We start from the raw sequence: 56,979 nt of genomic DNA, 5'->3' as shown, positions 1-56,979 counted from the left end.
GTTCAGCCGCATCCCGTGGGTCAGGTGACCGCCGTGGGCCAGGTCCAGGCCGAGGATGGTGTCGCCCGGCTGGGCCAGCGCGAACAGAGCGGCCTGGTTGGCGGAGGCGCCCGAGTGGGGCTGCACGTTGGCGTACTCGGCGCCGAACAGCTCCTTGACCCGGTCGATGGCGATCTGCTCGGCGACGTCGACGTGCTCGCAGCCGCCGTAGTAGCGGCGGCCCGGGTAGCCCTCGGCGTACTTGTTGGTCAGGACCGAGCCCTGTGCCTCCATCACCGCGACCGGCGCGAAGTTCTCGGAGGCGATCATCTCCAGGGTGGACTGCTGGCGGCGCAGCTCGGCGTCGACCGCGGCGGCGATGTCCGGGTCGAGCTCGTGCAGGGGCGTGTTCAGAAGCGACATGTGTCCGGGACTCCTCAGCCGGCGGAAAAGGCGGTGTACTCGTCGGCGGAGAGCAGCTCGGCGGGCTCGCCCGTGACGCGCACCTTGAACAGCCAGCCGCCCTCGAAGGGGGCCGAGTTCACCAGCGACGGGTCGTTCACCACGTCCTCGTTGACCTCGGTGATCTCGCCGTCGACGGGGGAGTACAGGTCGCTGACCGACTTGGTCGACTCCAGCTCGCCGCAGGTCTCGCCCGCGGCCACCGTGTCACCGACCTCCGGGAGCTGTACGAAGACGACATCGCCGAGCGCGTTGGCCGCGTGCTCCGTGATGCCGACCGTCGAGACGCCGTCCTCGGCGCCCGACAGCCACTCGTGCTCCTTGCTGTAGCGCAGCTGCTGGGGGTTGCTCATGGCCTGAATTCTCCTGTACGCAGGGAAGTGCTGCTGAATGGGGGACAACGGGAACCGCCGCTGAGCAGCGGAAAGTGCGCGGTGTCACATGTGGACCGCGCCCAGTGTCTACTTCTGGCGCTTGTAGAAGGGCAGAGCCACGACCTCGTACGGCTCGTGAGTGCCCCGGATGTCCACGCCGACTCCCGGCGCGCCCGGCACCGCGTGTGCCGCGTCGACGTACGCCATGGCGATCGGCTTGCCCAGCGTGGGGGACGGCGCGCCCGAGGTGACCTCGCCGATCACCTCGCCGCCGACGACGACCGCGAAGCCGGCGCGCGGGATGCGGCGGCCCTCGGCGACCAGGCCGACCAGGACGCGCGGCGGGTTGTCCTGGGCGCGGGCGGCCGCCTCGGTCAGCGCCTCGCGGCCCACGAAGTCACCCTCCTTCTCGAACTTCACGACCCGGCCGAGACCGGCGTCGAAGGGCGTCAGGGAGGTGGTCAGCTCGTGCCCGTACAGCGGCATGCCCGCCTCCAGGCGCAGCGTGTCCCGGCAGGACAGACCGCACGGGACCAGCCCGACGGGCGCGCCCGCCTCGGTCAGCGCCTGCCACAGCCGCTCCGCGTCGGCCGGGGCCACGAACAGCTCGAAGCCGTCCTCGCCGGTGTAGCCGGTGCGCGCGATCAGCGCGGGGACGCCCGCGACGGTGCCGGGCAGGCCCGCGTAGTACTTCAGGCCGTCGAGGTCGGCGTCGGTGAGCGACTTGAGGATGCCGGGGGACTCCGGGCCCTGCACGGCGATCAGCGCGTAGGCGTCGCGGTCGTCGCGGACCTCGGCGTCGAAGCCGGCCGCCCGCTCCACCAGCGCGTCGAGCACGACCTGCGCGTTGGAGGCGTTGGCGACGACCATGTACTCGGTCTCGGCCAGCCGGTAGACGATCAGGTCGTCCAGGATGCCGCCGTCGGCCTGGCAGATCATGGTGTAGCGGGCGCGGCCGACGCCGACGGAGGCGATGTTGCCGACCAGGGCGTGGTTCAGCAGCTGCGCGGCCTGCGGGCCGGTCACCGTGATCTCACCCATGTGCGAGAGGTCGAACAGACCGGCCTTCGTGCGCACCGCGGTGTGCTCGTCGCGCTCGGAGCCGTAGCGCAGGGGCATGTCCCAGCCGGCGAAGTCGGTCATGGTCGCGCCGAGCGAACGGTGCAGGGCGTCGAGCGCGGTGTGACGGGGTGGCGTGCTGCTCATCGGACGGTCGTCTCCCAATGCGATGGGTCCCCCGCGCGGGAGCGAATCCGAGCACGGGGAAGGGCGAGGTCGTTCCTCCCCATCTGTCATCGGAACCTGAGAGGTTCGTCGTGACCACTCGGGGACACGACTTGCACCTTGGGTGGGACCGCTGTCACAGCGGTCCGCTTTTCAGATGTGCCTCGCCCACGCGGTAACGGTGCCTGAGAGATTCAAGGGAGGGACTTGCTCCTTCGGCGCCCCGGGCAGCACGGCTGCCGGGAACTCTCCCGCGCGGATTCAAACGGCCGGTATGCAGTTGGCGCGCACATCATTGCACGCCTCGTCGCGCCGGGGGCAGGCCCTCCTCGCCTCCCCGGGGCACGGGCCCGCCGTGCTCGCGCCCCGGGGGTGCGCCCGGCGCGCCCGGCCGGGGGCGGGCCGCCGCTGTCACCGGCTTGTGGCGGAACGAGCACGAAATCCCGAAGCGCCACGCATTACCTTCTCTTTACGCTCAGTGGGGAAAGGACTTACCTGACCCCAGGGGAGGACGATCACGGTGAACAGGATCACGGCGTATGTGGCCGGCTCGGCCACCGCACTGCCCGAGCAGAGCGCTGCCCCGGCGGTCGAGACGCGCGCCCCGCGGCCCGCACCGGTCGTCCGCGATCTGCGCGAGCGCTCCGGGCACAGCCCGCACGGCCTGGTCTTCGGCCCCCACGACCTGGTCGTGGTCACCGGCCTGCCCGGCAGCGGCAAGTCCACGCTGATGCGGCGGGCGGTACGGGGGGTCGGCGTCGACTCCCAGGACACCCGCGACCGCTGGGACGGCCGGACGCCGCGCTTCCTGCCGTACGCCGTCTACCGCCCGCTCGTCCGCCTCGCCCACTACGCCGGGCTGCACAGGGCGCTGCGCGCGGGCGGGGGAGTCGTCGTGCACGACTGCGGCACCCAGGCCTGGGTGCGCGACTGGCTGGCCCGCGCGGCCCGCCGCCGGGGCGGCACCCTGCACCTGCTGCTGCTCGACGTCACCCCGTCCGCGGCACTGGCCGGGCAGCGCGACCGGGGCCGCGGTGTGTCGCGCTACGCCTTCCTGCGCCACCGCCGCGCGGCCGCCCGGCTGCTGCGCGCCGTGGAGCGGGGCGAACTGCCCCGGGGCTGTGCCTCGGCGGTCCTGCTGGACCGGGACGCGGCGGACGTCCTGCGCCGGATCGACTTCGCCCCCTGACCGGTTCCGCCGCCGATCCGTCCCGGGGACGATCCCGCGCGGGCCCGTACCGGTTAGCCTTTCAGCCACAGCAGCGGTTCCCAGCAGGCGGTAGAGAGATGGACTTCCCGGCGGACCTTCCCGCGGACCTTCCCGCGGGCTTCCCCGCACAGGCGCACCCCCATCCGCACGGCGGATGGCCCGGCAACGAACTGGAGGAGGTGCTCTCCGCCTCGGTCGGCGTCCCGACGGCCGGCGGCCGGATCGTCGAGGTCCTCGGCCGCAGCTTCGTCTGGGTGCCGCTGCCCAACGGCGGCGGCCCGCACAGCGGCCCCCTCGACCTGCCCACACTGGAGATCGAGGGCCAGGTGTACGTGCCGGTCTTCAGCTCCGAGGAGCAGTTCCGCCAGGTCGTCGGCACGCACATGTCGTACACCGTCGCGCCGGCCGTGGAGTTCGCCCGCGGGCTGCCGCCGCAGGCCGGCCTCATCGTGAACCCCGACGGCGTGGTGGGCATCCCGCTGCCGCCGCCGGCCGTGGCGGAGCTGTGCCGCAGCGGGCGGACCCCGCTGGACGGGTTCGCGAGCGGCGGCCGGGTGCGGCTGTTCGAGCCGGACTGGCAGGACGACCCGGTGGACTTCCTCGCCGCGGCATCGGCCGAGTTCGCGGAGACCGGGGTCGTGCTGACGGCCCGCCGCGCCCTGGCCGAGGTCGAGACCGGCGAGCCCGTGCTGTTCGTCGGGGTCGAGCTGTCCCGGTGGGAGGGCGACCTGCGGGTCCTGCCGATGGACGCGCTCGGCCGGGCGCTGGCCCGGGCCGCCGTCCGCTGGCCGGTCAACCTCGTCCTGCTCGACGTGGTCGAGGACCCGGTGACGGAGTGGATGCGGGAGCGGGTGCGCCCGTTCTACCAGCGCGGCCACTGACGGCGGACGCGGACACCGGCGACCGGACAGCGGTTGTCGGCCACCGGACACCGGCGACCGGCCACCGGCCCCGGTGTCCCCCGGCCGCCCCGGCCGCTCGGCAACAACCTCCGAACTCCTGGGCGGCTGTTGCCGACTCCGCCGCCTAAGGTGGTTTCATATCCAGGGCCACGTTTCTCGAAGGGGCGGTAAAGGGTGAGCGCGAGCGGCACTGCCGCGACCGGGCAGGTCGAGCACATGCTGCGCCAGGTCACGCCCGGGCGTTACGACGCCTACGAGGCGCTGCTGCGTGCGCTCGCGACCCCGTCCTCCGGCCAGGTCTGGATGCTGCTGTGGCACGGCCAGGCCGGCTCGCCCGACGCCCAGTACGGGAACATGGAGGTCGACGGCTACGGCTACGCGCCGTGCGTCACCTCCGCCCAGGAGCTCTCGGCCAGTGGCTGGAACCGTTCGTACGAGGTCGTGGACGGCCTCGACGTCGCCCGCACCCTCTACCCCGACCACTTCGGCCTCTGGCTGAACCCGCACGCCCCCGGCGGCGGGCTCGGCATCCCCTGGCTCGACCTGCGGCGGATCGCCACGGGTCTGGAGCGTCAGCCGGCCGGTCCGCTGCGGCTGTCGGAGCCGGGCATCGAGATCCCGCAGTTCTACGCCCTGCTCGCGCAGAACGCCCACCGCACCCCCGCGGTGCGCGCGCTGCGCCGCGCCTGGGTGCAGCCGACGCTCGGGGCTCCGTACCTGGTCATCGGTCTCGACGTGTACGACACCTCGCCGGCCGCCGTCGACTCGGTGCGGGCGATGATGCAGCAGTCCATCGGCGCGGTGCCGGACGGGCTGCCGGTGTCCACGGTGGCGATGTCCGACGAGCACGACCCGGTCGTGATGTGGATGCGGGCGGGCGCGCGCCCCTTCTACGACCGTGAGGCCCACGTGCAGGCACCGGCGGGCGGGTACGGATACCCGCCCGCACCCGGACGTTACTGACGGGCTGTCATCTCAAGGCCGCGGCGGCGCGCAGCGGAAGAGCCTCGTCTGCGCGCGTAGATCGGGGCGTAAAAGCGTGAAGTGTCCTAATTTTCAGAACTCGTCCGTGTCCGACCCCCGTTACCCACTGTCCGGATAACGGAACCCTCTTGGTGGCATCACGTTTACGCATCCATTAGCCGCCAAGTCTGGCGACCGATCGCCCAGGCATTGAAGACTCCCAGACCAGGGGAGTTTCGCCCCTGTGTACGACGGACTGATCACGCCGCTACCGCGGCAAGTGTGGGCCGGCTACCGCCGGTTGAGAGGGGTCCCTGCCAGATGACGGCACCATTGCACGAGCCGACCGCGGATGCGGCCCCGAGCGCGGCCGAAGAAGCGGCGGTCGCCACCGCCGACGCCAAGGCCGTACAGGGTCGTTCCCTGGGCCGGATCGCCTGGGAGCGCCTCAAGCGGGACAAGCTCGCTCTGACGGGCGGCATCGTGGTGCTCGTGCTCATCGCGATAGCCCTGCTCGCTCCGGTGATCACGAGCCTGGTCGGGCAGGACCCCGACGCGTACCACGAGAACCTGATCGACCCGCTGTTCGGCACGCCCACCGGCTCCCTCGGCGGCCTGAGCGGCGACCACCTGCTGGGCGTCGAGCCGGTCAACGGCCGCGACATCTTCGCCCGCATCCTGTACGGCGCCCAGATCTCGCTCCTGGTGGGCTTCCTGTCGGCCGTCGTGGCCGTCGTCCTCGGCACCGTCCTCGGCATCCTCGCCGGTTTCTTCGGCGGCTGGGTCGACTCGCTCATCAGCCGGGTCATGGACGGTCTGCTGGCCTTCCCGCAGCTGCTCTTCATCATCGCCCTGGTCTCGGTCATGCCGAACGACATGCTGGGCCTGCACGGCACCGGCGTGCGCGTCTTCGTGATGATCCTGGTCATCGGCTTCTTCGGCTGGCCCTACATCGGCCGCGTGGTGCGCGGCCAGACCCTCTCGCTGCGTGAGCGCGAGTACGTCGAGGCCGCCCGCTCGCTGGGTGCCGGCCAGCTCTACATCCTGTTCAAGGAACTGCTGCCCAACCTGGTCGCGCCGATCATCGTGTACACGACGATGATGATCCCCACGAACATCCTCACCGAGGCCGCGCTCAGCTTCCTGGGCGTGGGCGTGAAGCCGCCCACGGCCTCCTGGGGCCAGATGCTCTCGAACGCGATCGACTACTACGACTCGGACCCCATGTACATGGTCGTGCCCGGCGTAGCGATCTTCATCACCGTTCTGGCCTTCAACCTCTTCGGCGACGGCGTGCGTGACGCGCTGGACCCGAAGGCCTCCCGCTGAACCGCCGTACCCCAAGCGTCCCGTGGCCTCACACGGGGTCTCTCATCAAATCCGGAGGATCCGAGATCGTGACTACCCAACGCACCTCAGGGCGGCGTAAGCAGGCGCTGGCCGCTGCTGCCGCGGTCGCCGCGCTGCTGACCACGGCGGCGTGCGGCGGCGGTGGCGGTACTGACGACAACGGTGGCTCGAAGAACGGCGCTGCCGGCTTCGACGCCGCGAACAACAAGGTCGCTCAGGCCTCGCTCGCCAAGAAGGGCGGCACGCTGAAGTTCGGTGGAGCCCAGGACGCCGACTCGTGGGACACCACGCGTGGCTACTACGGCTTCATGTGGAACTTCGCGCGCTACTACAGCCGCCAGCTCGTCACGGGCAAGACGGAGCCCGGCAAGGCCGGCGCCGAGGTCACCCCGGACCTCGCCACGGGCCTCGCCAAGGTCACGGACGCCGGCAAGACCTACACCTACACGCTGCGTGACGGCGTGAAGTGGGAGGACGGCAAGCCGATCACCTCCAAGGACATCAAGTACGGCATCGAGCGCGTGTGGGCGCAGGACGTGCTGTCCGGCGGCCCCGTGTACCTGAAGGACGTCCTGGACCCGAAGGGTGCCTACAAGGGCCCCTACAAGGACACGTCCGCGGACAAGCTCGGTCTGAAGGCGATCGACACGCCGGACGACAAGACCATCGTCTTCCACCTGCCGGTGGCGAACTCGGACTTCGAGGAGATGCTGGCCCTGGTCTCGGCCTCCCCGGTCCGCCAGGACATGGACACCAAGTCCAAGTACGGCCTGCACCCGTTCTCCTCGGGCCCGTACAAGTTCGAGTCCTACGCGCCGGGCAAGGACCTGACCCTGGTCCGCAACACCTCCTGGGACCAGGCCTCGGACCCGATCCGCAAGGCCTACCCGGACAAGATCTCGGTCAAGTTCTTCTCGAACGCCAACGACCTGGACCAGCGTCTGATCAGCGGTGACCTGGACCTGGACATCAACCAGACCGGCATGTCGCCGCAGGGCCGCACCACCGCCCTGAAGCAGCACAAGGACAACCTGGACAACCCGGTCTCCGGCTACGTCCGTTACGCGGTCTTCCCGCAGAGCGTGAAGCCGTTCGACAACGCCGAGTGCCGCAAGGCCGTCATCTACGGCGCCGACCACGTCTCGCTGCAGACCGCGCGCGGCGGCCCGGTCGCCGGTGGCGACATCGGCACCAACATGCTCCCGCCGTCCGTCGCGGGCGCCGAGGGCCAGAGCTACGACCCGTACGAGCTCAACGGTGCGAACAAGAACGGCAACGAGGCCAAGGCCAAGGAGGCCCTGAAGGCCTGCGGCAAGCCGAACGGCTTCTCCACCACCATCGCGGTGCGTAACAACAAGCCGGTCGAGGTGGCCACCGCCCAGTCGCTCCAGGCGTCGCTGAAGAAGATCGGCATCAACGCCGAGATCGACCAGTACGACGGCTCGCAGACCACCGGTATCATCGGCAGCCCCGCCAACGTGGCCAAGAAGGGCTACGGCATCATCATCATGGGCTGGGGTCCCGACTTCCCGTCCGTCCAGGGCTTCGGTCTGCCGCTGTGGGACAGCAAGTACATCCTCGACAGCGGTAACTCGAACTACGCGCTGATCAAGGACAAGGCCATCGACGGCCTGTTCGACCAGTACGTCACCACGCTGGACGACGCCGGCAAGACCAAGATCTCGACCGAGATCAACCACAAGGTCATGGAGGGCGCGTACTACCTGCCCTTCGTGTTCGAGAAGTTCATCAACTGGCGCGGTAGCAACCTGGCGAACGTGTACACCACCGACGGTTACAGCGGTATGTACGACTTCGTCAACCTCGGCCTGAAGTCCACGAAGTAAACCCGGCACACCCGCCGAACGGCACGAAAGGCAGGTGAAGGCCGGCGCGGCGTGATCGCGGGCCACCGGACGACCTCCGGTGGCCCGCGGTCCGCAGCGGGCCGAGAGCTGTGCTCGCTTACCTCATCAGGCGGCTCTTCGCCGCCGCAGTGATGCTCGTGGTCATCATCATGGTGGTCTTCGGCATCTTCTTCCTTGTCCCCAAGTGGGCAGGCGTCGACGTCGCCACGAGCTTCGTGGGCAAGCAGGCGGACCCCGCGGCCGTCGAAGCCGTGCGGGTGAAGCTGGGCCTGGACGACCCGATCTACCTTCAGGTCTGGGAGTTCTTCAAGGGCATCTTCACCGGTCGCACCTACGCGGCCGGCGGCGATGTCACCCACTGCGCCGCCCCGTGCTTCGGCTACTCCTTCCGCAGCGAGCAGGCCGTCTGGCCGGTGCTCACCGACCGCTTCCCGGTGACCCTGGGTCTCGCGCTCGGTGCCGCCGTCCTGTGGCTGGTGCTCGGTGTCTCGGCGGGTGTCCTCTCCGCGCTCAAGCGGGGCACCCTGTGGGACCGCGGCGCGATGGTCGTCGCCCTCGCGGGTGTCTCCCTCCCCATCTACTTCACGGGCATGCTCGCCCTGGCCGTCTTCGTCTTCGGACTGAAGTGGTTCGACGGCGAGTACGTACCGCTCGACCAGAGCTTCACCGGCTGGTTCGGCGGCATGATCCTGCCCTGGATCACCCTCGCCTTCCTCTACGCGGCGATGTACGCCCGGATCACCCGCGCCACCATGCTGGAGATCCTCGGCGAGGACTACATCCGCACCGCCCGCGCCAAGGGCCTGCGTGAGGGCACCGTCATCGGCAAGCACGCCATGCGCTCGACGATGACCCCCATCCTGACCATGCTCGGCATGGACCTCGGCGCCCTCATCGGCGGCGCGATCCTGACCGAGACCACGTTCAGCCTGCCCGGCCTCGGCCAGGCGGTGCTCAACGGCATCAAGAACCAGGACCTGCCCATCATCCTGGGCGTCACCCTGGTCACCTCGCTGGCTGTGCTGATCGCCAACCTGCTGGTGGACGTCCTGTATGCCGTGATCGACCCTCGAGTGAGGCTTTCATGACCGAACTCAGCAAGAGCGGCGCGGCCGTGGGCGAGCCCACGTCCGCCTCGCCCGCTCCGAGTTCCTTCCTCGAAGTGCGCGACCTGAAGGTGCACTTCCCGACCGACGACGGTCTGGTCAAGTCCGTCGACGGGCTCAGCTTCAAGCTGGAGAAGGGCAAGACGCTCGGCATCGTGGGCGAGTCGGGCTCCGGCAAGTCGGTCACCTCGCTCGGCATCATGGGTCTGCACACCGCGGGCCAGTACGGCAAGCGCAAGGCGCAGATCTCCGGCGAGATCTGGCTGGACGGCACGGAGCTGCTCTCCGCCGACCCCGACCACGTGCGCAAGCTGCGTGGCCGGCAGATGGCGATGATCTTCCAGGACCCGCTGTCCGCGCTGCACCCGTACTACACGATCGGTCAGCAGATCGTGGAGGCGTACCGCACCCACCACAAGGTGGACAAGAAGACCGCCAAGCGCCGGGCCGTCGAGATGCTCGACCGGGTGGGCATCCCCCAGCCGGACAAGCGTGTCGACAGCTACCCGCACGAGTTCTCCGGCGGTATGCGTCAGCGCGCGATGATCGCGATGTCGCTGGTCAACAACCCCGAGCTGCTGATCGCGGACGAGCCGACGACCGCCCTGGACGTGACCGTCCAGGCGCAGATCCTCGACCTCATCCGCGACCTCCAGAAGGAGTTCGGCTCCGCGGTCATCGTCATCACCCACGACCTGGGCGTCGTCGCCGAGCTGGCCGACGACCTCCTGGTGATGTACGGCGGCCGCTGCGTCGAGCGCGGTCCGGCCGAGAAGGTGTTCTACGAGCCCCGCCACCCCTACACCTGGGGTCTGCTCGGCTCGATGCCGCGTCTCGACCGTGAGCAGCAGGAGCGCCTCATCCCGGTCAAGGGCTCCCCACCCTCCCTCATCAACATCCCGTCCGGCTGCGCCTTCAACCCGCGCTGCCCGTACGCGGACGTCCCCAAGGACAACGTCACCCGCACGGTCCGCCCCGAGCTGACCGAGGTGGGCGGCCAGCACTGGGCCGCCTGCCACATGTCGCAGGAGCAGCGGGAGCGTATCTGGACCGAAGAGATTGCGCCGAAGCTGTGAGCGAGAATCCGAAGGACGCAGCGGTGACGATTCCCGCGCAGAGCACGGGCAGCGAGGCCGCCGGCAAGTCCGGCGACCGCGAGGTCCTGCTGAAGGTGACCGGGCTCCAGAAGCACTTCCCGATCAAGAAGGGCCTGCTCCAGCGGCAGGTCGGTGCGGTCCACGCGGTCGACGGCCTCGACTTCGAGGTCCGCGCCGGTGAGACGCTCGGCGTGGTGGGCGAGTCCGGCTGCGGCAAGTCGACCATGGGCCGGCTGATCACCCGCCTGCTGGAGCCGACCGGCGGCAAGGTCGAGTTCGAGGGCAAGGACATCACGCACCTCGGCGTCGGCGGCATGCGTCCGCTGCGCCGCGATGTGCAGATGATCTTCCAGGACCCGTACTCGTCGCTGAACCCGCGCCACACCATCGGCACGATCGTCGGCGCTCCCTTCAAGCTCCAGGGCGTCGAGCCCGAGGGCGGCATCAAGAAGGAAGTGCAGCGGCTGCTGTCGGTCGTGGGTCTCAACCCCGAGCACTACAACCGCTACCCGCACGAGTTCTCCGGCGGCCAGCGCCAGCGCATCGGCATCGCCCGCGCGCTCGCGCTCAAGCCGAAGCTGGTCGTGGCCGACGAGCCGGTCTCCGCGCTCGACGTGTCGATCCAGGCGCAGGTCGTCAACCTGCTGGACGACCTCCAGCAGGAACTGGGCCTGACGTACGTGATCATCGCGCACGACCTCTCGGTCGTCCGGCACGTCTCGGACCGGATCGCGGTGATGTACCTCGGCAAGATCGTCGAGCTGGCGGACCGCGACCTGCTGTACAAGGCGCCGATGCACCCGTACACCAAGGCGCTCATGTCGGCCGTGCCGATCCCGGACCCGGCGCGCAAGTCGGCCAAGAGCGAGCGCATCCTGCTCCAGGGCGACGTGCCCTCGCCGATCTCGCCGCCGACCGGCTGCCGGTTCCACACCCGGTGCTGGAAGGCGACGCAGGTCTGCAAGACCACCGAGCCGAAGCTCGTCGAGCTGAAGCCCGGTCAGCAGGTCGCCTGCCATCACCCGGAGAACTTCGAGGACCAGGCACCGCAGGACACCGTGCTGCTGACCGTCGCCAAGGCGGCGGCCGAGCTGGTGGCCGACGAGGTCCTCGCCGAGTCGGCGGAGACGTCGGCGGCGGTGGCGGCCGAGGTGGCCGAGACGGCCGAGGTGGCCGAGACGGCCGAGGCGGCCGCCCCGGAGTCCGAGGCACCGACGGCGGAGGCCGGGGAGTCCGAGGCGCCCAAGGGCGCCCAGGACTGACGCAACCTCAAGGGGCCCTTCCCGCTGCGCGCGCAGCAGGAAGGGCCCCTTTCGGTTTCCCCCGATTCTCCCGATTCCCCCGTTCCCCCGTTGCCGCGTTCCCTCGTTTCCCCCGTGGAATTGCGGTCCGATGGTTCAGCCGTCAAATTCCCGTTTGTTTATCGGTGAATTACGGCTTCGGGGTGCAGGGGTGCTTGGCCACGCACTCCGCGAAGAACGGGTTGGTCCAGATGACGTCGATGACGCCGTAGTCCTTGTTGACGACGACCCTGCAGTTCGCGCCGTAGTGTTCCTTGCGGATGTTGAACCGGCGGTACTCGACCTTGGGCGTGACGTAGCCGTAGTTCTTGGACTTGACCTTCAGGGTGTCCGTGACGGTGATGCCCTTGGTGGTCGTCTTGGTCACGTTGTGGTCGAACTTCGCCTCGACCTTGCCGATTCCCCAGCTCACGCTGGCGCTGCCGCCCACGGTCCAGCTGGTCGAGCGGCTCGTGGTGGTCTTGAGCGCGTACTTGAGCGTCGAGGTCGCACCGGCGTTGTACTTGCCGGCGGTGGAGCCGATGTTCCTGTAGTACGGCGTGCCGTACTTCTCGATGGTGATGAAGGAGTCGGTTCCACAGTTTCTCTGCGGTGCGTTCGCGGCGGCGGAGGCGGCCGCCGGAATCGCCACGGACGCGCCGACCAGGAGTGCCGTGGTCGCGACGACCCGGCCGGCTGTTCCGAACTTGTTCATTCTTTTACCCCGTGTTTTCTTGTGCGCGCTCGCGTCTCATTGCGCTTCGCGCCGGCGAAGCAGAAATTACTCAGCGGGAGTGGCACCCACAAGCGCTTCTCGTGAATGCCGGGGATTCAGTCTCAAGGAATCCTCAATTCTGTTTTTCGGGACTCCCGGCGGCACTCCTGGTATGCCGGATTTCTCCGTCCTGCGGGGCGGGCGAAAGAGTCACTCTTCGCCCCGAAACGGTCAAACCCATGACGTCGTGTGACCTGTGCCACGCGATGAAGGGTCGTCAGGTCTCAACTCGCGGTGACGCATGACGAGTTGGCAAAGTCATGCACATGCTCAACCGGGAGCGCGCAGAGTCGGTCATGTCCGTCTGATCGGAACATGACCCGAAGGGACGACTTATGGCGCTCTCCCGTTCGGCACGACTGGGGGCCCTCGCGACCGCGGCGGCCTCCTTCCTCGTCATCGCCGCCTCTCCCGCCCCCACCCCCGGCGCGGACGGCATCGGCGACACCTACTTCCCGCAGCTCGGCAACGGCGGCTTCGACGCCCGCCACTACGACCTCGACGTGGCGTACGACCCGGCCACCGGCCGCCTGGACGGCCGTACGACCCTCACCGCCCGCGCGACGCAGAACCTCTCGTCCTTAGACCTGGACCTCCAGAAGCTGGCCGTCACGAACGTCGAGGTGAACGGCAGACGTGCCCGGTTCACGCGCGAGGCCGACGAGATCCGGATCACCCCGCACGACGCCCTGCGCAAGGGCCGCACCTTCACGGTCACCGTCACCTACGGCGGCGTTCCCGAACCCCTGGGCGGGCCCATCGTGTTCGGCTCGAACTACGGCTGGATGAAGACCACCGACGGCGTGTTCGTCGCCTGCGAGCCCAACGCCGCCTCCACCTGGTTCCCCTCCAGCGACCACCCCGCCGACAAGGCCACCTACGACATCCGGATCCGGGCTCCCAAGGGCCTGACCGCGGTCTCCAACGGCCGGCTCGTCGGCACGTACGACAAGGGCGGCTCGACGTACACCCACTGGCGCGAGACGAAGCCCATGGCGACCTACCTCGCGACCGCGACGGTCGGGAAGTTCGACGTACGCACCGGGAAGACCCCCGGCGGCATCCCCGTCTACGTGGCGATCGACCCGGTCCTGGCCAACAGCAACAACGTCGACGTGTACGCCGTCACCGCCGAGGCCACCGACTACTGGTCGCAGATCTTCGGGCCGTACCCCTTCGAGGAGACCGGCGCGATCGTCGACGACATGCCCGAGGCGGGCTTCTCCCTGGAGGTGCAGTCCAAGCCGGTCTACTCGGCCGTGCGCAGCGAGTCGACGATCGTGCACGAGCTGGCCCACCAGTGGTTCGGCGACTCGGTCTCGGTCGAGCGGTGGAAGGACATCTGGCTCAACGAGGGCTTCGCCACGTACGCCCAGTGGCTGTGGGCCGAGCACCGCGGGACCCGCTCGGCGCACGACTCCTTCCTGGCCGGCTACGACGCCCGCCCCGCAGACTCCGCCTTCTGGCAGACGGTCGTCGCCGACCCGCAGCGCGACACGATGTTCGCCTCGGCCGTCTACCAGCGCGGCGCGATGACGCTCCAGGCGCTGCGCGAGCGTATCGGGGACAAGGCCTTCTTCCGGCTGCTTCCGGCCTGGACGAAACTGCACCGCTACGGCAACGCGAACACGGCCGACTTCATCCGGCTGGCGGAGCGGATCTCCGGGCAGCAACTCGATGATCTCTTCCAGACTTGGCTGTTCACGGCAGGGAAACCAACTCTTTGAGCCCAATGAGCCTCGCTTTGTAAGGTTCACAGCGCTCGCCGGGTGAGAATGGAAGGGTGCTCCAAGAACTGTTCAGTCCCTCCGTCCAGCATCGCCTCGACCTGATCGGCATCTTCGTCTTCGCCATCTCGGGTGCGCTGCTGGCCGTCCGCAAGAACTTCGACGTCTTCGGCATCGCCGTCCTCGCCGAGGTGACCGCGCTGGGCGGAGGGCTGTTCCGGGACATCGTCATCGGCGCGGTGCCGCCGGCCGCCTTCACCGACCTGGGCTACTTCGTCACCCCGCTGCTCGCCGCCCTGCTGGTCGTCTTCCTGCACCCCCACGTGGAGCGCATCCAGACCGGGGTGAACGTCTTCGACGCGGCCGGCCTGGGCCTGTTCTGCGTCACCGGCACGACGAAGGCGTACGCCTACGGGCTCGGCCTCCCGCAGTCGGCCGCCCTGGGCCTGGCCACCGCCGTCGGCGGCGGTGTGCTGCGCGACGTGCTGGCCAACGAGGTCCCCTCGCTGCTGCGCTGGGACCGCGACCTGTACGCGGTGCCGGCCATGGTCGGCGCCGCCATGGTCGCGGTGTGCATCCGCTACGACGTCCTCACCCCGACCGCCAGCGGCTTCGCCGCGCTCACTGCCTTCGTGCTGCGCCTGCTCGCGATGAAGTACCACTGGCGAGCGCCGCGTGCGTGGAACCGGCGGTCGACCGTACGTGAGGAGTAGCGCCGCGGACGGTGACGGGGTGGCGCCCCACCCGCGCGGACAGCCAGCGGAACGCCGGCACCACCTGCGGCCGCCACAGCGCCATGGTGTGCCCGCCCGCGGTGGTCGGGACGAACACCACCTGCACGTTCGTCGGCGCGTGCGCGGCCCGGCGCAGCGCGACGCCGGCCTCGTAGCCGTCGTGCGGCTGCCCGGAGACGTAGAGCGAGAGCGGCGGCGGGCTGGCAGCCCGGCGCAGCAGCAGCAACGGGTTGTTGCGGGCGCGCAGGGCCGGGCTCTGGGCGGTGAGCGAGTCGCGTTCGGCCATCGGGTCGTTGTAGCCGGACAGGCTCACCGCGGCCCGGTAGCGGTCCGGGTGGGCGATGGCGAGCTTGAGGGCGCAGTGCGCGCCGGCCGAGTAGCCGGCCAGCGCCCAGCCGGCCGGCGCGGGTTCGGCCCGGAAGTTGTCCATGACCATCTTCGGCACGTCGATGCTCAGCCAGGTGTCGGCGTTGACCGTGCCCGGGATGTTGGCGCAGCCGGTGTCGATCCCGGCCAGCAGGGTGGTGCGCGGGGCGACCAGGATGAACGGCGCGATCCGGCCGGAGCGCATCAGCGGCAGCAGCTGCTCGTGCGCGTGCAGCGCGCCGAACCACGCCTTGGCGGAGCCTGGGTAGCCCGGCAGCAACTCGACGACGGGGAACCTGTGGTGCCGGTAGGCGGGCTTGTCGTACTGCGGCGGCAGCCAGACGTAGACCTCCGCGTCGACGCCGGAGACCCGGCCGTTGACCTGGGTGACCCGTACACCGCCGGCCGCGTGCATACCCGGTCCGTCGGCGAGGGTGAAGTGCTGCTTGACTCTGGGCAGCTGCTCCAGCGCTATGCCGCCGGTGCCGTCCGCACCGAGGTCGGCGGCCTGCTGGACGTGACTGCCGGTGCCCAGCAGGTCGGCCCAGTTGTCATAGAGGTTGTTGGCGTTGTTGACCAGGGTGAAGACCAGGGCGACGGCGGTCCCCTGGGCGAACAGCAGCATCAGGACCCGGGCGGTCGCGCGCGCGGCCCACGGCCCCGGCGTCCGTGACCACAGCAGCAGTGGCAGGGCGACGGCGACGGCGGCGAGCACGATCAAGGTGGTGAGGAACGCAGTCCCGGTGAGGCTCATGTCCTCATAGAGGGCGATGAAGGCCTCGAGGTTACGGACGAGTACGGACACTTACCAAGAAATTGCCGGAACCTCACCCGACTGCGTATCCGCCTGCCCTGTGAAAGCGTCCCAAAGCTACCGCTTAGTAATTTCTTCTTGTACGGTTCAGGCATGTCAGAAGCAGCTACCGTACCGTCCGCCGTTCTCGGCTCCACCGGCACCGGGGCGTCCCCGTCGCGGGCCGCGATCGGCGACAGCGAGTTCGACCGGGACACCGCGCTCACCCGCCGCGAACCCGGTGTCTACGACATCGAGCTCTCGGCCGGCTGGACCATCATCAGCGCCGTCAACGGCGGCTATCTGCTGGCCGTCCTGGGCCGCGCGCTCGCCGACGCCCTGCCGCATCCGGACCCGTTCACGATCTCGGCGCACTATCTGACGGCATCGCAGCCCGGCCCGGCGGTCGTGCGCACCGAGACCGCCCGCACCGGCCGCACCCTCTCCACCGGCCAGGCCTCGCTCTTCCAGCTCGACGACCAGGGCAACGAGGTCGAGCGGATCCGCGTCCTCGCCTCCTACGGCGACCTCGGCGCCCTGCCCGACGACGTCCGTACGGCGGCCCGGCCGCCCGAGATGCCGCCGCCGGAGCAGTGCTTCGGGCCCCAGGACGCGCCGGCCCCGGTCCCGGGCAGCTCGGCCATCACCGACCGTCTGTTCCTCAAGCTGGACCCGTCGACCCTGGGCTGGGCGCTCGGCAAGCCGTCCGGCAAGGGGGAGATGCGGGCCTGGTTCGGCCTGGCCGACGGCCGGGACGCCGATCCGCTCTCCCTGCTGCTCGCGGTGGACGCGCTGCCGCCCACCGCCTTCGAGATCGGCCTGTCCGGCTGGGTCCCGACGGTCGAGCTCACCGTCCACGTCCGCTGCCGCCCCGCCCCGGGTCCGCTGCGCGTCGCCATCACCACCCGCAACCTCGCCGGCGGCTTCCTGGAGGAGGACGCCGAGGTCTGGGACAGCGCCGGCCGGCTGGTGGCGCAGTCCCGGCAACTGGCCCGGGTCAGGCTCGGCTGAGCAGGGCCGGCGCCGGCCGGGTTCCGTCCCGGCCCCGTACCGGCTGTACCGGCCGGGGATCTGTGAACGCGCAGGCCGGCGCGGTGCTTTGAGGCGTGCTTTGCCCGATTGACAGGCCAGGGACAGCGGGCCCCCAAGGAAGCCTCATGGGCCGTTGGTTGAGTGCCCCTCTCAACGGCCCCTCATTTTCCCTGAAGTTGTCTCTCATGAAGCGTGCGCGTCTCGTCCCCGCCGTGGCCCTGCTGGCGATCTCGCCTCTGGTCCTGGCGGCCTGCGGCTCGGGCGACTCGTCCTCGGACAGCGGCAGCTCCGGGCAGCAGGCGTGCCAGGCGCCGTCCGGCATGCCGGGCCGGAACGCCTCCGGCATGCCGAGCGGCCGCCCCTCGGGCGCCCCGTCGGGGATGCCCGGCGGCACCCCCACGGGCATCCCGTCGGGGATGCCCGGCGGAATGCCGAGCGGGATGCCCAGCGGCGGTCCCGGCGGTGCGCAGGGCGGCGGCCAGGGCGGTCCCGGCGGCTGCGGCGGTGCGGGCGGCGGCCAGGGGCAGCAGCAGGCCCAGCAGGGCTGAACCGTCACGCCGTACGAGCCGTACGAGCCGTACGAGCCGCAAGGCGCGAGGCGCCGTACCCGGTCGTCGGGTACGGCGCCTCCGCGCGCTTCGTCGCCGGTCAGTCGAGCCAGTGCCGACGGCCGATGCCGATGAGCCGCAGCTGCCGGGTGGCGACCTGCCGGATGCGCTCCTGCTCCTCCTGCGGGGCGTCCAGGCTCTCCAGGAAGAGCGAGGCGGTGATGAGCATCTGGTCGACGTAGAGCTGCGCGAGCATCAGCAGGTCCGCGTCGCTCCACCCCTCGGACACGCGGTCCTTGGCCAGTTCGTCCCGCACCTCCTCGGCGAACCGGACCAGTTGGTCCCGGATCGCCTCGCGCACCGGCTGCACCCCGCCGTGCCGCTCACGCGCGATGAAGCGGACGTGCGCCGGATGGGCCTGCACATGGCCGGCGATCAACTGCACGGCACGCGCGATGCGTTCGTCACCGGTGTCGGCGGCGGTGACCGTCGTGCGGATCATCGGGTGCAGGCTGCCCAGCGCCTCCTCGACCAGGGCCACGCCCAGGTCGGCGGTGGAGCGGAAGTGCCGGTAGAAGGCCGTCGGCGCCACACCGACGGCGCGGGTCACCTCGCGCAGGCCGAGACTGCTCAGGCTCTGCTCCTCCAGCAGGCCCAGCGCCGCTTCCAGCAGCGCCTGCCGGGTCTTCTGCTTCTGCGCCTGCCGGATGCCGAGGGTGTGACTCATGACACCTAGTTAACAACTGTTCTCTGGAATTGGAAAGCCGTCGCGCACGTTAGACTCAAGAGTCAGTGAACAACTGTAACCACAACCGTTCACCAAGCCGCCTTGAGGCGTATCACGAGCCGCAAGACGCATCCACGAGAGGTATCCCGGAGGGGGATCCGAACACATGCTGTTCCTCGTCGCCGCACTCCTGCTGCTCGGCGTGGTCATGGGCACCGTCGCCCACGCGCCGCTGACCTTCACCGCCGCCGTCGCCGTCGTCGTCGCGGCCTGGCTCGGCATCTTCGCCCTGCGCGAGCTGCACGGCCGCCGCCGCGCCTCGGCCCACCGGCCCACCTCCGCCCGTCCGACCGCCGGGAGCTGACCGCCATGCAACTCACCGCACCTGCCACGCGCCGCACCCGCACCCGGGACACCGACGGCATGGCCGTCGCGTCCTTCATCCTCGGCCTGCTCGGCCTCCTCGCCCTCAACCTCTTCCTCGGCCCGATCGCCATCACCCTGGCGGCGGTCGCCCTGTGGCGCGGCACCGCCCGTCGCGGCCGCGCCTGGCTGGGGCTGGCCCTGGGCGTCGCCGACCTGCTGCTCCTGGTGGCGTTCATGCAGGCGGACAGCACGGTGTCGTGGGGCTTCTGAGCCCGGGGACCGGCCGACGCCGACGCGGCTGCGGGTGGGGGCCCGCAGCCCCGTGCCGATCGGCAGGGCCCGTAGAATCGGGCTCACCATGGCATACCTCGACCACGCCGCGACCACCCCGATGCTCCCGGAGGCGGCAGAGGCCCTGACCGCCCAGCTGGGTGTCACCGGCAACGCCTCCTCCCTCCACGCATCCGGCCGCAGAGCCCGCCGTACGGTCGAGGAGTCCCGCGAGACCCTCGCGGAGGCGCTCGGCGCCCGCCCCAGCGAGGTCGTCTTCACCGCCGGCGGCACCGAGGCGGACAACCTCGCGGTCAAGGGCCTGTACTGGTCCAGGCGGGCCGCCGATCCGCGCCGGACCCGTGTCCTGGCCAGCCCCGTCGAACACCATGCGGTCCTCGACGCCGTGCACTGGCTGGCCGAGCACGAGGGCGCCACCGTGGAGTACCTCCCGGTCGACTCCCACGGCCGGGTCCACCCCGAGGCCCTCCGTGAGGCCATCGCCCGCGACCCGGACGACGTCGCCCTGGTCACGGTGATGTGGGCCAACAACGAGATCGGCACGATCCTTCCGGTCCGTGAACTCGCCGAAGTGGCGGCGGAGTCCGGCATCCCGTTGCACGCCGACGCGGTCCAGGCCTTCGGACAGGTCCCGGTCGACTTCGCCGCCTCCGGCCTCGCCGCGATGACGGTCTCGGGCCACAAGATCGGCGGCCCGTACGGCATCGGCGCCCTGCTCCTGGGCCGCGAGTACACCCCCGTACCCGTGCTGCACGGCGGCGGCCAGGAGCGCCATGTCCGCTCCGGCACCCTCGACGTCCCGGCGATCGCCTCCTTCGGCGTGGCCGGCCGGCTGGCGGCCGAGGGGCGCGAGCGGTTCGCCCGCGAGATCGGCGCGCTGCGGGACGACCTGGTCACCAGGGTCCGCGCCGCGGTGCCCGACGCGATCCTGGGCGGCGACCCCGACCCGGCCGGCCGCCTCCCGGCCAACGCGCACTTCACCTTCCCGGGCTGCGAGGGCGACTCCCTGCTCCTGCTGCTGGACGCCCAGGGCGTCGAGTGCTCCACGGGCTCCGCCTGCACCGCGGGCGTGGCCCAGCCCAGCCATGTCCTCCTCGCCACCGGCACCGACCCGGACCTGGCCCGCGGCACCCTGCGCTTCTCCTTCGGCCACACCTCCACCCAGGCGGACGTCGACGCGGTCGCCAAGGTGATCGGCCCTGCGGTCGAACGCGCACGGGCGGCGGGACTGACGTAGGGCCGGGGCTGACGTAGAGCCCGGGGGAGGGCCTGGTCCGCCGTCACCAGGGGGCCGCCGCACGGGCGTCACGGCGTGATGTGCGTCACGTGCCCCTCGGCCGGACTGTCGCGCGGACCGGACCGCGGGACGCTCACGCCGTCGCGTGCGGCCGCGCCGAGGCGGCACCCGCCGCCCGCACCAGCCGCAGGTACCGCGGCCAGTCCCAGTGCGGCCCGGGATCCGTGTGGTCCGTGCCCGGCACCTCCACGTGCCCGATGATGTGCGCACGGTCGACGGGTATCCCGTACCGCGCGCATATCGCCGCCGTCAGCCGGGCCGAACCCTCGTACATCGCCTCGGTGAACGACGAGGCCCGCTCCACGAAGCCCTCGTGCTCGATGCCGACACTGCGCTCGTTATACGACCGGTTGCCCGCGTGGAACGCCACGTCCAGCTCCCGGATCATCTGCGTGACGTGCCCGTCCTTGCGCACGATGTAGTGGGCCGCCGCCCCGTGCCGCGGATCCTGGAACGCCTTCACCGCGCTGTCGAAACCGCCCTGGGTGACATGGACGACCACCCGGTCGATCGCGTAGTCGTCCGGCCGGTCCGCCCGGCGGTAGTTCGCCGGCGAGGCCGCCACCCACCGCGCACCCCGGAAATCGACCGCCCCCGCCACCCGCGGCTTCTCCACGCCGGGCAGCCGCCACCACAGGTGCCCCAGCTCCCGGCGCGCGAGCGCGGCGGTGCCCACCGCGGCCGCGATCCCGCCGATCAGCAGCCCGCGCCGCCCGATCCGCTGATCCGCGTCGCCGCTCTTCGCTCCCGCCCGCTTCTCCCCCATGTGATCGTCAACGCAAACCCGCGAGCTCCGGTTCCCGCGCCCCCTTACCCTTGAAGCGCTATGACTGACACCCCGCGCTCCCGCCCCCTCCGCGTCCTCGCCGCCATGTCCGGTGGCGTCGACTCCGCAGTCGCCGCCGCCCGCGCGGCCGAAGCGGGCCACGACGTGACCGGAGTCCATCTCGCGCTCTCCGCCAACCCGCAGTCCTTCCGCACCGGCGCGCGTGGCTGCTGCACGATCGAGGACTCGCGCGACGCCCGGCGCGCGGCGGACGTCATCGGTATCCCGTTCTACGTCTGGGACCTCGCCGACCGCTTCCGCGAGGACGTGGTCGAGGACTTCGTCGCCGAGTACGAGGCGGGACGCACCCCGAACCCGTGCCTGCGCTGCAACGAGAAGATCAAGTTCGCCGCCCTGCTGGACAAGGCGCTGGCGCTGGGCTTCGACGCGGTGTGCACGGGCCACTACGCGAAGGTGCTGGTCCGCGAGGACGGCACCCGCGAACTGCACCGCGCCTCCGACATGGCCAAGGACCAGTCGTACGTCCTCGGTGTGCTGGACGACCGCCAGCTGGCGCACGCCCTCTTCCCGCTCGGCGACACGCTCACCACGAAGGACGAGATCCGCGCCGAGGCCGAGCGCCGGGGCCTGGCCGTGGCCAAGAAGCCCGACTCGCACGACATCTGCTTCATCGCCGACGGCGACACCCAGGGCTTCCTGGCCGACCGGCTGGGCAAGGCGGAGGGCGACATCGTCGACGAGTCCGGCGCCAGGCTGGGCACCCACGAGGGCGCGTACGGCTTCACCATCGGCCAGCGCAAGGGACTGCGCATCGGCGTCCCGGCCGCGGACGGCAAGCCGCGCTACGTCCTCGACATCTCGCCGGTGAACAACACGGTCACGGTCGGTCCGGCGGCCTCCCTCGACGTGTCCGCCCTGACCGCGATCAAGCCCCGCTGGTGCGGCGCCGCCCCGGCCGGCCCCGGTACCTACACCGCCCAGCTGCGCGCCCACGGCGGCGAGACGGAGGTGAGCGCGCACCTCGTCGACGGCGAGCTGCGGGTCACGTTCACCGAGCCGGTCCGCGGTGTCGCCCCCGGCCAGGCGATCGTGCTGTACGACGGCACCCGCGTGGTGGGCTCGGCCACGATCGCGACGACGGTACGGGCGACGGCCGGGGCGGCCTGAGCCCTCCCGGGGCGTCGCGAGGGCGTCCGGAGCCCACCCGGCACCGTGCGGGCGGTGCGAGCCCACTCGGCACCACGCGGACGGCGTGAGCCCTCCGGCGCCGTGCGGGCGGTGCGAGCCGACCCGGCACGGCGCGGGCGGCGCGAGCCCTTCCGGCGCGGGCTACTCGCCGAAGAACTCCGCCAGCACCGGTGCGAGCGCGGTCGGGTCCACCATGTGGGTCTGGCCCTCCAGGACGCGGTAGGCCCCCTGGGGCACGGTCTCGGCGACCGCCCTGGTCGCCTCGCGCAGCCATGCCGGGCTGGCCCCGCCCGCGACGGCCAGCACCGGCACGCCGACCGAGGCCAGCCGCTCGCGGGGGACCAGGCCGTCGCCCATGACGGTGTTGTCGTAGGCCAGGGTCGGGGCGGCCGCCTCCATGGCGGGCCACATGGGGGACTGCCGGGCGCTGTCGATCATCCCCTCGGCCAGGCCGGTCAGCCGCAGGAACAGCGTGACCGCGTCCCCGCGCCGCCCCTCGGCCAGCGCCCGGTCCAGGTTCTCGGTGTACTCGGCGCGTTCCTTCGCACCGCCGCCCCCGAAGTCGGCGAACGGCGTCTCGTACACCGCGACCTGACGCGCCGGCACCCCGGCGGCGGCCGCCGCCAGGACCAGCGCGCCACCCGAGGAGACACCGCACAGCTGCGCCTCGCCGCCCACCGCCTCGATCAGCGCGGCGATGTCCTCGACCTCACGGTCCACCGCGTACGGAGCGGTGTCACCGCTGCCGCCGCGGCCCCGGCGGTCGTACACGACGACGCTGAAGCGGTCCGAGAGGGCCGCGGCCAGGGGCGCCATCGTGCCGCCCGTGGACATGGCACCGCTCACCAGGACGACCGCCGGGCCCTGTCCGGTGCGTTCGTAGGCGAGGGAGGTCCCGTCGCGCGAGATGGTCTTGTTGTCCATGTCTGACGAGACTGCCACTCGGCACCGGATTAGTCGCTCACAACACCTCCACTTCGTAGAAGCAGAGGTGGTCCTTGATCTCGGCGACGTCCGGCTTCGGGTCGGGATAGAACCAGACGGCGTCCGCCGCGTCCGGCAGCGACCAGTACGAGGCCGTGCCCTTGAAGGGGCAGTACGTGTGCGTGTCGGAGGGGGTCAGCAGGTCGAGGCGGACGTCGTCGGCCGGGATGTAGTACCGCGCGGGACAGCCCGTCTCGCGCAGCACCAGGGGACGGTCGCTCTCCGCCAGGGTCCGGCCGTCGTGGACGACCCGGACGCGCTGCGTGCCCTGCTCGATGGTGATCGTGTGTCCTTCAGCCATACCGGGGACAGCGCCCGCCGGGCGCCGCTTCTTCCCGCGTACCGTGTCCCGTATGCGTATCTGTGTCTTCCTCTCCGCCGCCGACCTCGACGACCGCTACACCCGCCCCGCGCGCGAGTTCGCGCAACTGCTCGGCAAGGGCGGCCACACCCTGGTCTGGGGCGGCTCCGACGTCGGTCTGATGAAGGTGGTCGCCGACGGCGTGCAGGAGACCGGCGGGCGGCTCGTCGGGGTCTCCGTGGACTTTCTGGCGGCCAGGACCCGCCCGGGCGCCGACGAGATGGTGATCGCGCGCGACCTGGCCGAGCGCAAGCGGCTGCTGCTGGAGAAGGCCGACGCGGTGGTGGTGATGGTCGGCGGGACCGGGACGCTGGACGAGGCGACCGAGATCCTGGAGCTGAAGAAGCACGGGCACACCGAGAAGCCGGTCGTCCTGCTGAACACCGCGGGCTTCTACGACGGCCTGGAGACGCAGTTCCGGCGCATGGAGGCCGAGGGCTTCCTGCCCCGCCCCCTCGCCGAACTGGTGTTCTTCGCGCAGGAGCCGCTCGCCGCGCTGGCCTACCTGGAGGCCGCGACACCGGCGGCTCCCGCCGCGGGCGCCGGCCTGGGGTGATGCGAGCATGGCGGCATGGCTACTCATGTGATCACCGGGGCGGGGTCGGGCATCGGCGCGGCCGTCGCCCGCCGTCTGCACGAGCGCGGCGACGAACTCGTGCTGCACGCGCGCGACGCCGGCCGTGCGAAGGAACTGGCTGCCGAGTTCGACGGGGCGCGCACGCTGGTCGGTGACCTGGCGGATCCCGACAAGCTGAGCTGGGCGTTCTCCCACCAGAGCCTGCCGGACCGGGTGGACTCCCTGCTGCACATCGCGGGCGTGGTCGACCTGGGGCCGGTCGGCGACCTGACCCCCAAGTCGTGGCGTCACCAGCTGAACGTCAACCTGATCGCCCCCGCGGAGCTGACCCGCCACTTCCTGCCCCAGCTGCGGGTCGCCCAGGGGCACGTGATCTTCGTCAACTCCGGTGCCGGGCTCAACGCCCACGCCGACTGGTCGGCGTACGCGGCCTCCAAGCACGGCCTGAAGGCCCTCGCCGACTCCCTGCGCCACGAGGAGCACGCGAACGGCGTCCGGGTCACCTCCGTCTACCCCGGGCGCACCGCCAGCCCGATGCAGGCCAAGGTCCACCAGCAGGAGGGCAAGGAGTACGACCCGGCGCGGTGGATCGACCCCGAGTCCGTCGCGACGGCGATCCTGATGGCCCTCGACCTGCCCCGGGACGCGGAGGTCAACGACCTGACGGTACGGCCGGGACGGTGAGCCCGCGGTGACCGGCGGCGGTGCGCGACGACCGGCGGTGGCGGGGGGCTCCCCGCGGGTTACGTAGGCTTCCGGGGTGAGCGAAAACAGCCAGGCCGGCTTCGGCCCCGCGACCGGGATCGGCTCGATGCCCGGCGGCGACGCCCGGGAGGCCGCCAAGACCGTCGCCGGGTCCTTCGAGGACTTCCCGTTCCTGACCGAGCTGCCGGCCCGCGGCCCCGGCGCGGACATGGTCGGGCGGACCGCCGGGATGCTCGTCGAGCTGTACGCGCGCGTGGAGCCCAGCGGCTGGCGGCTCGGGGACCGGCCCGGACGGGACACCAGACGGGCCAGGTCCTGGCTGGGGGAGGACCTGGACGCGCTGGAGGAGTTCACCCAGGAGTACACGGGTCCGCTGAAGGTGCAGGCGGTGGGCCCCTGGACGCTGGCCGCCGCGCTGGAGCTGAGGAACGGCGAGGTCGCGCTCTCCGACCCCGGCGCCTGCCGCGACCTGGCCGCCTCGCTCGCCGAGGGACTGCGGCTGCACCTCGCCGAGGTGCGCCGCCGCATCCCCGGCGCCCGGCTCGTCCTCCAGCTCGACGAGCCCTCACTCACCGCCGTGCTGCGCGGCCAGGTGAAGTCGGCCAGCGGCTACCGCACTCACCGCGCCGTCGACCGGCAGCTGGTGGAGGCCACCCTGCGCGACGTCGTCGCGGTGCACGGCGAGGACCCGGTCGTGGTCCACTCCTGCGCGCCGGACGTCCCGTTCGCGCTGCTGCGCCGGGCCGGAGCGGCGGCCGTGTCCTTCGACTTCTCGCTGATCACCGAGCGTGACGACGACGCGATCGGTGAGGCGGTGGAGGCGGGCACCCGGCTCTTCGCCGGTGTCGTGCCCGGCACGGACTCCGCATTGTCGGACCCTGCCGGTAGCGTCATGGGTGTCAGAACGCTGTGGCGCAGGCTGGGACTGCAACCGGGGCTTCTCGCGGAAGCGGTGACGGTCACTCCGTCCTGCGGCCTCGCGGGGGCGTCCCCCGCGTACGCCCGCAGGGCGCTCGCCCACTGCGTTTCGGCGGCGAGGTCCCTCGCGGACAACCCAGAGTAACGGGAGGACGACACGGTGGCCGGCGACCAGCAGGCGGAGACGACGGTGCCCGCCGAGGCACGGGAGCAGCACGCGCAGCTCGCCGAGCAGATCGAGGAGCACCGCTTCCGGTACTACGTGAAGGACGCTCCCGTCGTGAGCGACGCGGAGTTCGACCGACTCCTGCGCGCACTGGAGGCACTGGAGGAGGAGCACCCCGGGCTGCGCACACCCGACTCGCCTACGCAGAAGGTCGCGGGGGCGTACGAGACGGAGTTCACGGCTGTCCAGCACCGGGAGCGCATGCTCTCGCTGGACAACGCCTTCGACGACCTGGGGCTCGCCGCCTGGGCGGAGCGCGTCCACCGGGACGTGGGCGCCTCCGCGTACCACTTCCTGTGCGAGCTGAAGGTCGACGGCCTCGCCGTCAACCTCACCTACGAGCACGGCCGCCTCACCCGCGCGGCGACCCGCGGCGACGGCCGCACCGGCGAGGACGTCACGCCCAACGTCCGGACGATCGCCGACATCCCCGACCGGCTGACCGGCGAGCACGTCCCGGACCTCGTGGAGATCCGCGGCGAGGTCTACTTCCCGATGGAGGGGTTCGAGGGACTCAACGCCCGGCTGGTCGAGGCCGGCGACAAACCGTTCTCCAACCCGCGCAACGCGGCAGCGGGTTCGCTGCGCCAGAAGGACCCGAGGGTCACCGCGTCCAGGCCGCTCCACATGGTCGTCCACGGCATCGGCGCCCTGGAGGGCTTCGAGCCGCTCGCCCGGCTCTCCGAGGCGTACGACCTGCTGGCGACCTGGGGCCTGCCCACCTCCCGGCACAACAAGGTGGTCGACGACCTCGACGGCGTACGGGAGTTCATCGCGTACTACGGCGAGAACCGCCACTCCGTGGAGCACGAGATCGACGGCGTGGTCGTCAAGCTCGACGAGATCCCGCTCCAGGGCCGCCTCGGCTCCACCTCCCGTGCCCCGCGCTGGGCCATCGCGTACAAGTACGCGCCGGAGGAGGTGAACACCAAGCTCGTCAACATCCGTGTGGGGGTGGGGCGTACCGGCCGGGTCACGCCGTACGCGCAGGTCGAGCCGGTCACGGTGGCCGGTTCGGAGGTCGAGTTCGCGACCTTGCACAACCAGGACGTGGTCAAGGCCAAGGGTGTCCTGATCGGGGACACCGTGGTGCTGCGCAAGGCCGGTGACGTCATCCCGGAGATCCTCGGCCCGGTCGTCGATCTGCGCGACGGCAGCGAGCGGGAGTTCGTGATGCCCGCCGAGTGCCCCGAGTGCGGTACGCCGCTCAGGCCGATGAAGGAGGGCGACGTCGACCTTCGCTGCCCCAACGCGCGGACCTGCCCCGCCCAGTTGCGTGAACGGCTGTTCTATCTCGCGGGACGCAAGGCACTGGACATCGAACAGTTCGGCTACGTGGCCGCAGCGGCCCTCACCAAGCCGCTGGAGCCCGCCACTCCGCCGCTGACGGACGAGGGCGATCTGTTCGACCTCACCATCGAGCAACTGCTGCCCATCAAGGCGTACGTGCGCGACCAGGACAGCGGCCTGCCCAAGCGCGACCCGAAGACCGGCGAAGAGAAGATCGCCACCGTTTTCGCCAACCAGCAGGGTGAGCCCCGCAAGAACGCGCTTGCGATGCTGGAGAACATCGCGGCCGCCAAGGAGCGGCCGCTCTCCCGTGTCCTGACCGGCCTGTCGATCCGCCATGTGGGACCGGTCGCGGCCGAGGCGCTGGCCCGTGAGTTCGGCTCCATCGACCGCATCGAGCAGGCCACCGAGGAGGAACTGGCGAACACCGACGGGGTCGGCGCCATCATCGCCGCCTCCCTCAAGGAGTGGTTCGCCGAGGAGTGGCACCAGGAGATCCTGCGCAAGTGGAAGGCCGCCGGCGTCCGCATGGCGGAGGAGAGTTCCGGTCAGGACCAGGGACCGCGCCCGCTGGAGGGGCTCACCGTCGTGGTGACCGGCACCCTGGAGCACTTCACCCGCGACGGCGCCAAGGACGCGCTGCAGAGCCGCGGTGCGAAGGTGACCGGTTCGGTCTCGAAGAAGACGTCGTTCGTCGTTGTGGGTGACAGCCCTGGATCGAAGTACGACAAGGCGATGCAGCTGAAGGTGCCCGTCCTGAACGAGGACGGCTTCGGTGTGCTGCTGGAACAAGGGCCGGAGGCGGCCGCCGAAGTCGCCCTTCCGGCCGCGGAGTAGCGGTGGAAGGCCACCCGATCGGCGCATACCAGATGCATAGGGGTGGCGGGGGTTCAATCGGGCAACCGTCGACGACCGCTGCCCGTGGATGCCTTCTGCGGCCTACTGTTGGGATGTGCGCCTGCCGTGCCCGGCTGCGGCCGGGGCATCCCCCTGCTCCTGGTGGGTACGGGGAAGGGCTTTCCAGCCCGGCGCCGTCGCAGGTTGTCGGGCATCGGGCCGTGCGGTGTGGGCACTGCCGGCTGTGAGAGGGACGGGAATGGAACCGACCGAGAGCGCCGCTCCGGACGCACGGCTGCGCCTGCGCCGGGTCACCGGCGCCTGGCGGGACAGCCGGTGGGGGACGCGGCCTTCGGCGCACGAGGGTGCGGAGGGGCGCGCGATCGTCCTGCGCACCCCCGTGGACGGCTCCGCCCACGACCTCGTGGCCGACCTGCCCGGTGCCGAAACCGAACGTCACCTGTCCTGGCCCGCGCTGCCCGCGGCGGTCGTCGCGGCGGCCGCCCTCGTCCTGGGCGCCGGTTTCTACCGGGCGTTCACCGGCAGCCACGCGCTCTTCCCGTGCGGCACCGTCGGCTGGTCGCTGGCCATCCTGACCGGCATCATCGTCGGCCACCTGGTCATGCTGGGCCGCTCCCGCTGGTGGGGCGGCACCGGATCGGGCGCCGCCCTCACGCTCGCCGTGCTGCTGCTCTACGGCTGGGTCGCGGCCGGCATGGTCAGCCTCACCGTCGTCGTACTGGTCGGCATAGCCAGGCGCCACCGCTGGCGGCAGGGCGTCCTGCACGGCGCGGTGGACATCCTCGGCATCGGCGCCGGGGCCCTGGTGCTCGCGGCCTTCGGGCGGGTGCCGTCCGTCGAGGCCCCCTGGGATCCCGGCAGCTGGACCCTCTACACGGCCCCCCAGGTGGTGCTGGTCGCGGCCGCCTATCTCGCGGTGACCCGCACCCTGCTGTGGTACCTGCACTCCGCGCGCAACGCCGGAGTGCCCACCGTCGCCCGCACCGCCCTGGTCAGACAGGGCCTGGTCGTGGTCGCGCTGCTCGGCATAGCCCCCCTGGTCTGCGTGGTCGCCGCCGCCGAACCCGTCCTGCTGCCGCTGTTCTCCATCCCGCTGGTCGCCCTCGACTCCACCCTGTGGATAGCCCGGGCCCGCGCCGAGGAGCAACTGCGCGACCCGCTCACCGGTCTGCCCAACCGTCAGTGGCTGCTGGAACGTATCTGGACGGCCCTGGACGACGCCGAGCGCATAGGCGCCCGCTCCGCCCTGATGCTGATCGACCTGGACCGCTTCCGTTCGGTCAACGACACCCTGGGCCATCTGGCCGGCGACCGGCTGCTGCTCCAGATAGCCGACCGGCTGCGGGTGGCCCTGCCGCGCGGGGCGGAGGCCGCGCGGCTCGGCGGAGACGAGTTCGCCGTGTTACTGCCGGTCGCCGACTCCACCACGTCCGCCACCCGCATCGCCCGCGGCCTGGTCGCCGCCCTCAGCTCCCCGCTCGACCTCGACGGACTCACCCTCGTCCTGGAGGCCAGTGCGGGCGTCGCCGTCTTCCCCGACCACGCCCTCGACGCCGAGGGGATGCTGCGCCGGGCGGACGTCGCCATGTACCAGGCGAAGCGGGACCGTACGGGGGTCGAGGTCTACGAGTCCAAGCGCGACTCGAACACCCCGGACCGGCTCGGCCTGCTGGGTGATCTGCGCCGCGCCCTCGACGCCCACGAGGTCCAGCTGCACTACCAGCCCAAGGTCCGCTTCGACGGACAGGTGGCCGGCCTGGAGGCGCTGGTCCGCTGGGTGCACCCCGAGCGCGGCAAGGTCCCGCCGGACGAGTTCATAGCGATCGCCGAGTCCTCCGGGCTGATGCCGCATCTGACGGAGTACGTCCTGGAGACGGCGCTGGCGCAGGTCGCCCGGTGGCGCGCCGAGGGTTTGTACGTGCCGGTCGCGGTCAACGTCTCCCCGCGCGACGTCCACACGCCCGGCTTTGCGGGCTCCGTCGCCGCCCGTCTCGCCCGGCACGGAGTGCCCGCCGGGGCGCTCCAGCTGGAGATAACGGAACACGTCCTGCTGGAGGACCCGCAGCGGGCCGCCGACACCCTCGCCGCGCTGACCGGGCACGGCGTGAAGATGTCGCTGGACGACTTCGGCACCGGCTACTCCTCGCTGGTGCATCTGCGCCGGCTGCCGGTCAGCGAGCTGAAGATCGACCGCTCGTTCGTGGCCCGGCTGGCCGTGGACCCGGAGGACGCGGAGATCGTCCGCTGCACGATCGACCTGGCCCATTCCCTGGGCCTGCTGGTCGTCGCCGAGGGTGTCGAGGACGACGAGACCTGGGAACGGCTGCGCGACCTCCGCTGCGACGCCGTACAGGGCTGGCTGGTCGCCGCCGCGATGCCACCCGAGGAGACCACGGCCTGGTTGCGGGCACGCGGGCCGCGCGGCTGGCAGCGCCCGGCAGCGGCCCTGCCCGCGGCGGCGTCCGACGACTGACGGTCGGTCCGCCGACCCTGCTCCGGCCGACCCGCCGACCCCGCCGTACGCGGGGCACGTCATACGCGGGGTCCGCCGTGTCCGGGGTCTGTTCGCCCCGTCCGGTTCAGGACGTCAGGACGTGCCCGCCGTGAAGTGGCCGATCAGCAGGGCCAGTCGGCGGTCGTGGGCGCCCGCGGGCAGCCGCCCGCTGCGCATGAGGGTCACCAGCCCGTGCAGCCCCGCCCAGAACGTCTCCGTGAGCAGGCCCGGGTCGTCGCCGTCGGCCGCGATCGGCAGCACGGCGCCGTACAGCTCCCCGAACGCTTCCTGGAGCTCCGGCGGAGCCTGGAGCGTGGCGAAGGGCAGGTCCACCAGGTGCGTGAACATCGCGTCGTACAGCGCGGGCCGCCGCTGTGCGAAGGAGGTGTACGCCTCGCCCACCGCCGCCAGCGCGCCCCCGGCGTCGTCGCCGGCCGCCGTACGGGCCGTGCGCAGCTCGACGGCCAGCTCCGCGCACCCCTGCACCGCGACCGCCGCCATGATGGCGCCCTTGTCCTTGAAGTGGCTGTAGAGGACCGGCTGGCTGTACTCGATCTCGGCGGCCAGCCGCCGTGTGGTGACCGCGTCCCAGCCCTCGGCCTCGGCCAGTTCCCGCGCGACCGTGACGATCAGCCGCTCGCGTTCCGCTCGTTCGCGCTCCCGGCGCGTCTGGATCGACATGACCGTGATTCTAGCATCGCTAGCCATTCTGCCGCCGCTCTGCTAGCTTCGCTCTTGTCCCTAGCGCTGCTAGCAAGGAGTTCCGACGTGACCGTCACCGCGTACACCCTGGCTGTCGTGCTCGACCTGTTCGTCGTGTTCATCGGGTACCGGTTCCTGTTCCAGCCCGGCTCCGCCGCCACCGGTTACGGCGTCCCCGCGGACCCCGCCGCGGACGCCGGCGCCTACCTCACGGTCAAGGGATCGAAGGACAGTGTCTTCGGCCTGATGGGACTGGCTCTTCTCGCGTTCGCCGGTGCCCGCGCCGAGGCGTGGTTCATGCTCGTGGTGGCGCTCGTGCCGCTCGCCGACACGCTGATAGTGCTGCGCCACGGCGGCTCGAAGGCGACCGCCTTCGGGATCCACTTCGCCACCGCGGTGGTGGTGCTGATCAGCGCCGGACTGCTCTTCGCGGTCTGAACTCGCTCGCTACGACCAGTTGCATCCCGTGCTGTCGGTTCTGTTCCGTTGTGATCTCTGTTCCGTTGTGATCAACAGGGGGTTTGGCCATGTCGATGTTCGTGCCGAAGTTCGATTCGTCCGTGATCGTCCGTGAGGCGGAGGCCGAGAAGATCGGCGACGATCCCGTCGCCGTCCGGCTGCTGGCCGACAGCAGCGCCTCCGGCGGGGCGCTGTCCACCGTGCGGGTCACCCTCGCGCAGGGCGCCGACGGCGCCCGCCCGCACCTGCACCGCAACTCCGCCGAGATGTTCTTCGTGCTGGGCGGCGTCGCCGAACTGCTCTCCGGCGACGACGTCGTCACCGCCGAACGCGGCGACCTGGTGATCGTCCCGCCGGGCAGGCCGCACGCCTTCGCCGCCGCCCCCGGCAGCGCGGCCGACATCCTCGTCGTGATCACCCCGGGCGTCGAGCGCTTCGGCTACTTCCGCCACCTCCAGCGCATCCGCCTGGGTGAGGTGAGCCCGGAGAGTCTGCTGGAGGTGCAGGAGCTCTACGACAACCACTTCCTGCGCAGCAAGGCCTGGGACGGCCGCCGCTGACGAGGGCCCGGGGGCCGGTCCGGGGTAAACCGTTGCGCGTGCACCGCGCCCGGCCCCCTAGGATTGGGGCCAAACCACTCACTCACCCCAGAGGAACGCTGCATGCCTGGCATCACGCGCGAGGAGGTCGCCCACCTCGCTCGGCTGGCGCGTCTGGAGCTGAAGGGCGAAGAGCTCGACCACTTCGCCGGACAGCTGGACGACATCATCGGCGCGGTGGCCCGCGTCAGCGAGGTCGCCGACCAAGACGTACCGCCGACCTCGCACCCGCTCCCGCTGACGAACGTCATGCGGGCGGACGAGGTCCGTCCGTCGCTCACCCCCGAGCAGGCGCTCTCCGGCGCCCCGGCCCAGGAACAGCAGCGTTTCAAGGTGCCGCAGATCCTGGGGGAGGACTAAGACCATCATGACGGACATCATCAAGCTCACCGCCGCCGAGACCGCCGAGAAGATCGCCTCCGGCGAGCTCACGGCCGTCGAGGTCACCGAGGCCCACCTCGCCCGGATCGAAGCCGTCGACGAGAAGGTGCACGCCTTCCTGTACGTCGACCGCGAGGGCGCCCTCGCGCAGGCCCGCGCCGTCGACGCCAAGCGCGAGCGCGGCGAGAAGCTCGGCCCGCTGGCCGGCGTCCCGCTCGCGCTGAAGGACATCTTCACCACCGAGGGCATCCCGACGACCGTCGGCTCGAAGATCCTCGAGGGCTGGATCCCGCCGTACGACGCGACTCTCACCAAGCGGCTGAAGGCCGCCGACGTGGTCATCCTCGGCAAGACCAACATGGACGAGTTCGCCATGGGGTCCTCGACCGAGAACAGCGCCTACGGCCCGACCGGCAACCCCTGGGACCTGACCAAGATCCCCGGCGGCTCCGGAGGCGGCTCCAGCGCCGCCCTGGCCTCCTTCCAGGCCCCGCTGGCCATCGGCACCGACACCGGCGGCTCCATCCGCCAGCCGGCCGCCGTCACCGGCACGGTCGGCGTGAAGCCGACCTACGGCGCGGTCTCCCGCTACGGCATGGTCGCCTTCTCGTCCTCCCTCGACCAGGGCGGCCCCTGCGCCCGCACGGTCCTGGACGCGGCGCTGCTGCACGAGGTGATCGCCGGGCACGACCCGCTCGACTCCACCTCCATCGACGCCCCGGTCCCGCCGGTCGTCGAGGCCGCCCGCAACGGCAGCGTGGCCGGCATGCGGGTCGGCGTCGTCAAGCAGTTCCGCGGCGAGGGCTACCAGGCCGGTGTCATCCAGCGCTTCGACGAGTCCGTCGAACTGCTCAAGGAGCTGGGCGCCGAGATCGTCGAGCTGGACTGCCCGTCCTTCGACCTGGCCCTGTCGGCGTACTACCTGATCGCGCCCTCGGAGTGCTCGTCCAACCTGGCCCGCTTCGACGGCCTGCGCTACGGCCTGCGCACCGGCGACGACGGCACCCGCTCGGCCGAGGACGTCACCTCCCTCACCCGTGAGGCGGGCTTCGGCCCCGAGGTCAAGCGCCGCATCATGCTCGGCACGTACGCCCTGAGCTCCGGCTACTACGACGCGTACTACGGCTCCGCGCAGAAGGTCCGCACGCTCATCACGCGCGACTTCGAGAAGGCGTTCGAGCAGGTCGACGTGATCGTCTCGCCGACCACGCCCACCACCGCCTTCGCGATCGGCGAGCGCGCCGACGACCCGATGGCGATGTACCTCGCGGACCTGTGCACGATCCCGACCAACCTGGCGGGCAACGCGGCCATGTCGCTGCCCTGCGGCCTCGCCCCGGAGGACAACCTCCCGGTCGGGCTCCAGATCATCGCCCCCGCGCTGAAGGACGACCGGCTGTACAAGGTCGGCGCCGCCGTCGAGGCCGCCTTCGTGGAAAGGTGGGGGCATCCGCTGATCGAGGAGGCTCCGTCGCTGTGAGCAAGGCACTGTCCAAGGCCAAGGGCTTCAAGAAGTCGAAGTCCGGCACGTACCTGTCCATGGCCACCACCGCCTTCGGCGCACTGGGTGTCGCCAAGCAGATCAAGAAGGCCCGCGCCGAGCACGACACGCTGCGCCTGGTCGACGCCACGGTGTCCGCCGTCGCGATCGTCACCGGCCTCGCCATCCTTTACCGCGAGCTGAAGCGGCTGGGCGACGACGACGTCCTGCTGGGCTGAGAGGGAAGTTTCACCGTGACCACCACGACCGACCTGGTGTCGTACGAGGACGCGCTGGCGTCGTACGACCCCGTCATGGGCCTCGAGGTCCATGTCGAACTCGGCACCAAGACCAAGATGTTCTGCGGGTGCTCGACCGAGCTGGGCGCCGAGCCCAACTCGCAGACCTGCCCGACCTGCCTCGGCATGCCCGGCGCGCTCCCGGTCGTCAACGCGATCGGTATCGAGTCGGCCATCAAGATCGGTCTCGCGCTCAACTGCGAGATCGCCGAGTGGTGCCGCTTCGCCCGGAAGAACTACTTCTATCCGGACATGCCGAAGAACTTCCAGACCTCCCAGTACGACGAGCCGATCGCCTTCAACGGATACCTCGACGTGCAGATGGAGGACGGCGAGACCTTCCGCGTGGAGATCGAGCGCGCCCACATGGAGGAGGACACCGGCAAGTCCACCCACGTGGGTGGTGCCACCGGCCGAATCCACGGCGCCTCGCACTCCCTGCTCGACTACAACCGCGCGGGCATCCCGCTCATCGAGATCGTCACCAAGCCGATCGAGGGTGCGGGCGAGCGGGCCCCCGAGGTCGCGCGGGCGTACGTCCGTGAGCTGCGCGAGGTCATCAAGGCCCTCGGCGTCTCCGAGGCCCGGATGGAGATGGGCCAGATGCGCTGCGACGTGAACCTGTCGCTGCGCCCCAACGGCACCGAGAAGTTCGGCACGCGTTCCGAGACCAAGAACGTGAACTCGCTGCGTTCCGTGGAGCGCGCGGCCCGCTTCGAGATCCAGCGGCACGCGGCCGTGCTGAGCAGCGGCGGCACGATCATCCAGGAGACCCGGCACTTCCACGAGGACACCGGGTCGACGACCTCGGGCCGCGTGAAGGAGGAGGCCGAGGACTACCGGTACTTCCCCGAGCCGGACCTGGTGCCGGTGGCGCCGTCCCGCGAGTGGGTCGAGGAGATCCGCGCCGGACTGCCCGAGCTGCCGCTGGTACGCCGCAACCGGCTCCGCGAGGAGTGGGCGATCTCGGGGACCGACATGCAGTCGATCCTCAACGCCGGCGCCCTGGACCTGATCGTCGCGACGATCGACGCCGGGGCCGACGCCGCCTCCGCCCGCAAGTGGTGGATGGGCGAGCTGGCGCGCAGCGCCAACGAGTCCGGCACGGCGCTGGACGAGCTGGCCATCACGCCGGAGCAGGTCGCCCGGGTCACCGAGCTGGTCTCCAACGGCGACCTGAACGACAAGCTGGCGCGCCAGGTCATCGAGGGCGTCCTCGCGGGCGAGGGCACCCCGGACGAGGTCGTCGACAAGCGCGGTCTGAAGGTCGTCTCCGACGAGGGCGCGCTCACGGCCGCCGTCGAGGAGGCCATCGCGGGCAACCCCGGCGTCGCGGACAAGATCCGTGGCGGCAAGGTGGCCGCGGCCGGAGCCCTGGTCGGCGCGGTCATGAAGGCCACGCGCGGTCAGGCCGACGCGGCCCGCGTCAAGGAGCTGATCCTGGAGAAGCTGGGCGTCAGCGAGGGCTGAGTCCCGAATCCGTGAACCCTGGGGGGATGCATCGACACCGATGCATCCCCCCAGGTGCGTGATCGGCCGGCCCGCGGGCCGGCCGGGGATGTGATCTCGGACATGGGCGACCGGGCCGCTCGGGCCCTCGGGAAGCGAGCGGGTGGTGCAGGAGCTCGGTCGAACCGTCAAAAAATGCACCTGTCCGGGGCGGCGGCGATCTGCCGGGGGCGCCGGACGGCCGGGGCGCGGGCCGGTGCCGGTCCGCCCCGTGGCCGGAGTTCCCGGCCGGAGCGACTACGCTCGCCCGCCATGAGCGGACGTACTGATTCCACGACGGACACCGAGAGGGACGCCGACATAGCCGAGGCCGAGGTGCGGGACGAGAGCGGCCTTCCCGACGGCCCGAAGGCCCCGGAGGGTCCGGACGACCCCGAGGACACGGCGGACTCGGCGGAAGCGGTGGAGTCGGCGGACGCGGACGGCGCGGACGGTCAGGGGGAGCCGGAGAGCCCCGAGAACCCGGTCGGCCCGGTCGACCCAATCGGCCCGGGCGATCCGGAGAGCCTGGGCGACGCCGAAGCCGACGTCGACGTCCACGTCGACGCCGACGATCCCGATGGCCCGGAGGGCCACGCCGAGGACGCGCGGCGGGCCCGGTGGACGGCGTCCGTCACCGGCGTCCTGCTGACCCTGACGGGCATCGCCGCGGCCCTGCTGCGCTCTGTCGGCCCCGCACCGGCCCTCGCCCCCGCGGCCTACGCCCTCGGTGCCGCCGTCTGTGCGGCCGCCGCGGTCCTCGGGCACCGCGGGCACACCCGGCGGGCGCTGTGGCTGCTGATCGCCGGAGTGATGGTGATGGCGGTCGGCGACCAGGTCGACTGAGCGGTCCACAGGTACGGAAGGGCCGTCGTCATCACTCTGTGACTTGTCTCCCATAGAGCGGCGAAAACGACAAACGATCGCTTATTCCTGCAAGAGTGTCGGCGTATCGCTCAGGTGTTCTTTGCGGGCTTTTCAGTTCTTGTACGACTTGTACGGCTGTTCCCGGTCAAAGATCCACACAACGTACTCCGGGAGCAGATCGTGACAGCCCTCGCCCGCTGGTGTGTCCGACGCCGACTCCTCGTCCTCGTCCTGTGGCTCCTCGCGTTCTGCGGGATGACGGCGGCCGCGGCCGCGGCCGGGTCCACGTACTCCAACAACTACGAGGTCCCCGGCACCGAGTCCGGCCGCGCCACCCAGCTCCTCAAGGACGGCTTCTCCGGCCTCGGCGGCGACAGCGACACGGTCGTCTGGCACACCGCCTCCGGCTCCGTTCGGGCCGCCGACGTCGAGCAGACGATGAACAGCACCCTGGAACGGATCGGCGAGCTGCCGGGGGTGGCCTCCGTGGCCGGTCCCTACGGCGACCAGGGCGCGAGCCGGATCAGCGCCGACGGGCGTACGGCGTACGCCACCGTCACCTTCGACAAGCCGGTCGAGCAGCTCACCAAGGCCGACGTGCAGCCCGTCGTCGACACCGCCGAGGCGGCCGACGGCCCCGGCCTCCAGGTGGAGCTGGGCGGCAGCGCCATCGCGCTGACCGAGCCGACGAACGGACACCTTTCCGAGATCGTCGGCGTGGTCGTTGCCGCGGTCGTGCTCTTCCTCGCCTTCGGCTCGCTTGCCGCCTCCCTGCTGCCGATCGCCACCGCCCTGGTCGGCGTGGGCACCGCGTACGCCGGGATCGGCCTGCTCGGGCACGCCATGACCGTCGCCGACTTCGCCCCCATGCTCGGCATGCTGGTCGGGCTGGGCGTGGGTATCGACTACGCCCTGTTCATCGTCACCCGGCACCGGCGTGGCCTGAAGCGCGGCCTGTCCGTCGACGAGGCCGCCACCACGGCCGTCGCAACCACCGGACGTGCCGTCGTCTTCGCAGGCGCCACCGTCTGCATCGCCCTGCTGGGGATGCTGATCCTGCGCCTCAGCTTCCTCAACGGCGTCGCGATCGCCGCATCGCTCACGGTCGTCCTCACGGTCGCGGCCTCCGTGACCCTGCTGCCCGCCCTGCTGTCCTTCATCGGCCCGCGCGCCCTGAGCCGCCGCGAGCGCCGCCGGCTCCTCGAACACGGGCCCGAGCCGGAGCTGCCGACCGGGTTCGCCGCCCGCTGGTCGGCGTTCGTCGAACGGCACCCCAAGCTGCTGGGCGTCGTGGCAGTCGCGGCCGTCGCCGTGCTCGCCCTGCCCACGTTCTCCCTGCACCTGGGCACCTCCGACCAGGGCAACGACCCGAAGTCCACCTCCACCCGCCAGGCCTACGACCTGCTCGCGGACGGCTTCGGCCCCGGCGTCAACGGTCCCCTCACCCTGGTCACGTCGGTCGGCGGGGCCGAGGACAGGCTCGCCCTCGACAACCTCGACGCCACGCTGCGCACCACCGAGGGTGTCGCCGCGGTGACCCCCGTGACCTACGACGCGCAGGGCCGGACCGCGTATCTCAACGTCGTCCCCGACTCCGCGCCGCAGTCCCGCAGCACCAGCGACCTTGTCGACCGGCTGCGCACCGAGGTGCTGCCGCGTGCCGAGAAGGGCACCACCCTGGACGTGAACGTCGGCGGGGTGACAGCGGCGTACGACGACTTCGCGGGCGTGATCGTCGGCAAGCTGCCGCTGTTCGTCGGGGTCGTCATCGGGCTCGGCTGCGTCCTGCTGCTGCTCGCCTTCCGCTCGATCGGCATCCCGCTCAAGGCCGCCGCGATGAACGTGGCCGCCGTCGCCGCAGCCTTCGGTGTCGTCGTCGCGGTCTTCCAGTGGGGCTGGGGCAGCGAAATGCTCGGCCTGGGCCGCGCCGGTCCGATCGAGCCCTTCCTGCCCGTGATCATGGTGTCGGTGCTCTTCGGCCTCTCGATGGACTACCAGGTCTTCCTGGTCAGCCGGATGTACGAGGAGTGGCTGGAGACCGGCGACAACCGCCGCGCCGTCCGGGTCGGCCTCGCCGAGACCAGCCGGGTGATCAACTCCGCCGCGGTCATCATGATCTCGGTCTTCCTCGCCTTCGTGCTCAGCGGCGACCGGGTGATCGCGATGTTCGGCATCGCCCTCGCCGCCGCCGTCGCCATCGACGCCTTCGTCCTGCGCACCCTGCTCGTGCCCGCCCTGATGCACATGCTCGGCAGCGCCAACTGGTGGCTGCCCGGCTGGCTGGACCGCAGGCTGCCGCGCATCAGCATCGAACCGCCCGAGTGCCGCGCCGCGCACGAGAAGCTCGCCGGCATCCCGGACGTACCGGAGAGCGTCGCAGTGGAGACGGACGCAGTGCAGACGGACGTAGCAGTGAAGTAGCGGCAGCGCGCGCGTACCGCTCACAACGATCGTTAAGAGAGCTCTCAGACTCCGTCCGTACGGTGCGGGCCATGGGAACGAAGACACTTGACGAGACCGGTGCCGAGACGGGCGCCGAGGCGACGAACGACGAGGAGAAGCAGGACGTCACCGCGACCGACGACACCGCGGCCGGGGTGACCGGCGTCGAGGCCGAGGACGCGCAGGACGCGGACGGCGCGGAGAACTCCGACGACGAGGACGACGAGGACGCCGAGGACGCCGAGGACGCCGAGGGCGTCGAGGGCGTCGAGGTGTCGCGGGAGGACGGGCCCTCCGGGGTCGGCCAGGGCGCGGCCGCCGTGGTCTCCGCGGCCCTCGGCCTGGTCTCGCTCACCGGCAGCTGGATCTCCACCGTGGCCGCCGCGCGCGAGACGCTCATCGGCCAGCTCAAGACCTCGTCGTCCGCGAGCGTCGCCACACAGGTCAAGGAGATCTACGGCGACGCCTGGCAGGCCACCGCCCTGTGGGGCGGCGTGTTCGCCCTGGCCGCCCTGATCGTCGGTGTCGTGGTGCTCGTCCGGCCCGCGTTCGGCGCCCCCGGCAGGCCGCAGGCGCCGTGGATCAAGTCGGTCGCCTGGGCCGGTATCGCACTGGGCGTGGTCGGCCTGCTGCTGGCCGTCCTCAAGTACACGGACATCCTGCTCGGCCTGCCCTCCGCGAGCTGACCCCCGGGGCCACCACTCCGCAGCCCCCAGGGGCCCCACGGCGTACGTACGTAAGTGCCTTACGCGCGCCGCGGGGCTCCTTACGCGCGTCTAAGGCCCCGCGGCCCCCGGAAGATGCGGAACTCTCCCGATGTGGCGGACCCCCCTGGCGGACGAAGGTGGAGTCATCGCAGCGAGCGACGACACGACACCGACTCTCACCGCACAGGGGACACACCATGTACGAGTACGAGATCCAGCAGATCCGTTCCGCCGAGCTGATCCGCCGCGCCGACGAGGAGCGGCTGGCCCGCGCGGCCGTCCGTGGCCGCCGCGCCGCCCGCCGGGAGGCCGCGCAACGGCTCCGGAGCGGCGAGTCGCATAGTTACCGCCTCCGGCGGCTGCGGCCGAACCGCGCCGCGTGAACGCGGTCGGGGCCCCGGCGGCCGGACGCCCCCGGCAGCCGGCCGGGGGCGGGGACGGGGCCCGGACGGAACGCACGGCCGAGCGGGCCGAGCGGGCCGGGACGGGAGCGGGCGGCGGGGCCGAGGGCGGGACCGCCCCGGCAACCCCGCCCTTCCTGCCGTCCGCCCCGGCAACCCCGCCCTTCCTGCCGTCTGCCCCGGCCCCGTCCTTCCCGTCGTCCGCCCCGGTCCGGACCGAGCTCTGTGCGATGCTCGGGCCCGTGCAGAACAGTTCCGTCAGTCCCGTGTTCGTCGGCCGTGCCGCGGAGCTCGGCACCCTGGACGACGCGCTGGCCCGTGCGGTCGAGGGCGAGCCGCAGGCACTGCTGATCGGCGGTGAGGCCGGGGTGGGCAAGACCCGGCTCGTCGAGGAGTTCGCGTCCGTCGCCCGCGGCCGGGGCGCCGTCGTCGCCGTCGGCGGCTGTGTGGAGATCGGCGCCGACGGACTGCCCTTCGCGCCGTTCTCCGCCGCCCTGCGCGCGCTGCGCCGGGAGCTGCCCGACGCGCTGGCCGCCGCGGCCGCCGGACGGCAGGAGGAGCTGGCCGGGCTCCTGCCGGAGCTGGGCGAGGGTGTCCTCGGCCGCTACGACGAGGAGGGCATGGCCCGCCTCTTCGAACTCACCGCCCGGCTGCTGGAGCGGCTGGCGGCCGACCGCACCGTGGTGCTGGCCCTGGAGGACCTGCACTGGGCCGACGCCTCGACCCGCCACCTTCTCGCCTACCTCTTCCGCACCCTGCGCACCGGCCGGCTCGTCGTCCTCGCCACCTACCGCGCCGACGACATCCACCGCCGGCATCCGCTGCGGCCCCTGCTCGCCGAGCTGGACCGGCAGCGCACGGTCCGCCGGATCGAGCTCGCCCGCTTCGACCGGGCGGAGGTGAGCCGCCAGATCGCCGGCATCCTCGCCGCCGAACCGGACCCCGCCCAGGTCGACCACATCTTCGAACGCTCCGACGGCAACGCCTTCTTCGTCGAGGAACTCGCCGTGGCCGTCGGCGCGGGCTGCTCCACGGGACTCACCGACTCGCTGCGCGACCTGCTCCTGGTGCGGGTCGAGAGCCTGCCCGAGTGCGCCCAGAACGTCGCGCGGATCGTCGCCGAGGGCGGTTCCACCGTCGAGTACCGGCTGCTCGCCGCCGTCGCCGGGCTCGGCGAGGACGACCTCATCGAGGCGCTGCGCGACGCAGTGAACGCCCACATCCTGCTGGTGGCCCCGTCCGGCGACGGTTACCGCTTCCGGCACTCCCTGGTCCGCGAGGCGGTCGGCGACGACCTGCTGCCCGGTGAGCGCTCCCGCCTCAACCGCCGCTACGCCGAGGCCCTGGAAGCCGATCCCACGCTCGTCCCGGTCGACGAAGGTGTCATGCGCCTGGCGAGCTACTGGTATCACGCCCATGACCCGGCCAAGGCCCTGCCCGCCGTTCTCGAAGCCGCCGCCACGGCCCGCTGCCGGCATGCCTACAGCGAGCAACTGCGGCTGCTGGAGCGCGCCATGGAGCTGTGGGACGCCGCCCCCGAGGCGGTACGGTCCCGGCTCCGTCCGCTCGATTACGTACAGGCCTACCCGGCCGACGGCCGCGACGGCACCGATGACGTCGACAGCCGTGGGGACGGTGACGGCCGCGGTCCATCCGCCCTGTGCTTCCTCGACCTGCTGGCCGAGGCCGCCGTCGCGGGCCGGATCTGCGGCGAGCGCGAACGCGCCCTGAAGATCACCAAGCGGGCGCTGCGCCTGCTGGACGAGGAGCAGGACCCCCTGCGCGCCGCCTGGTTCTGGGTCCAGCGCTCCCGGCTGATGCAGGCCCAGGCCCGCGGGGACGGCTGGGCGGAACTGGCCGCCGCCCAGGAGCTGGTACGCGGTCTGCCCCCGTCGCGGGTGCACGCCGAGGTGCTGGGCGCCGTGGCCTCCTGGCTGATGGCGCACACGCCTGGCCCCGAGGCCCTCTCGGCCGCCGAACGGGCCGTGGAGTACGCCCGGATGGTCGGCGCCGACGAGATCGAGCTGAACGACCGCCTCACCCTCGGCGCCCTCATGGTCGACGCCGGGGACATCGAGGCCGGGCTCGCCCAGATGAGCGACGTCAAGGAGCGCGCGCTCCGGCTCGGCATCGCCTATGTCGCCGGGCGCGCCTATGTGAACCTGCCCGCGGAGCTGGAGGCCGTCGGCCGGTCCCGGGAAGCCGTCCCGCTTCTGGAGGAAGGGTCCGTCTACACGCGGAAGTTCGGCCTCGTGGACGCCGAGAGCTGGGTGTGGTGCAACCTGGCCGAGTCACTCCATTCGCTGGGCCGCTGGGACGCCGCCGCCGACGCGGCGCGCCAGGCCCTGCGGCTCGGCCGCAACGCGGGACCGCTGGGGGACGCCCCGCTCTGCCTGGCCCAGATCGCCCTGTCGCGGGGCGACCTGCCCGATGCGGGTCGTCAACTGGCTCTGGCGGCGGCGCACTTCGGTTCCCATGACGTCCTTCCGCAGCAGTCGATCCCGCTGGCGTGGGTCACCGTCGGCCTCGCCGCAGCCGAGGGCCGCATCCTCGACGCGCGCGCCGTCCTCGACCCCGTCCTCGATGCCGGCTTCCCGCCCGGCACCCAGCGCTACGCCTGGCCCCTGCTCCTGACGGCCGCCGCCACCGAGGCGGACGCCCGCGCCCTGCCCGTCGCGCAGCCGGGCCGCCGACGGACCCTGGAGCGCATCCTGGAGTCCGCAAAGGCCCTCACCACGGCCGCGCCCGTGTGGCTCGCCCACGAGCGGTGGGTCCGTGCCGAGGTGCACCTGGCCGAGGGGCGGGCCACTGCCGGGACCTGGTCGGAGGCGGTCACCGCCTTCGAGGAGCTCGAACGGCCCTACGATCTCGCCCGCATCCGGTACCGGCTCGCCGAGGCGCTGCTCGCCACCGGTGCCGAGCGCCCGGGCGGCACCCCGGCCGGCGACGGCGACGCACGGGCCCGCGCCGCCGAGCTGCTCCGCCTCGCCCACGCCGTCGCCGAGGAGCTCGGCGCCCGCCCGCTGGCCGGCGCCGTCACCCGGCTGGCCCGGGGCGCGCGTCTGTTCCCGGGCCGCGCCCCGGAGCGGCCGGCCGACCCGGCCGAGGCCCTCGGCCTGACCTGCCGGGAGCGTGACGTGCTGCGTCTGGTCTCCGCCGGGCGCACCAATCGGCAGATAGCCGAGGAGCTCTTCATCTCCCCGAAGACGGCCAGCGTCCACGTCTCCAACATCCTGGGCAAGCTCGGGGTCTCGGGCCGGGGGGAGGCGGCGGCGCTGGCGCACCGGGCCGGGCTGTTCCCGGCCGGCCCGCCGCCCTCGGGTCCGCTGCCCTCCGGCCCGCGGACCTGAGCCGTAGGGTGGAGGAAACCGCCAGGAGGAGGACCTGTGTTCGATGCCTTCGCGGAACTCTTCGCACCGGGCCGCAAGCACACCCGTGACGAACAGAACCGGCTGGAGCTGACCCGTGAGGACACCGGGGACAGCGATCCCGGACGTGGGCCGATAGACCTCACGTCGGGGAAGGTCGTCGTACGCCTGCCCCCGCCGGAGGCGGACCCGGGCGTGCCGGACGCGGAATCGGGCGCGCCGGACCTGGAACCGGACGCGTCGGACGCGGACCCGGACGTGCCGGGCGCGGACCCGCAGCCGGACGCGCCGGGCCCCGGCGGCGGATGAGCGACCCGGGAGCGGACCGGCCGGGGCGTGCGGCGAGCCGGGGACGGGCGCAGGCGGGACACGGACCGGCCGGGGCGGGCGGGCGGTTCAGCTCACCTCCAGCTCCAGGATCCGGTCGTCCCCCGGCTTCGGGTCCCCCCGGCCGTCCGTGTTGCTGGTGACCAGCCACAGCTTGTCGCCGCCCGCCGGCACCACCGTGCGCAGCCGCCCGTACGTGCCGGTGAGGAAGGCCTGCGGAGCCGCCGAGGCCTCCGTCCCCCGCAGCGGGACGCGCCACAGGCGCCGGCCCTTCAGGCCCGCCATCCAGACGGAGCCCTGCGCGTAGGCGGCACCGCTGGGGGAGGCGTCGTCCGTGTGCCACTGGGCCACCGGGTTGCGGTACTTCGGATCGGACGACCTGCCCTCGGCGTCCGGCCAGCCGTAGTCGCCGCCCGGCACGATCGCGTTCAGCTCGTCCCAGGTGTCCTGGCCGAACTCCGAGGCGAACAGCCGCTGTTTCGCGTCCCAGGCCAGCCCCTGGACGTTGCGGTGCCCGTACGAGTACACGGGGGAGTCCGGGAACGGGTTGCCCGGGGCGGGTTCGCCCTCCGGGGTCAGCCGCAGGATCTTGCCGCCCAGGGACTTCCTGTCCTGCGACAGGCCCCGGTCGCCGGTCTCGCCCGTACCGGCGTAGAGCATCCGGTCGGGGCCGAAGGCGATCCGGCCGCCGTTGTGGATCATCCCCTTGGGGATGCCCTTGAAGACCGTGTCGGGCGCGCCCAGCTGCTCGCCCGCCGGTTTCGCGGGGTCGTAGAGCATCCGGACGATGCGGTTGTCCGAGGCGGAGGTGAAGTACGCGTAGAGCATGTGGTCCGAGGCGAAGTCCGGGGACAGTGCGATGCCCAGCAGGCCGCCCTCGCCGGCCGGGGACACCCCCGGCACCTCGCCCAGCTCCGTCTTCCTGCCGGTCTTCTCGTCGACGAGGGTGATCGTCCCCTCGTCCCGGGAGGAGACGAGCAGGCCGCCGCCGGGGACCGGGGCCAGCCCCCAGGGGGTCTTGAGCCCCTCGGCGACCGTGCGCAGCACCTTCACCGAGCCCTTCGCGGGCGGGGCCGACTCGGCCGCCGGACCGGTGGCGGAGGCCGTCGCGCCCGTACGGGCCGACGCGGTGCCCGAGGGGTCCCGGCCGGATCCTCCGGCGTCGGAGGAGCAGCCGGCCGTCAACAGGAGGGTGCCCGCGGCCAGTACGGACGTCACAGCTCGACGTTGCACGATCATGGTCCCTTCGACGCGGAGGGTTCTCCTTGTCTACGCCGCTCCCGCCCGAAGGGTTCCCGGACGGGGACCCCGATGCCCGAACGGGCTTGGGGAAACGTTTGTGCGAACGGGTCCGTGCGAGCCCCGCGGGCTTCCCGGCTCAGTCCCAGGACCCCATCGCCCCCGGCAGCGCGGCCACTTCCGCCAGATCGTCCGCGGTCAGCCGCAGCGCGGCCGCCGCCGCGTTCTCCGTCACCCACCGCTCCCGCTTCGCGCCCGGCACGGGCAGCACGTGCCGCCCCTGGGCCAGCACCCAGGCCAGGGCCACCTGGGCCGCCGTGACCTGCTCACCGTGCCGCCGGGCCACCCGGCGCAGACCGGCGACGATCGGCTGGTTCGCGGCCATCATCTCGGCGGTGAAGCGGGGGTGGCGGGCGCGCATGTCGTCCGGCTCGAAGCCCTCGCCGGGGGTCAGCGTGCCGGTCAGGAAGCCGTTGCCGAGCGGCATCGCCGCCAGGAAGCCGATCCCGCGCGCCGCGCACCACGGCACCAGCGCGTCCAGCGCCTCCGGCGACCACACGGACAGCTCGGCCTCCACCGCGCTCACCGGGAACACCTGCTGCACCCGCTGCAACTGACGGATCGTCGCGTCGTGCAGCCGCGCCCCGGTGCGGCGTCCGCCGCGCGCGCCCACCGCGCACAGCCCGAGTGCCCGCACCTTCCCGGCCCGGACGAGCTCCGCCATCGCGCCCCAGGTCTCCTCGACGGGGACCTCGGGGTCGGCCCGGTGAAGCTGGTAGAGGTCGATCACGTCCGTCTGGAGCCGGCGCAGCGAGGCGTCGCAGGCTCTTCTCACGTATCCGGGACGCCCGTTGGCCACGATGTGCTGCTCGCCGACCAGCAGGCCGACCTTGGTGGAGACGAACGCGTCCCCGCGCCGCTCCTTCAACACCCGCCCCACCAACAGCTCGTTGGTGAACGGGCCGTACATGTCGGCCGTGTCGAGGAGCGTCGAGCCCAGGTCCAGGGCCAGGTGCACCGCTCTCAGCGACTCGTCGCCACGTTGCCGCGACCCGCTGTAGGCCCAGCTCATCGGCATGCACCCGAGTCCGACGGCCCCCGTCGCGAGCGCCCCCGCACCGATCGTCCTGCGCTCCACGTGCTCGTGAACCTCCCTCGCCCGGACCCCAACCTAACCTCTGCCTCCGGTTGGCCTGACATAGCCTCCTGACCATGAGTGCTGACGTATGGCTTCCCATTCCGCCGGACGAGATCGAGGGCCTTCCGCAGGGGCCCGCCTACCTGTTCTGGAACGGCGAGGCGGACTTTCCCGCGGACCCGGCCGACTGCGCCTTCTACGTCGTGCCCTACATGAAACCCGCCGACGTCGGCCTGCGCCCCCTGCCGGCGATGAGCTCCGTGCAGGTGGTCCAGACGCTGTCCGCCGGCACCGACAATGTGGAACCCGGTCTCAAGTACCTTCGCCCCGGCGTGCAGTTGTGCAACGCGCGCGGAGTGCACGACGCGAGCACGGCCGAACTCGCGCTGGCGCTGATCCTCGCCTCGCTGCGGGGCATCCCCGACTTCGTGCGGGCCCAGGACCAGGGCCGGTGGGCCGGCGGTTTCCGGCCGGCGCTCGCCGACAAGAACGTCCTCGTCGTCGGGTACGGGGCCATCGGCGAGGCCATCGAGGACCGGCTCGTCCCGTTCGAGGTGGCGCGGGTGGCGCGAGTCGCGCGCTCTGAGCGCACCACGGCGCGCGGTCGGGTGCATCCGCTCACCGAACTGCCCGCCCTGCTCCCGGAGGCGGACGTCGTCGTCCTCTCCACGCCGCTCACGGAGAGCACCCGCGGCCTGGTCGACGAGGCCTTCCTGGCCCGGATGAAGGACGGCGCGCTGCTGGTCAACGTCGCCCGCGGGCCGGTCGTCGACACCGAGGCGCTGCTCAGGGAACTGAAGAGCGGCCGCATCACCGCCGCCCTGGACGTCGTGGACCCCGAGCCGCTGCCCCCCGGTCACCCGCTGTGGCACGCGCCGGGCGTGCTGATCAGCCCGCACGTCGGCGGTCCGACGTCCGCGTTCCTGCCCCGCGCCAAGCGGCTGCTGGTCGACCAGTTGGGGCGCTTCGTGAACCGGCAGCCACTGCGCCACGTGATCCGTACGACAGGCACGGCCGACATGTGATCCATGGCGAGCACCCTCCGCAGTCCTGCGGGCGCGGTGCGTGCCCGCCTGTCCTGCGTCGTCACGGAGCGTAGAGGAACTATGTCCCTGAGTGACGGGACTGGTGTATCGTCCCGACAGGGGCTGCGCCGCGCACCGTTCGGCGCCGGGGATGGATATTTCAGACTTGTGAGGGGGGCGACGGGCGATGCACGGCCTATGGACGAACGACCCGACGCGTCGGGACCGCCGACGGCGGCCCTGGCGCACGGCCGCGCGCAGACGACGCGGTCACCATGCCGATCACAGTGGTAACCACAGCCATCACCACCGCAGGCACAGCTGTCGCAGGAGAGCGCATCCAGCGCACCGGGACCCGCGGGACCCGGGAGCCGCGCGGAGCGGGAGGGACCGGTGAGTTCGCTCCGGCCTTCCATGTCCACCCTCGACGGGACGCTGCGCGCGCAGCCTGCCGTGCGGGCACCGCTGTTCGGCCCGTCGGCCCCCGGCGGCGGATCGAACCTGGTCCACCAACTCGCCCTGGCCCTGGTGTGCGCGGTCTACGCCGTCGGATCCGCGCTCGGCTGGGGCTCCGGCGAAGTCGCGCTGATCATGGGTGACTTCGGGCTGAGCGCCGCGGCGGGCAGCGCCGCCGTCTCGTGCTTCCTCTACGCGCGCACCCGGCGCGTCCGCTTCCGGTCCGCCTGGCTGCTGTTCGCCCTGTCCTCGGCGATGGCCGCCCTGGGCAACGGCGTCTGGGGGTGGTACGAGGTCGTCCTGGAGCGGCCCGTGCCCAGCCCCAGCTGTGCCGACCTGTTCTTCCTGTGCTTCGCCCCGCCCGCGATCGTGGGGCTGCTGGTGCTGGCCAAGCGGCCGGTGACCAAGGCCGGCTGGGTCTGCCTGGCCCTGGACGCATGGCTGATCGGCGGCTCGCTGGTCACCCTGTCCTGGAGCCTGGCGCTCGCCCAGGCGGCGAAGTTCGACGGGCCGAGCGTGGCGCACACCGCGCTGTCGCTGGCCTACCCGCTGCTCGACATCGCCCTGGTCAGCATGGTGCTCGCGCTGCACTTCCGGCGCTCGGCGGTCAACCGCACCGCGGTCAACACCGCGATCGGCGCGCTCGCCCTGACCGTGATGTGCGACGCCCTGTTCACCTCGCCGCTGCTGCACGACAACTACCGCTCCGGCCAGCTGCTCGACGCGGGCTGGTTCGCCGGTTCCCTGCTGCTCGCGTACGCCCCCTGGGCCGCGCCCCGGCCCAAGGAGCCGGCGGGCGGCGAAGGGCACACGCGCGTGGTGCGCGAGCACCTGCCCGGGCAGCGTCCCGGCGGTCACCCCGCCGGGCCGCCGCAGGAGACACCGCGCGGCACGACCCGGGGCACGCCGTCCGGCGCCTCCCGGGAGACACCCGAGGGAGCGCCCCCCGGAGCACCGCAGGGCGGTGATCACAGCCGGTATCCGGCCACCCGGCCCATCGCCGGCTCCCTGGCCGCCCTCACGCCCTACCTCGCCGCCGCCGTCTGCACCCTCGGCATCCTCTACAACGTCCTCGACGGACACAGCGTCGACCGCGTGGTGCTCTTCACCGGCGGCACGGTCGTCCTCGCCCTCGTGGTGCGCCAGGGCATCATGCTCCTCGACAACATCACCCTCACCCAGGAGCTGGCGCAGCAGGAGAACCACTTCCGCTCCCTGGTGCAGGGCTCCAGCGACGTCATCATGATCGCCGCACCCAACGGCATCCTCCGGTACGTCTCCCCGGCCGCCGCCGGGGTCTACGGACGGCCCGCGGAGGACCTGGTAGGCACCGAACTGGCCGGTCTCATCCATCCGGAGGACCTGGGCTGCGTGGTGCACGAGGTGCGCCGCTTCCTCGCCGCCAGCCCCCTGGAGGAGGCCACCACCCGTATCGAGTGCCGTTTCAGGTCGGGGGACGGCGGCTGGCTCAACGTCGAGTCCACCGTCAACCGCCATCACGGCGGTCTGATCTTCAACAGCCGGGACGTGACCGAGCGGGTGCGGCTGCAGGCACAGCTCCAGCACAACGCCGAGCACGACCCGCTCACCGACCTGCCCAACCGCGCACTGTTCACCCGGCGGGTGCAGCAGGCGCTGTCGGGCCGCCGCGCCGCCGACCGCACCGCCCTGCGCGGCACCGCCGTGCTCTTCATCGACCTCGACGGCTTCAAGGCCGTCAACGACACCATCGGGCACCAGGCAGGGGACGAACTGCTGGTCCAGGCCGCCCGCAGGCTCCAGGACGCCGTCCGGCACGGGGACACCGCCTCCCGGCTGGGCGGCGACGAGTTCGCGGCCCTGATCACCGGGGACGGAACCCGTGACCGTACCGCCCGGGAGCGTCACATCCTGGAGCTCGCCGACCGCCTCAGGGTCACGCTCTCGCAGCCGTACGTGATCGACGGCAACGAGGTCCGCGTCGCCGCGTCCATCGGCGTCGCCTTCGCCGAGTCCGGCCTCGGCGCGGGCGAGCTGCTGCGCAACGCCGACCTCGCCATGTACCGCGCCAAGGCGGCCGGCAAGGGCCGGGTCGAGCTGTACAAGCCGCAGATGCAGCAGGACGTCGTACGCAAGGCCGAACTGGCCACGCGACTGCGGGCCGCGCTGCACGACGGCGAGTTCGCGCTGCTGCACCAGCCCGTGGTCGGTCTGGAGGACGGCCGGATCACGTCGGTCACCGCCCAGGCCCGCTGGCGCTCCTCCCAGGGGGTGCTCTTCACGCCCGCCGAGTTCCTGCGGGTCGCGGAGGACAGCGACAAGACCGCCGAGCTGGGCCGCTGGGTCCTGGAGGAGGCCGTCGAACAGGCCGCCGAACGGATCGGGACCGGTCTGGGCGTGCCGGTGGTCGTGCGGGTCAGCGCCCGCCGGCTGCTCGACCGCTCGATGCCGCTCGGTTCCGTCGAGGCCCTGCTGACCCGGCACGGACTGCCGTCGGGGTCCCTGGTGATAGAGCTCGCCGACACCGAGCCCAGGGTGCCGCTGGACGAGCTGGAGCGCCGCCTGAGCGCCCTGCGGCGCCTGGGTGTCCGTATCGCCCTGGACGGCTTCGGAAGCGGTTACGCGGCCATCACGGCGCTTCGCAGACTCCCCGTCGACGTGCTGAAGCTCGACCGCTCGCTCGTCGAGGGGGTCGTGGAGTCGGCCCGGCTGCACAAGATCACCAGTGGGCTGCTGCGGATCGCGAGCGATCTGGGGCTCCAGTCCGTGGCCGACGGCGTGGACCTCCCGGAGCAGGTCGTCGCCCTGCGCGCGATGGGCTGCACCCATGGCCAGGGCATGGCGTTCTCCGGCCCGCTCGACGAGTACCGGCTGCGCCGGGCGCTCGCCTCCGGCCACTATCCGGTGCCCCACGGGCCGGCCGAGCCCGCGTTCGCGGGCGGCGGCGGTGCCGGGGTGTACCCGGGCGGGGTGGCCGCCGTCCTCGGGGGCGGTACCGCTCTCCGCTCACATAATGAGACTCCCGTCCCACCCACTTGACAGTGGATGTGCGCCGGGGGGAGGGTCGGTGCCATGCGCACCCGAATTCTCGTACTTGGACAGCGCGTCGGCTGAGCTGGGAACGACCGGAGAGGATCCGGAATCCCCAGCGACCTCACCGGCGCGCTCCCCTCGCTTGCCTTACGGCACGAGGGGTTTTTTGTTGCACAGAGCCTGGCGTGCAACAGCCGCACACCGCACGAACTTCGCAAAAACCCTCAGCATCGAGAAGAGAATGACGATGACCGAGCAGGCCACCGGGGCCCACCATCCGCAGCCGCGGCCCCGATCCGGAGGACAGTCCGCGTCCGTCGAGCACGTCACGGGCGCGAAGTCCCTCATCCGCTCTCTCGAGGAGGTCGGGGCCGACACGGTATTCGGCATTCCCGGCGGTGCGATCCTCCCCGCCTACGACCCGTTGATGGACTCGACCCGGGTGCGCCACGTCCTGGTCCGCCACGAGCAGGGCGCCGGCCACGCGGCCACCGGGTACGCGCAGGCCACCGGCCGGGTCGGTGTGTGCATGGCGACCTCGGGCCCGGGTGCGACCAACCTGGTCACGCCGATCGCGGACGCCCACATGGACTCCGTGCCGCTGGTCGCGATCACCGGCCAGGTCGCCTCGAAGGCGATCGGGACCGACGCGTTCCAGGAGGCGGACATCGTCGGCATCACGATGCCGATCACCAAGCACAACTTCCTGGTCACGAAGGCGGAGGACATCCCGCGGGTGATCGCGCAGGCGTTCCACATCGCCTCCACCGGCCGCCCCGGACCGGTCCTGGTCGACATCGCCAAGGACGCCCTCCAGGCCCAGACCACGTTCTCCTGGCCGCCGGTGATGGACCTGCCGGGCTACCGCCCGGTGACCAAGCCGCACGCCAAGCAGATCCGCGAGGCCGCCAAGCTGATCACCTCCGCGAAGCGGCCCGTCCTCTACGTCGGCGGCGGGGTGCTCAAGGCCCGCGCCACCGCCGAGCTGAGGGTCCTCGCCGAGCTCACCGGAGCGCCCGTCACCACCACCCTCATGGCGCTGGGCGCGTTCCCCGACAGCCACCCGCTGCACGTGGGGATGCCGGGCATGCACGGTTCGGTCACCGCCGTCACCGCGCTGCAGAAGGCCGACCTGATCGTCGCCCTCGGCGCCCGCTTCGACGACCGGGTCACCGGCAAGCTGGACAGCTTCGCCCCGCACGCCAAGATCGTCCACGCGGACATCGACCCCGCGGAGATCGGCAAGAACCGCGAGGCGGACGTGCCGATCGTGGGCGACGCCCGTGAGGTGATCGCGGACCTGGTCCAGGCGGTGCAGAAGGAGCACAGCGAGGGCCAGAAGGGCGACTACACCGCCTGGTGGAAGGACCTCGACCGCTGGCGGCAGACCTACCCGCTGGGTTACGAGCAGCCCGAGAACGGCTCGCTCTCCCCGCAGCAGGTCATCCAGCGCATCGGCCAGCTCGCCCCCGAGGGCACGGTCTTCGCGGCGGGCGTGGGCCAGCACCAGATGTGGTCTGCGCACTACATCCAGTACGAGAAGCCCGCGACCTGGCTGAACTCCGGCGGCGCCGGGACCATGGGGTACGCGGTCCCCGCCGCCATGGGCGCCAAGGCGGGCGTGCCGGACCGGACCGTCTGGGCGATCGACGGCGACGGCTGCTTCCAGATGACCAATCAGGAACTGACGACCTGCGCCCTGAACAACATCCCGATCAAGGTCGCGATCATCAACAACGGCGCCCTGGGCATGGTCCGCCAGTGGCAGACCCTGTTCTACAACCAGCGCTACTCCAACACCGTGCTGCACTCCGGCCCGGACGCGACGGGCACGGAGCCGAGCGCCGGCACCCGCATCCCGGACTTCGTGAAGCTGTCGGAGGCGATGGGCTGCTACGCGATCCGCTGCGAGTCGCCGGACGACCTCGACAAGGTCATCGCGGAGGCGAACTCCATCAACGACCGCCCGGTCGTCGTGGACTTCATCGTCCACGAGGACGCGATGGTGTGGCCGATGGTCGCCGCCGGCACGTCCAACGACGAGATCATGGCCGCCCGGGACGTCCGCCCCGACTTCGGCGACAACGAAGACGACTGAGCGAGAGAGACCACACCGCAATGTCCAAGCACACGCTCTCCGTCCTGGTCGAGAACACGCCCGGCATCCTCGCCCGGATCGCCGCCCTGTTCTCCCGCCGCGGCTTCAACATCGACTCGCTCGCGGTCGGGGTCACCGAGCACCCCGACATCTCCCGCATCACCATCGTGGTGCAGGTGGAGGACCTGCCGCTCGAGCAGGTCACCAAGCAGCTCAACAAGCTCGTCAACGTGCTCAAGATCGTCGAACTGGAGCCGGGTTCGGCCGTTCAGCGGGAACTCGTTCTGGTGAAGGTGCGCGCCGACAACGAGACGCGCTCCCAGATCGTCGAGATCGTCCAGCTGTTCCGCGCCAAGACCGTCGACGTCTCCCCGGAGGCCGTGACCATCGAGGCCACCGGCAGCGGCGACAAGCTGTCGGCCATGCTCAAGATGCTGGAGCCGTACGGCATCAAGGAGCTCGTCCAGTCCGGCACGATCGCCATCGGCCGCGGCGCCCGCTCGATCACGGACCGGTCGCTGCGCGCGCTGGACCGTTCTGCGTAAGTCTGGTCAGGGGCGGCCGGCCGTCGGCGGGCCGCCCGTATACCGAGACCCGAAACCTACCCTTCCCCTCATCGTCATACGGTGAGAGCAACACCTGCACACCAAGGAGAGAACCCAAAGTGGCCGAGCTGTTCTACGACGCCGACGCCGACCTGTCCATCATCCAGGGCCGCAAGGTCGCGGTCATCGGCTACGGCAGCCAGGGCCACGCGCACGCCCTGTCGCTGCGTGACTCGGGTGTCGACGTGCGGGTGGGCCTGCACGAGGGCTCCAAGTCCAAGGCGAAGGCCGAGGAGCAGGGTCTGCGCGTGGTGACGCCCGCCGAGGCCGCGGCCGAGGCCGACGTCATCATGATCCTGGTGCCGGACCCGATCCAGGCCCAGGTCTACGAGGAGTCCATCGCCCCGAACCTGAACGACGGCGACGCCCTGTTCTTCGGCCACGGCCTGAACATCCGCTACGGCTTCATCAAGCCCCCGGCCGGCGTGGACGTCTGCATGGTCGCCCCGAAGGGCCCGGGCCACCTGGTGCGCCGTCAGTACGAGGAGGGCCGCGGCGTTCCGTGCATCGCCGCCGTCGAGCAGGACGCCACCGGTAACGCCTTCGCGCTGGCGCTGTCGTACGCCAAGGGCATCGGCGGCACGCGGGCCGGCGTCATCAAGACGACCTTCACCGAGGAGACCGAGACCGACCTGTTCGGTGAGCAGGCCGTCCTCTGCGGTGGTACGGCCGCGCTGGTCAAGGCGGGCTTCGAGACGCTGACCGAGGCCGGCTACCAGCCGGAGATCGCGTACTTCGAGTGCCTGCACGAGCTGAAGCTGATCGTCGACCTCATGTACGAGGGCGGCCTGGAGAAGATGCGCTGGTCGATCTCCGAGACCGCCGAGTGGGGCGACTACGTCACCGGCCCGCGCATCATCACCGACGCCACCAAGGCCGAGATGAAGAAGGTCCTCGCCGAGATCCAGGACGGCACGTTCGCCAAGAACTGGATGGACGAGTACCACGGCGGTCTGAAGAAGTACAACGAGTACAAGCAGCAGGACTCCGAGCACCTGCTGGAGACCACCGGCAAGCAGCTGCGCAAGCTGATGAGCTGGGTCGACGAGGAGGCGTAAGCCTTGTGACCGAAGGGCCGGGGCGGCGCGCTCCGGCCCTTCGGCAGACCCTGGGTAACACCGGGAACCAGTGTGTTGTCCAACCCGTCCAGCCACGGACGGGTGATCCTTACGCGGAGGCGCAAGACAGCCTCTGCCGCGCTACTACACTGCTCCACTACATACGCGTCAGGCCCACAGCGTCGTGCGTCTTCCACGCGGCTAGCCCCCTCCTCCGCCTGCGGCCGTCGGGACGGCCGTCCGCACGCGCCCCCATGGCCTGGCGGGCATGGGAGGTGCCCCAGACTTGTGAGGACTCACGTGAGCTCGAAACCTGTCGTACTGATCGCTGAAGAGCTGTCGCCCGCGACCGTGGAGGCGCTGGGCCCGGACTTCGAGATCCGGCACTGCAACGGAGCCGACCGAGCCGAACTGCTCCCGGCTATTGCCGACGTCGACGCGATCCTGATCCGCTCGGCCACCAAGGTCGACGCCGAGGCGGTCGCCGCCGCCAAGAAGCTGAAGGTCGTCGCGCGAGCCGGCGTCGGCCTGGACAACGTGGACGTCTCCTCGGCCACCAAGGCCGGCGTGATGGTCGTCAACGCCCCCACCTCGAACATCGTGACCGCCGCCGAGCTCGCCTGCGGTCTGCTGCTGGCCACCGCGCGCCACATCCCGCAGGCCAACACCGCCCTGAAGAACGGCGAGTGGAAGCGCAGCAAGTACACCGGTGTCGAGCTGGCCGAGAAGACCCTCGGCGTGGTCGGTCTGGGCCGCATCGGCGCCCTCGTCGCGCAGCGCATGTCCGCGTTCGGCATGAAGGTCGTCGCCTACGACCCCTACGTGCAGCCCGCGCGCGCCGCCCAGATGGGCGTCAAGGTGCTGTCGCTGGACGAGCTGCTGGAGGTCTCCGACTTCATCACCGTCCACCTGCCCAAGACCCCCGAGACGGTCGGTCTGATCGGCGACGAGGCGCTGCGCAAGGTCAAGCCGAGCGTGCGCATCGTCAACGCCGCGCGCGGCGGCATCGTCGACGAGGAGGCGCTGTACTCCGCCCTCAAGGAGGGCCGGGTCGCCGGTGCCGGTCTCGACGTGTACACCAAGGAGCCCTGCACGGACTCCCCGCTGTTCGAGTTCGACCAGGTCGTGGCCACCCCGCACCTCGGCGCGTCGACCGACGAGGCGCAGGAGAAGGCGGGCATCGCGGTCGCCCGGTCCGTACGCCTCGCCCTCGCCGGCGAGCTCGTGCCGGACGCGGTCAACGTCCAGGGCGGTGTCATCGCCGAGGACGTCAAGCCGGGCCTGCCGCTCGCCGAGCGCCTCGGCCGGATCTTCACCGCGCTCGCCGGTGAGGTCGCGGTCCGCCTCGACGTCGAGGTGTACGGCGAGATCACCCAGCACGACGTGAAGGTGCTGGAGCTCTCGGCGCTCAAGGGCGTCTTCGAGGACGTCGTCGCCGAGACGGTCTCCTACGTCAACGCCCCGCTGTTCGCGCAGGAGCGTGGCGTCGAGGTGCGGCTGACCACCAGCTCCGAGTCGCCCGACCACCGCAACGTGGTCACCGTGCGCGGCACCCTCGGCAACGGCGAGGAGGTGTCCGTCTCCGGCACGCTGGCCGGCCCCAAGCACCTCCAGAAGGTCGTCGCCGTCGGTGACTACGACGTCGACCTCGCGCTCGCCGACCACATGGTGGTGCTGCGCTACGAGGACCGTCCGGGCGTCGTCGGCACGGTGGGCCGCATCCTGGGCGAGGCCGGTATCAACATCGGCGGTATGCAGGTCGCCCGTGCGGCGGTCGGTGGCGAGGCGCTGGCCGTGCTGACCGTGGACGACACGGTGCCGCCGGCGGTGCTGGCCGAGGTCTCGGCGGAGATCGGCGCGACGTCGGCCCGATCGGTCAACCTCGTCTGAGGTCGCCGTCATGTCCGGGGGCTGCCGCCCCCGGGCCCCCGCTTCGGCCCGAACGGCCTCGTCCTCGAACGCCGGACGG

At 71.4% G+C, this 56,979-nt stretch carries 51 protein-coding genes and 2 riboswitches (1 of these 53 only partly in view); of the genes, 39 read left to right on the top strand and 12 right to left on the bottom strand.

Going from position 1 to position 56,979, the window contains the following annotated elements:
• The 3 genes from glyA to gcvT all read right to left on the bottom strand — a co-directional run.
• Positions 1 to 402: the beginning of a serine hydroxymethyltransferase gene (glyA, locus tag ABT085_RS02535; protein WP_351600775.1), read on the bottom strand. 861 nt of this gene lie to the left of the window's left edge; only the first 402 of its 1,263 coding nucleotides appear in the window; it begins with the start codon at positions 400 to 402; the stop codon falls past the left edge of the window.
• 14 nt (positions 403 to 416) lie between these two features.
• Positions 417 to 794: a glycine cleavage system protein GcvH gene (gene gcvH / locus ABT085_RS02530; RefSeq protein WP_351600772.1), complete on the bottom strand. Its 378-nt coding sequence runs from the start codon at positions 792 to 794 to the stop codon at positions 417 to 419.
• A gap of 108 nt (positions 795 to 902) precedes the next feature.
• The gene (gene gcvT, locus ABT085_RS02525) at positions 903 to 2,021 is read right to left on the bottom strand and encodes a glycine cleavage system aminomethyltransferase GcvT (protein WP_351600769.1); all 1,119 of its coding nucleotides are present in this window, start codon (positions 2,019 to 2,021) and stop codon (positions 903 to 905) included.
• Between the two features lie 73 nt (positions 2,022 to 2,094).
• Positions 2,095 to 2,202, bottom strand: a riboswitch (glycine riboswitch).
• Positions 2,203 to 2,303: riboswitch (glycine riboswitch) on the bottom strand.
• Positions 2,304 to 2,553: 250 nt separating this feature from the next.
• Here gcvT and ABT085_RS02520 point away from each other — a divergent pair.
• From ABT085_RS02520 to ABT085_RS02485, 8 genes are all read left to right on the top strand, one after another.
• Positions 2,554 to 3,228 carry an AAA family ATPase gene (locus tag ABT085_RS02520; protein WP_351600844.1) on the top strand — a complete coding sequence of 225 codons (675 nt, stop codon included), beginning with the start codon at positions 2,554 to 2,556 and terminating at the stop codon, positions 3,226 to 3,228.
• 98 nt (positions 3,229 to 3,326) lie between these two features.
• Positions 3,327 to 4,130, top strand: a complete 804-nt coding sequence (locus ABT085_RS02515) for an enhanced serine sensitivity protein SseB (RefSeq protein WP_351600766.1) — start codon at positions 3,327 to 3,329, stop codon at positions 4,128 to 4,130.
• 195 nt (positions 4,131 to 4,325) lie between these two features.
• Positions 4,326 to 5,114: an enhanced serine sensitivity protein SseB C-terminal domain-containing protein gene (locus ABT085_RS02510; protein ID WP_351600764.1), complete on the top strand. Its 789-nt coding sequence runs from the start codon at positions 4,326 to 4,328 to the stop codon at positions 5,112 to 5,114.
• 321 nt (positions 5,115 to 5,435) lie between these two features.
• Entirely contained in the window at positions 5,436 to 6,443 is a 1,008-nt protein-coding gene (locus ABT085_RS02505; protein WP_351600761.1) for an ABC transporter permease, read from the top strand.
• Positions 6,444 to 6,511: 68 nt separating this feature from the next.
• Positions 6,512 to 8,311 carry an ABC transporter substrate-binding protein gene (locus ABT085_RS02500; RefSeq protein WP_351600758.1) on the top strand — a complete coding sequence of 600 codons (1,800 nt, stop codon included), beginning with the start codon at positions 6,512 to 6,514 and terminating at the stop codon, positions 8,309 to 8,311.
• A 110-nt stretch (positions 8,312 to 8,421) separates the two neighbouring features.
• Positions 8,422 to 9,420: an ABC transporter permease subunit gene (locus ABT085_RS02495; protein ID WP_162469498.1), complete on the top strand. Its 999-nt coding sequence runs from the start codon at positions 8,422 to 8,424 to the stop codon at positions 9,418 to 9,420.
• Positions 9,417 to 10,514: an ABC transporter ATP-binding protein gene (locus tag ABT085_RS02490; protein ID WP_351600754.1), complete on the top strand. Its 1,098-nt coding sequence runs from the start codon at positions 9,417 to 9,419 to the stop codon at positions 10,512 to 10,514. The genes ABT085_RS02495 and ABT085_RS02490 overlap by 4 nt, the downstream gene beginning before the upstream one ends.
• 23 nt (positions 10,515 to 10,537) lie before the next feature.
• Positions 10,538 to 11,797 (top strand): ABC transporter ATP-binding protein, encoded by a 1,260-nt coding sequence (locus ABT085_RS02485; RefSeq protein ID WP_502982597.1) that lies wholly within the window; start codon positions 10,538 to 10,540, stop codon positions 11,795 to 11,797.
• A 169-nt stretch (positions 11,798 to 11,966) separates the two neighbouring features.
• On the opposite strand, the gene ABT085_RS02480 is transcribed toward ABT085_RS02485, so the two are convergent.
• Positions 11,967 to 12,530 (bottom strand): hypothetical protein, encoded by a 564-nt coding sequence (locus tag ABT085_RS02480; protein ID WP_351600751.1) that lies wholly within the window; start codon positions 12,528 to 12,530, stop codon positions 11,967 to 11,969.
• Positions 12,531 to 12,925: 395 nt separating this feature from the next.
• Between ABT085_RS02480 and ABT085_RS02475 the strand changes: the two genes are divergently transcribed.
• Positions 12,926 to 14,317, top strand: a complete 1,392-nt coding sequence (locus tag ABT085_RS02475; RefSeq protein ID WP_351600748.1) for a M1 family metallopeptidase — start codon at positions 12,926 to 12,928, stop codon at positions 14,315 to 14,317.
• A gap of 56 nt (positions 14,318 to 14,373) precedes the next feature.
• Entirely contained in the window at positions 14,374 to 15,030 is a 657-nt protein-coding gene (locus ABT085_RS02470) for a trimeric intracellular cation channel family protein (protein WP_351600745.1), read from the top strand.
• Here the strand turns inward: ABT085_RS02470 and ABT085_RS02465 are convergent.
• On the bottom strand, positions 14,939 to 16,171 hold the full coding sequence (locus ABT085_RS02465; RefSeq protein ID WP_351600838.1) for an alpha/beta hydrolase: 1,233 nt from the start codon (positions 16,169 to 16,171) through the stop codon (positions 14,939 to 14,941). The genes ABT085_RS02470 and ABT085_RS02465 overlap by 92 nt on opposite strands.
• A 153-nt stretch (positions 16,172 to 16,324) precedes the next feature.
• Here ABT085_RS02465 and ABT085_RS02460 point away from each other — a divergent pair, with 153 nt between their 5' ends.
• Both ABT085_RS02460 and ABT085_RS02455 read left to right on the top strand, forming a co-directional pair.
• Positions 16,325 to 17,221 carry a thioesterase family protein gene (locus ABT085_RS02460; RefSeq protein WP_351600737.1) on the top strand — a complete coding sequence of 299 codons (897 nt, stop codon included), beginning with the start codon at positions 16,325 to 16,327 and terminating at the stop codon, positions 17,219 to 17,221.
• A 206-nt stretch (positions 17,222 to 17,427) separates the two neighbouring features.
• Positions 17,428 to 17,790, top strand: a complete 363-nt coding sequence (locus ABT085_RS02455) for a hypothetical protein (RefSeq protein WP_351600734.1) — start codon at positions 17,428 to 17,430, stop codon at positions 17,788 to 17,790.
• A 100-nt stretch (positions 17,791 to 17,890) separates the two neighbouring features.
• Here the strand turns inward: ABT085_RS02455 and ABT085_RS02450 are convergent, their stop codons facing one another.
• On the bottom strand, positions 17,891 to 18,517 hold the full coding sequence (locus ABT085_RS02450) for a TetR family transcriptional regulator (RefSeq protein ID WP_351600731.1): 627 nt from the start codon (positions 18,515 to 18,517) through the stop codon (positions 17,891 to 17,893).
• 166 nt (positions 18,518 to 18,683) lie between these two features.
• Here ABT085_RS02450 and ABT085_RS02445 point away from each other — a divergent pair, with 166 nt between their 5' ends.
• From ABT085_RS02445 to ABT085_RS02435, 3 genes are all read left to right on the top strand, one after another.
• Positions 18,684 to 18,881, top strand: a complete 198-nt coding sequence (locus ABT085_RS02445; protein ID WP_351600728.1) for a hypothetical protein — start codon at positions 18,684 to 18,686, stop codon at positions 18,879 to 18,881.
• Positions 18,882 to 18,886: 5 nt separating this feature from the next.
• Positions 18,887 to 19,153, top strand: a complete 267-nt coding sequence (locus tag ABT085_RS02440; protein WP_351600725.1) for a DUF4190 domain-containing protein — start codon at positions 18,887 to 18,889, stop codon at positions 19,151 to 19,153.
• Positions 19,154 to 19,241: 88 nt separating this feature from the next.
• Entirely contained in the window at positions 19,242 to 20,411 is a 1,170-nt protein-coding gene (locus ABT085_RS02435; RefSeq protein ID WP_351600722.1) for a cysteine desulfurase family protein, read from the top strand.
• Between the two features lie 133 nt (positions 20,412 to 20,544).
• Here ABT085_RS02435 and ABT085_RS02430 read toward each other — a convergent pair whose 3' ends face one another.
• Complete coding sequence (locus ABT085_RS02430; protein WP_351600719.1) at positions 20,545 to 21,237, bottom strand: N-acetylmuramoyl-L-alanine amidase; 693 nt, start codon at positions 21,235 to 21,237, stop codon at positions 20,545 to 20,547.
• 60 nt (positions 21,238 to 21,297) lie between these two features.
• Here ABT085_RS02430 and mnmA point away from each other — a divergent pair, with 60 nt between their 5' ends.
• Positions 21,298 to 22,425, top strand: coding sequence for a tRNA 2-thiouridine(34) synthase MnmA (gene mnmA / locus ABT085_RS02425; RefSeq protein WP_351600717.1), 1,128 nt, complete (start codon positions 21,298 to 21,300; stop codon positions 22,423 to 22,425).
• Between the two features lie 162 nt (positions 22,426 to 22,587).
• On the opposite strand, the gene ABT085_RS02420 is transcribed toward mnmA, so the two are convergent.
• Both ABT085_RS02420 and ABT085_RS02415 read right to left on the bottom strand, forming a co-directional pair.
• The gene (locus ABT085_RS02420) at positions 22,588 to 23,370 is read right to left on the bottom strand and encodes an alpha/beta fold hydrolase (protein ID WP_351600714.1); all 783 of its coding nucleotides are present in this window, start codon (positions 23,368 to 23,370) and stop codon (positions 22,588 to 22,590) included.
• 37 nt (positions 23,371 to 23,407) lie between these two features.
• Positions 23,408 to 23,731: a DUF427 domain-containing protein gene (locus ABT085_RS02415; protein ID WP_351600711.1), complete on the bottom strand. Its 324-nt coding sequence runs from the start codon at positions 23,729 to 23,731 to the stop codon at positions 23,408 to 23,410.
• A gap of 52 nt (positions 23,732 to 23,783) precedes the next feature.
• Here ABT085_RS02415 and ABT085_RS02410 point away from each other — a divergent pair, with 52 nt between their 5' ends.
• The 5 genes from ABT085_RS02410 to ABT085_RS02390 all read left to right on the top strand — a co-directional run bounded on the left by ABT085_RS02410 (position 23,784) and on the right by ABT085_RS02390 (position 30,838).
• Positions 23,784 to 24,347 (top strand): LOG family protein, encoded by a 564-nt coding sequence (locus ABT085_RS02410; protein ID WP_351600708.1) that lies wholly within the window; start codon positions 23,784 to 23,786, stop codon positions 24,345 to 24,347.
• A gap of 15 nt (positions 24,348 to 24,362) precedes the next feature.
• A complete protein-coding gene (locus ABT085_RS02405) occupies positions 24,363 to 25,052 on the top strand; it encodes an SDR family oxidoreductase (protein ID WP_351600706.1) in 690 nt (229 codons plus the stop codon).
• A gap of 76 nt (positions 25,053 to 25,128) precedes the next feature.
• Complete coding sequence (locus tag ABT085_RS02400) at positions 25,129 to 26,136, top strand: methionine synthase (RefSeq protein WP_351600703.1); 1,008 nt, start codon at positions 25,129 to 25,131, stop codon at positions 26,134 to 26,136.
• A 15-nt stretch (positions 26,137 to 26,151) separates the two neighbouring features.
• Positions 26,152 to 28,344, top strand: coding sequence for an NAD-dependent DNA ligase LigA (gene ligA, locus ABT085_RS02395; RefSeq protein ID WP_351600700.1), 2,193 nt, complete (start codon positions 26,152 to 26,154; stop codon positions 28,342 to 28,344).
• 259 nt (positions 28,345 to 28,603) lie between these two features.
• The gene (locus ABT085_RS02390; protein ID WP_351600697.1) at positions 28,604 to 30,838 is read left to right on the top strand and encodes a putative bifunctional diguanylate cyclase/phosphodiesterase; all 2,235 of its coding nucleotides are present in this window, start codon (positions 28,604 to 28,606) and stop codon (positions 30,836 to 30,838) included.
• Between the two features lie 114 nt (positions 30,839 to 30,952).
• Here ABT085_RS02390 and ABT085_RS02385 read toward each other — a convergent pair whose 3' ends face one another.
• The gene (locus tag ABT085_RS02385; RefSeq protein ID WP_351600694.1) at positions 30,953 to 31,540 is read right to left on the bottom strand and encodes a TetR/AcrR family transcriptional regulator; all 588 of its coding nucleotides are present in this window, start codon (positions 31,538 to 31,540) and stop codon (positions 30,953 to 30,955) included.
• Positions 31,541 to 31,627: 87 nt separating this feature from the next.
• Between ABT085_RS02385 and ABT085_RS02380 the strand changes: the two genes are divergently transcribed.
• From ABT085_RS02380 to ABT085_RS02325, 12 genes are all read left to right on the top strand, one after another.
• On the top strand, positions 31,628 to 31,999 hold the full coding sequence (locus ABT085_RS02380) for a DUF4267 domain-containing protein (protein ID WP_351600692.1): 372 nt from the start codon (positions 31,628 to 31,630) through the stop codon (positions 31,997 to 31,999).
• Positions 32,000 to 32,088: 89 nt separating this feature from the next.
• Entirely contained in the window at positions 32,089 to 32,580 is a 492-nt protein-coding gene (locus ABT085_RS02375; RefSeq protein WP_351600689.1) for a cupin domain-containing protein, read from the top strand.
• 102 nt (positions 32,581 to 32,682) lie between these two features.
• Complete coding sequence (gene gatC, locus ABT085_RS02370) at positions 32,683 to 32,979, top strand: Asp-tRNA(Asn)/Glu-tRNA(Gln) amidotransferase subunit GatC (RefSeq protein ID WP_015036350.1); 297 nt, start codon at positions 32,683 to 32,685, stop codon at positions 32,977 to 32,979.
• 7 nt (positions 32,980 to 32,986) lie between these two features.
• Positions 32,987 to 34,480 (top strand): Asp-tRNA(Asn)/Glu-tRNA(Gln) amidotransferase subunit GatA, encoded by a 1,494-nt coding sequence (gene gatA / locus ABT085_RS02365; protein ID WP_351600686.1) that lies wholly within the window; start codon positions 32,987 to 32,989, stop codon positions 34,478 to 34,480.
• Positions 34,477 to 34,719: a hypothetical protein gene (locus ABT085_RS02360; RefSeq protein ID WP_162468499.1), complete on the top strand. Its 243-nt coding sequence runs from the start codon at positions 34,477 to 34,479 to the stop codon at positions 34,717 to 34,719. Before gatA ends, ABT085_RS02360 begins: the two co-directional genes overlap by 4 nt.
• Positions 34,720 to 34,734: 15 nt before the next feature.
• The gene (gene gatB / locus ABT085_RS02355) at positions 34,735 to 36,249 is read left to right on the top strand and encodes an Asp-tRNA(Asn)/Glu-tRNA(Gln) amidotransferase subunit GatB (RefSeq protein WP_351600682.1); all 1,515 of its coding nucleotides are present in this window, start codon (positions 34,735 to 34,737) and stop codon (positions 36,247 to 36,249) included.
• Positions 36,250 to 36,795: 546 nt separating this feature from the next.
• Positions 36,796 to 37,113, top strand: coding sequence for a hypothetical protein (locus tag ABT085_RS02350; RefSeq protein WP_351600835.1), 318 nt, complete (start codon positions 36,796 to 36,798; stop codon positions 37,111 to 37,113).
• A gap of 201 nt (positions 37,114 to 37,314) precedes the next feature.
• Positions 37,315 to 39,555 carry an MMPL family transporter gene (locus ABT085_RS02345; protein ID WP_351600678.1) on the top strand — a complete coding sequence of 747 codons (2,241 nt, stop codon included), beginning with the start codon at positions 37,315 to 37,317 and terminating at the stop codon, positions 39,553 to 39,555.
• Between the two features lie 62 nt (positions 39,556 to 39,617).
• The gene (locus tag ABT085_RS02340; protein ID WP_502982596.1) at positions 39,618 to 40,262 is read left to right on the top strand and encodes a hypothetical protein; all 645 of its coding nucleotides are present in this window, start codon (positions 39,618 to 39,620) and stop codon (positions 40,260 to 40,262) included.
• 218 nt (positions 40,263 to 40,480) lie between these two features.
• Complete coding sequence (locus tag ABT085_RS02335) at positions 40,481 to 40,666, top strand: hypothetical protein (protein WP_351600672.1); 186 nt, start codon at positions 40,481 to 40,483, stop codon at positions 40,664 to 40,666.
• Positions 40,667 to 40,914: 248 nt separating this feature from the next.
• A complete protein-coding gene (locus tag ABT085_RS02330; RefSeq protein WP_351600833.1) occupies positions 40,915 to 44,034 on the top strand; it encodes a helix-turn-helix transcriptional regulator in 3,120 nt (1,039 codons plus the stop codon).
• Between the two features lie 36 nt (positions 44,035 to 44,070).
• The gene (locus tag ABT085_RS02325; protein WP_351600669.1) at positions 44,071 to 44,361 is read left to right on the top strand and encodes a DUF6191 domain-containing protein; all 291 of its coding nucleotides are present in this window, start codon (positions 44,071 to 44,073) and stop codon (positions 44,359 to 44,361) included.
• Between the two features lie 87 nt (positions 44,362 to 44,448).
• Here the strand turns inward: ABT085_RS02325 and ABT085_RS02320 are convergent, their stop codons facing one another.
• On the bottom strand, positions 44,449 to 45,618 hold the full coding sequence (locus ABT085_RS02320; protein WP_351600666.1) for a PQQ-dependent sugar dehydrogenase: 1,170 nt from the start codon (positions 45,616 to 45,618) through the stop codon (positions 44,449 to 44,451).
• A gap of 139 nt (positions 45,619 to 45,757) precedes the next feature.
• Complete coding sequence (locus tag ABT085_RS02315) at positions 45,758 to 46,756, bottom strand: aldo/keto reductase (protein WP_351600664.1); 999 nt, start codon at positions 46,754 to 46,756, stop codon at positions 45,758 to 45,760.
• A gap of 74 nt (positions 46,757 to 46,830) precedes the next feature.
• On the opposite strand from ABT085_RS02315, the gene ABT085_RS02310 reads away from it, so the two are divergent.
• The 6 genes from ABT085_RS02310 (at position 46,831) to serA (ending at position 56,900) form a co-directional block, all read left to right on the top strand.
• On the top strand, positions 46,831 to 47,781 hold the full coding sequence (locus ABT085_RS02310; RefSeq protein ID WP_351600662.1) for a 2-hydroxyacid dehydrogenase: 951 nt from the start codon (positions 46,831 to 46,833) through the stop codon (positions 47,779 to 47,781).
• A gap of 414 nt (positions 47,782 to 48,195) precedes the next feature.
• Positions 48,196 to 51,255 (top strand): putative bifunctional diguanylate cyclase/phosphodiesterase, encoded by a 3,060-nt coding sequence (locus ABT085_RS02305; protein ID WP_351600659.1) that lies wholly within the window; start codon positions 48,196 to 48,198, stop codon positions 51,253 to 51,255.
• Between the two features lie 235 nt (positions 51,256 to 51,490).
• Entirely contained in the window at positions 51,491 to 53,347 is a 1,857-nt protein-coding gene (locus ABT085_RS02300; protein WP_351600656.1) for an acetolactate synthase large subunit, read from the top strand.
• Between the two features lie 20 nt (positions 53,348 to 53,367).
• Complete coding sequence (ilvN, locus tag ABT085_RS02295) at positions 53,368 to 53,892, top strand: acetolactate synthase small subunit (protein WP_152887256.1); 525 nt, start codon at positions 53,368 to 53,370, stop codon at positions 53,890 to 53,892.
• 119 nt (positions 53,893 to 54,011) lie between these two features.
• Entirely contained in the window at positions 54,012 to 55,010 is a 999-nt protein-coding gene (gene ilvC, locus ABT085_RS02290; RefSeq protein WP_351600653.1) for a ketol-acid reductoisomerase, read from the top strand.
• 300 nt (positions 55,011 to 55,310) lie between these two features.
• Positions 55,311 to 56,900: a phosphoglycerate dehydrogenase gene (gene serA / locus ABT085_RS02285; RefSeq protein WP_351600650.1), complete on the top strand. Its 1,590-nt coding sequence runs from the start codon at positions 55,311 to 55,313 to the stop codon at positions 56,898 to 56,900.
• Positions 56,901 to 56,979 lie beyond the last annotated feature (79 nt).

Source organism: Streptomyces sp. NPDC002265 (assembly GCF_040296125.1).
In the GTDB taxonomy this organism is placed as follows: Bacteria; Actinomycetota; Actinomycetes; order Streptomycetales; family Streptomycetaceae; genus Streptomyces.
The sequence above is the reverse complement of the archived record's forward strand: the minus strand, read 5'-3'. Positions and strand labels throughout refer to the sequence as shown.

What these genes read in the sequence shown, in the direction of transcription:
- gcvH (WP_351600772.1), bottom strand. Translation starts at nt 794, where the DNA reads ATGAGCAACCCCCAGCAGCTGCGCTACAGCAAGGAGCACGAGTGGCTG.
- gcvT (WP_351600769.1), bottom strand. Translation starts at nt 2,021, where the DNA reads ATGAGCAGCACGCCACCCCGTCACACCGCGCTCGACGCCCTGCACCGT.
- ABT085_RS02515 (WP_351600766.1), top strand. Translation starts at nt 3,327, where the DNA reads ATGGACTTCCCGGCGGACCTTCCCGCGGACCTTCCCGCGGGCTTCCCC.
- ABT085_RS02505 (WP_351600761.1), top strand. Translation starts at nt 5,436, where the DNA reads ATGACGGCACCATTGCACGAGCCGACCGCGGATGCGGCCCCGAGCGCG.
- ABT085_RS02490 (WP_351600754.1), top strand. Translation starts at nt 9,417, where the DNA reads ATGACCGAACTCAGCAAGAGCGGCGCGGCCGTGGGCGAGCCCACGTCC.
- ABT085_RS02480 (WP_351600751.1), bottom strand. Translation starts at nt 12,530, where the DNA reads ATGAACAAGTTCGGAACAGCCGGCCGGGTCGTCGCGACCACGGCACTC.
- ABT085_RS02475 (WP_351600748.1), top strand. Translation starts at nt 12,926, where the DNA reads ATGGCGCTCTCCCGTTCGGCACGACTGGGGGCCCTCGCGACCGCGGCG.
- ABT085_RS02465 (WP_351600838.1), bottom strand. Translation starts at nt 16,171, where the DNA reads ATGAGCCTCACCGGGACTGCGTTCCTCACCACCTTGATCGTGCTCGCC.
- ABT085_RS02460 (WP_351600737.1), top strand. Translation starts at nt 16,325, where the DNA reads ATGTCAGAAGCAGCTACCGTACCGTCCGCCGTTCTCGGCTCCACCGGC.
- ABT085_RS02455 (WP_351600734.1), top strand. Translation starts at nt 17,428, where the DNA reads ATGAAGCGTGCGCGTCTCGTCCCCGCCGTGGCCCTGCTGGCGATCTCG.
- ABT085_RS02450 (WP_351600731.1), bottom strand. Translation starts at nt 18,517, where the DNA reads ATGAGTCACACCCTCGGCATCCGGCAGGCGCAGAAGCAGAAGACCCGG.
- ABT085_RS02445 (WP_351600728.1), top strand. Translation starts at nt 18,684, where the DNA reads ATGCTGTTCCTCGTCGCCGCACTCCTGCTGCTCGGCGTGGTCATGGGC.
- ABT085_RS02440 (WP_351600725.1), top strand. Translation starts at nt 18,887, where the DNA reads ATGCAACTCACCGCACCTGCCACGCGCCGCACCCGCACCCGGGACACC.
- ABT085_RS02435 (WP_351600722.1), top strand. Translation starts at nt 19,242, where the DNA reads ATGGCATACCTCGACCACGCCGCGACCACCCCGATGCTCCCGGAGGCG.
- ABT085_RS02430 (WP_351600719.1), bottom strand. Translation starts at nt 21,237, where the DNA reads ATGGGGGAGAAGCGGGCGGGAGCGAAGAGCGGCGACGCGGATCAGCGG.
- mnmA (WP_351600717.1), top strand. Translation starts at nt 21,298, where the DNA reads ATGACTGACACCCCGCGCTCCCGCCCCCTCCGCGTCCTCGCCGCCATG.
- ABT085_RS02420 (WP_351600714.1), bottom strand. Translation starts at nt 23,370, where the DNA reads ATGGACAACAAGACCATCTCGCGCGACGGGACCTCCCTCGCCTACGAA.
- ABT085_RS02415 (WP_351600711.1), bottom strand. Translation starts at nt 23,731, where the DNA reads ATGGCTGAAGGACACACGATCACCATCGAGCAGGGCACGCAGCGCGTC.
- ABT085_RS02410 (WP_351600708.1), top strand. Translation starts at nt 23,784, where the DNA reads ATGCGTATCTGTGTCTTCCTCTCCGCCGCCGACCTCGACGACCGCTAC.
- ABT085_RS02405 (WP_351600706.1), top strand. Translation starts at nt 24,363, where the DNA reads ATGGCTACTCATGTGATCACCGGGGCGGGGTCGGGCATCGGCGCGGCC.
- ABT085_RS02390 (WP_351600697.1), top strand. Translation starts at nt 28,604, where the DNA reads ATGGAACCGACCGAGAGCGCCGCTCCGGACGCACGGCTGCGCCTGCGC.
- ABT085_RS02385 (WP_351600694.1), bottom strand. Translation starts at nt 31,540, where the DNA reads ATGTCGATCCAGACGCGCCGGGAGCGCGAACGAGCGGAACGCGAGCGG.
- ABT085_RS02375 (WP_351600689.1), top strand. Translation starts at nt 32,089, where the DNA reads ATGTCGATGTTCGTGCCGAAGTTCGATTCGTCCGTGATCGTCCGTGAG.
- gatC (WP_015036350.1), top strand. Translation starts at nt 32,683, where the DNA reads ATGCCTGGCATCACGCGCGAGGAGGTCGCCCACCTCGCTCGGCTGGCG.
- gatA (WP_351600686.1), top strand. Translation starts at nt 32,987, where the DNA reads ATGACGGACATCATCAAGCTCACCGCCGCCGAGACCGCCGAGAAGATC.
- ABT085_RS02335 (WP_351600672.1), top strand. Translation starts at nt 40,481, where the DNA reads ATGTACGAGTACGAGATCCAGCAGATCCGTTCCGCCGAGCTGATCCGC.
- ABT085_RS02330 (WP_351600833.1), top strand. Translation starts at nt 40,915, where the DNA reads ATGCTCGGGCCCGTGCAGAACAGTTCCGTCAGTCCCGTGTTCGTCGGC.
- ABT085_RS02320 (WP_351600666.1), bottom strand. Translation starts at nt 45,618, where the DNA reads ATGATCGTGCAACGTCGAGCTGTGACGTCCGTACTGGCCGCGGGCACC.
- ABT085_RS02310 (WP_351600662.1), top strand. Translation starts at nt 46,831, where the DNA reads ATGAGTGCTGACGTATGGCTTCCCATTCCGCCGGACGAGATCGAGGGC.
- ABT085_RS02305 (WP_351600659.1), top strand. Translation starts at nt 48,196, where the DNA reads ATGTCCACCCTCGACGGGACGCTGCGCGCGCAGCCTGCCGTGCGGGCA.
- ABT085_RS02300 (WP_351600656.1), top strand. Translation starts at nt 51,491, where the DNA reads ATGACGATGACCGAGCAGGCCACCGGGGCCCACCATCCGCAGCCGCGG.
- ilvN (WP_152887256.1), top strand. Translation starts at nt 53,368, where the DNA reads ATGTCCAAGCACACGCTCTCCGTCCTGGTCGAGAACACGCCCGGCATC.